At 41.1% G+C, this 57671-nt stretch carries 54 protein-coding genes (1 of these 54 running past the window's edge); 10 read left to right on the top strand and 44 right to left on the bottom strand.

What is annotated here, in order from left to right; genetic code table 11:
- Nucleotides 1-83 precede the first annotated feature (83 nt).
- From IGI77_RS08425 to IGI77_RS08410, 4 genes are all read right to left on the bottom strand, one after another.
- Nucleotides 84-788: a flavodoxin gene (locus tag IGI77_RS08425; RefSeq protein ID WP_438769853.1), complete on the bottom strand. Its 705-nt coding sequence runs from the start codon at nucleotides 786-788 to the stop codon at nucleotides 84-86.
- 304 nt (nucleotides 789-1092) lie between these two features.
- Nucleotides 1093-3336 (bottom strand): beta-glucosidase BglX, encoded by a 2244-nt coding sequence (bglX, locus tag IGI77_RS08420; protein WP_268892138.1) that lies wholly within the window; start codon nucleotides 3334-3336, stop codon nucleotides 1093-1095.
- The gene (locus tag IGI77_RS08415) at nucleotides 3329-4795 is read right to left on the bottom strand and encodes a glycoside hydrolase family 43 protein (RefSeq protein ID WP_270276277.1); all 1467 of its coding nucleotides are present in this window, start codon (nucleotides 4793-4795) and stop codon (nucleotides 3329-3331) included. Before IGI77_RS08415 ends, bglX begins: the two co-directional genes overlap by 8 nt.
- A 73-nt stretch (nucleotides 4796-4868) precedes the next feature.
- Nucleotides 4869-6146: a PTS sugar transporter subunit IIC gene (locus tag IGI77_RS08410; RefSeq protein WP_438769852.1), complete on the bottom strand. Its 1278-nt coding sequence runs from the start codon at nucleotides 6144-6146 to the stop codon at nucleotides 4869-4871.
- Nucleotides 6147-6322: 176 nt separating this feature from the next.
- Between IGI77_RS08410 and IGI77_RS08405 the strand changes: the two genes are divergently transcribed.
- Nucleotides 6323-7312: an AraC family transcriptional regulator gene (locus tag IGI77_RS08405; RefSeq protein WP_438769851.1), complete on the top strand. Its 990-nt coding sequence runs from the start codon at nucleotides 6323-6325 to the stop codon at nucleotides 7310-7312.
- 142 nt (nucleotides 7313-7454) lie between these two features.
- Nucleotides 7455-7763, top strand: a complete 309-nt coding sequence (locus IGI77_RS08400) for a hypothetical protein (RefSeq protein WP_438769850.1) — start codon at nucleotides 7455-7457, stop codon at nucleotides 7761-7763.
- Here the strand turns inward: IGI77_RS08400 and IGI77_RS08395 are convergent.
- From IGI77_RS08395 to IGI77_RS08375, 5 genes are all read right to left on the bottom strand, one after another.
- A complete protein-coding gene (locus tag IGI77_RS08395) occupies nucleotides 7760-7921 on the bottom strand; it encodes a Rid family hydrolase (RefSeq protein WP_367652787.1) in 162 nt (53 codons plus the stop codon). The two genes, IGI77_RS08400 and IGI77_RS08395, sit on opposite strands and share 4 nt — an antisense overlap.
- Nucleotides 7922-8001: 80 nt before the next feature.
- Nucleotides 8002-9390 (bottom strand): tryptophanase, encoded by a 1389-nt coding sequence (locus tag IGI77_RS08390; RefSeq protein ID WP_034868562.1) that lies wholly within the window; start codon nucleotides 9388-9390, stop codon nucleotides 8002-8004.
- Between the two features lie 83 nt (nucleotides 9391-9473).
- Nucleotides 9474-9968, bottom strand: a complete 495-nt coding sequence (locus IGI77_RS08385; RefSeq protein WP_005231345.1) for a nucleoside recognition domain-containing protein — start codon at nucleotides 9966-9968, stop codon at nucleotides 9474-9476.
- Nucleotides 9965-10606 carry a nucleoside recognition domain-containing protein gene (locus IGI77_RS08380; protein ID WP_010748307.1) on the bottom strand — a complete coding sequence of 214 codons (642 nt, stop codon included), beginning with the start codon at nucleotides 10604-10606 and terminating at the stop codon, nucleotides 9965-9967. The genes IGI77_RS08385 and IGI77_RS08380 overlap by 4 nt, the downstream gene beginning before the upstream one ends.
- An 18-nt stretch (nucleotides 10607-10624) precedes the next feature.
- Entirely contained in the window at nucleotides 10625-11809 is a 1185-nt protein-coding gene (locus IGI77_RS08375) for a M20 family metallopeptidase (protein WP_438769849.1), read from the bottom strand.
- A 148-nt stretch (nucleotides 11810-11957) separates the two neighbouring features.
- Between IGI77_RS08375 and IGI77_RS08370 the strand changes: the two genes are divergently transcribed.
- Together IGI77_RS08370 and IGI77_RS08365 are read left to right on the top strand one after the other, a co-directional pair.
- A complete protein-coding gene (locus IGI77_RS08370) occupies nucleotides 11958-12887 on the top strand; it encodes a LysR family transcriptional regulator (RefSeq protein ID WP_438769848.1) in 930 nt (309 codons plus the stop codon).
- A 331-nt stretch (nucleotides 12888-13218) separates the two neighbouring features.
- Nucleotides 13219-13719: a hypothetical protein gene (locus tag IGI77_RS08365; RefSeq protein ID WP_438769847.1), complete on the top strand. Its 501-nt coding sequence runs from the start codon at nucleotides 13219-13221 to the stop codon at nucleotides 13717-13719.
- A 174-nt stretch (nucleotides 13720-13893) separates the two neighbouring features.
- On the opposite strand, the gene IGI77_RS08360 is transcribed toward IGI77_RS08365, so the two are convergent.
- The 7 genes from IGI77_RS08360 to lepA all read right to left on the bottom strand — a co-directional run bounded on the left by IGI77_RS08360 (nucleotide 13894) and on the right by lepA (nucleotide 23270).
- Nucleotides 13894-14583 carry an ABC transporter ATP-binding protein gene (locus IGI77_RS08360; protein ID WP_438769846.1) on the bottom strand — a complete coding sequence of 230 codons (690 nt, stop codon included), beginning with the start codon at nucleotides 14581-14583 and terminating at the stop codon, nucleotides 13894-13896.
- Nucleotides 14577-15776 (bottom strand): Tat pathway signal sequence domain protein, encoded by a 1200-nt coding sequence (locus IGI77_RS08355; protein ID WP_438769845.1) that lies wholly within the window; start codon nucleotides 15774-15776, stop codon nucleotides 14577-14579. The genes IGI77_RS08360 and IGI77_RS08355 overlap by 7 nt, the downstream gene beginning before the upstream one ends.
- The gene (locus IGI77_RS08350) at nucleotides 15773-16876 is read right to left on the bottom strand and encodes a hypothetical protein (RefSeq protein ID WP_438769844.1); all 1104 of its coding nucleotides are present in this window, start codon (nucleotides 16874-16876) and stop codon (nucleotides 15773-15775) included. Before IGI77_RS08350 ends, IGI77_RS08355 begins: the two co-directional genes overlap by 4 nt.
- 374 nt (nucleotides 16877-17250) lie before the next feature.
- The gene (locus tag IGI77_RS08345; protein WP_438769843.1) at nucleotides 17251-19284 is read right to left on the bottom strand and encodes a glycosyl hydrolase 115 family protein; all 2034 of its coding nucleotides are present in this window, start codon (nucleotides 19282-19284) and stop codon (nucleotides 17251-17253) included.
- Nucleotides 19285-19780: 496 nt separating this feature from the next.
- Entirely contained in the window at nucleotides 19781-20032 is a 252-nt protein-coding gene (locus tag IGI77_RS08340; protein WP_015509648.1) for a hypothetical protein, read from the bottom strand.
- 271 nt (nucleotides 20033-20303) lie between these two features.
- Nucleotides 20304-21254 (bottom strand): zinc-binding dehydrogenase, encoded by a 951-nt coding sequence (locus tag IGI77_RS08335; protein ID WP_087627482.1) that lies wholly within the window; start codon nucleotides 21252-21254, stop codon nucleotides 20304-20306.
- A 180-nt stretch (nucleotides 21255-21434) separates the two neighbouring features.
- Complete coding sequence (gene lepA / locus IGI77_RS08330; protein WP_074535928.1) at nucleotides 21435-23270, bottom strand: translation elongation factor 4; 1836 nt, start codon at nucleotides 23268-23270, stop codon at nucleotides 21435-21437.
- Nucleotides 23271-23415: 145 nt separating this feature from the next.
- Here lepA and IGI77_RS08325 point away from each other — a divergent pair, with 145 nt between their 5' ends.
- The 4 genes from IGI77_RS08325 (at nucleotide 23416) to IGI77_RS08310 (ending at nucleotide 26295) form a co-directional block, all read left to right on the top strand.
- Entirely contained in the window at nucleotides 23416-24630 is a 1215-nt protein-coding gene (locus tag IGI77_RS08325) for a GNAT family N-acetyltransferase (RefSeq protein WP_005226022.1), read from the top strand.
- A 51-nt stretch (nucleotides 24631-24681) separates the two neighbouring features.
- Nucleotides 24682-25167, top strand: coding sequence for a nucleoside 2-deoxyribosyltransferase (locus IGI77_RS08320; RefSeq protein ID WP_438769841.1), 486 nt, complete (start codon nucleotides 24682-24684; stop codon nucleotides 25165-25167).
- Nucleotides 25168-25833, top strand: a complete 666-nt coding sequence (locus IGI77_RS08315) for a hypothetical protein (RefSeq protein ID WP_005226020.1) — start codon at nucleotides 25168-25170, stop codon at nucleotides 25831-25833. It abuts the gene before it with no gap.
- A gap of 276 nt (nucleotides 25834-26109) precedes the next feature.
- Nucleotides 26110-26295, top strand: a complete 186-nt coding sequence (locus tag IGI77_RS08310; RefSeq protein ID WP_005226019.1) for a hypothetical protein — start codon at nucleotides 26110-26112, stop codon at nucleotides 26293-26295.
- Nucleotides 26296-26356: 61 nt separating this feature from the next.
- On the opposite strand, the gene lepB is transcribed toward IGI77_RS08310, so the two are convergent.
- The 4 genes from lepB to clpB all read right to left on the bottom strand — a co-directional run bounded on the left by lepB (nucleotide 26357) and on the right by clpB (nucleotide 32355).
- Nucleotides 26357-26926 (bottom strand): signal peptidase I, encoded by a 570-nt coding sequence (lepB, locus tag IGI77_RS08305; RefSeq protein ID WP_005226018.1) that lies wholly within the window; start codon nucleotides 26924-26926, stop codon nucleotides 26357-26359.
- A 166-nt stretch (nucleotides 26927-27092) separates the two neighbouring features.
- Nucleotides 27093-28046 carry an ABC transporter ATP-binding protein gene (locus IGI77_RS08300; protein ID WP_005226017.1) on the bottom strand — a complete coding sequence of 318 codons (954 nt, stop codon included), beginning with the start codon at nucleotides 28044-28046 and terminating at the stop codon, nucleotides 27093-27095.
- Nucleotides 28043-29584 carry an ABC transporter permease/substrate-binding protein gene (locus IGI77_RS08295; protein ID WP_005226016.1) on the bottom strand — a complete coding sequence of 514 codons (1542 nt, stop codon included), beginning with the start codon at nucleotides 29582-29584 and terminating at the stop codon, nucleotides 28043-28045. The genes IGI77_RS08300 and IGI77_RS08295 overlap by 4 nt, the downstream gene beginning before the upstream one ends.
- Nucleotides 29585-29751: 167 nt before the next feature.
- Nucleotides 29752-32355 carry an ATP-dependent chaperone ClpB gene (gene clpB / locus IGI77_RS08290; protein ID WP_438769840.1) on the bottom strand — a complete coding sequence of 868 codons (2604 nt, stop codon included), beginning with the start codon at nucleotides 32353-32355 and terminating at the stop codon, nucleotides 29752-29754.
- A 309-nt stretch (nucleotides 32356-32664) separates the two neighbouring features.
- Between clpB and IGI77_RS08285 the strand changes: the two genes are divergently transcribed.
- Nucleotides 32665-34191, top strand: coding sequence for an ABC-F family ATP-binding cassette domain-containing protein (locus tag IGI77_RS08285; protein WP_010748209.1), 1527 nt, complete (start codon nucleotides 32665-32667; stop codon nucleotides 34189-34191).
- 38 nt (nucleotides 34192-34229) lie between these two features.
- Here IGI77_RS08285 and IGI77_RS08280 read toward each other — a convergent pair whose 3' ends face one another.
- The 12 genes from IGI77_RS08280 to IGI77_RS08225 form a co-directional block, all read right to left on the bottom strand.
- Complete coding sequence (locus tag IGI77_RS08280; RefSeq protein WP_074535939.1) at nucleotides 34230-35261, bottom strand: lysylphosphatidylglycerol synthase transmembrane domain-containing protein; 1032 nt, start codon at nucleotides 35259-35261, stop codon at nucleotides 34230-34232.
- A gap of 27 nt (nucleotides 35262-35288) precedes the next feature.
- A complete protein-coding gene (locus IGI77_RS08275; protein ID WP_010748207.1) occupies nucleotides 35289-35561 on the bottom strand; it encodes a DUF1294 domain-containing protein in 273 nt (90 codons plus the stop codon).
- A gap of 33 nt (nucleotides 35562-35594) precedes the next feature.
- Complete coding sequence (locus IGI77_RS08270) at nucleotides 35595-36503, bottom strand: diacylglycerol/lipid kinase family protein (protein ID WP_159160594.1); 909 nt, start codon at nucleotides 36501-36503, stop codon at nucleotides 35595-35597.
- 99 nt (nucleotides 36504-36602) lie between these two features.
- Nucleotides 36603-37835 carry a peptidase T gene (gene pepT / locus IGI77_RS08265; protein WP_438769839.1) on the bottom strand — a complete coding sequence of 411 codons (1233 nt, stop codon included), beginning with the start codon at nucleotides 37833-37835 and terminating at the stop codon, nucleotides 36603-36605.
- A gap of 11 nt (nucleotides 37836-37846) precedes the next feature.
- Nucleotides 37847-38965 carry a Nif3-like dinuclear metal center hexameric protein gene (locus IGI77_RS08260; protein WP_438769838.1) on the bottom strand — a complete coding sequence of 373 codons (1119 nt, stop codon included), beginning with the start codon at nucleotides 38963-38965 and terminating at the stop codon, nucleotides 37847-37849.
- Nucleotides 38962-39657, bottom strand: coding sequence for a tRNA (adenine(22)-N(1))-methyltransferase (locus IGI77_RS08255; protein WP_195960668.1), 696 nt, complete (start codon nucleotides 39655-39657; stop codon nucleotides 38962-38964). The genes IGI77_RS08260 and IGI77_RS08255 overlap by 4 nt, the downstream gene beginning before the upstream one ends.
- A gap of 95 nt (nucleotides 39658-39752) precedes the next feature.
- Nucleotides 39753-40214 carry a hypothetical protein gene (locus tag IGI77_RS08250; RefSeq protein WP_010748202.1) on the bottom strand — a complete coding sequence of 154 codons (462 nt, stop codon included), beginning with the start codon at nucleotides 40212-40214 and terminating at the stop codon, nucleotides 39753-39755.
- A 23-nt stretch (nucleotides 40215-40237) separates the two neighbouring features.
- Nucleotides 40238-41167 (bottom strand): primosomal protein DnaI, encoded by a 930-nt coding sequence (gene dnaI / locus IGI77_RS08245; protein WP_005226006.1) that lies wholly within the window; start codon nucleotides 41165-41167, stop codon nucleotides 40238-40240.
- Nucleotides 41167-42543 carry a replication initiation and membrane attachment family protein gene (locus IGI77_RS08240; RefSeq protein WP_438769837.1) on the bottom strand — a complete coding sequence of 459 codons (1377 nt, stop codon included), beginning with the start codon at nucleotides 42541-42543 and terminating at the stop codon, nucleotides 41167-41169. Before IGI77_RS08240 ends, dnaI begins: the two co-directional genes overlap by 1 nt.
- Before the next feature lie 13 nt (nucleotides 42544-42556).
- Nucleotides 42557-43027, bottom strand: coding sequence for a transcriptional regulator NrdR (nrdR, locus tag IGI77_RS08235; protein ID WP_005226004.1), 471 nt, complete (start codon nucleotides 43025-43027; stop codon nucleotides 42557-42559).
- A gap of 203 nt (nucleotides 43028-43230) precedes the next feature.
- Complete coding sequence (locus tag IGI77_RS08230) at nucleotides 43231-43872, bottom strand: FusB/FusC family EF-G-binding protein (RefSeq protein WP_015509634.1); 642 nt, start codon at nucleotides 43870-43872, stop codon at nucleotides 43231-43233.
- Nucleotides 43873-44119: 247 nt separating this feature from the next.
- Nucleotides 44120-44458 carry a hypothetical protein gene (locus IGI77_RS08225; protein ID WP_016609515.1) on the bottom strand — a complete coding sequence of 113 codons (339 nt, stop codon included), beginning with the start codon at nucleotides 44456-44458 and terminating at the stop codon, nucleotides 44120-44122.
- Between the two features lie 168 nt (nucleotides 44459-44626).
- Between IGI77_RS08225 and IGI77_RS08220 the strand changes: the two genes are divergently transcribed.
- Nucleotides 44627-45406, top strand: coding sequence for an ABC transporter ATP-binding protein (locus IGI77_RS08220; RefSeq protein WP_438769836.1), 780 nt, complete (start codon nucleotides 44627-44629; stop codon nucleotides 45404-45406).
- 174 nt (nucleotides 45407-45580) lie between these two features.
- Here IGI77_RS08220 and coaE read toward each other — a convergent pair whose 3' ends face one another.
- The 12 genes from coaE to IGI77_RS08160 form a co-directional block, all read right to left on the bottom strand.
- Nucleotides 45581-46174 (bottom strand): dephospho-CoA kinase, encoded by a 594-nt coding sequence (coaE, locus tag IGI77_RS08215; protein ID WP_438769835.1) that lies wholly within the window; start codon nucleotides 46172-46174, stop codon nucleotides 45581-45583.
- A complete protein-coding gene (mutM, locus tag IGI77_RS08210; protein WP_438769834.1) occupies nucleotides 46171-47013 on the bottom strand; it encodes a DNA-formamidopyrimidine glycosylase in 843 nt (280 codons plus the stop codon). Before mutM ends, coaE begins: the two co-directional genes overlap by 4 nt.
- Before the next feature lie 15 nt (nucleotides 47014-47028).
- A complete protein-coding gene (gene polA, locus IGI77_RS08205; protein ID WP_195960661.1) occupies nucleotides 47029-49674 on the bottom strand; it encodes a DNA polymerase I in 2646 nt (881 codons plus the stop codon).
- Between the two features lie 125 nt (nucleotides 49675-49799).
- On the bottom strand, nucleotides 49800-50492 hold the full coding sequence (locus tag IGI77_RS08200) for a Bax inhibitor-1/YccA family protein (RefSeq protein ID WP_074535957.1): 693 nt from the start codon (nucleotides 50490-50492) through the stop codon (nucleotides 49800-49802).
- Nucleotides 50485-50958 carry a MaoC family dehydratase gene (locus tag IGI77_RS08195; RefSeq protein WP_005225996.1) on the bottom strand — a complete coding sequence of 158 codons (474 nt, stop codon included), beginning with the start codon at nucleotides 50956-50958 and terminating at the stop codon, nucleotides 50485-50487. Before IGI77_RS08195 ends, IGI77_RS08200 begins: the two co-directional genes overlap by 8 nt.
- A 141-nt stretch (nucleotides 50959-51099) precedes the next feature.
- Nucleotides 51100-52434, bottom strand: a complete 1335-nt coding sequence (gene murC, locus IGI77_RS08190; protein WP_005225995.1) for a UDP-N-acetylmuramate--L-alanine ligase — start codon at nucleotides 52432-52434, stop codon at nucleotides 51100-51102.
- Between the two features lie 114 nt (nucleotides 52435-52548).
- On the bottom strand, nucleotides 52549-53013 hold the full coding sequence (locus IGI77_RS08185; protein WP_005225994.1) for a SprT family protein: 465 nt from the start codon (nucleotides 53011-53013) through the stop codon (nucleotides 52549-52551).
- Complete coding sequence (locus tag IGI77_RS08180) at nucleotides 53010-55196, bottom strand: Tex family protein (protein WP_016609520.1); 2187 nt, start codon at nucleotides 55194-55196, stop codon at nucleotides 53010-53012. The genes IGI77_RS08185 and IGI77_RS08180 overlap by 4 nt, the downstream gene beginning before the upstream one ends.
- Before the next feature lie 137 nt (nucleotides 55197-55333).
- Nucleotides 55334-56068: a metallophosphoesterase family protein gene (locus tag IGI77_RS08175; RefSeq protein WP_005231330.1), complete on the bottom strand. Its 735-nt coding sequence runs from the start codon at nucleotides 56066-56068 to the stop codon at nucleotides 55334-55336.
- Between the two features lie 165 nt (nucleotides 56069-56233).
- Complete coding sequence (locus IGI77_RS08170) at nucleotides 56234-56605, bottom strand: VOC family protein (RefSeq protein WP_438769833.1); 372 nt, start codon at nucleotides 56603-56605, stop codon at nucleotides 56234-56236.
- 22 nt (nucleotides 56606-56627) lie between these two features.
- Entirely contained in the window at nucleotides 56628-57041 is a 414-nt protein-coding gene (locus IGI77_RS08165; protein WP_005225990.1) for a DUF1149 family protein, read from the bottom strand.
- A gap of 92 nt (nucleotides 57042-57133) precedes the next feature.
- Nucleotides 57134-57671 carry the 3' portion of a SepM family pheromone-processing serine protease gene (locus tag IGI77_RS08160; protein ID WP_005235759.1) on the bottom strand. It continues 515 nt past the right edge of the window, so the window shows 538 of its 1053 coding nt (coding positions 516-1053); its start codon lies off the right edge, out of view; the stop codon is at nucleotides 57134-57136.

Raw genomic sequence — 57671 nt, 5'->3', positions numbered from 1 at the left:
ATAATTATATTATGATTATTTCGATTTGTGGTACATCATGAACATGTAGCCAATTGAGAAACGGCTACTAAACTTGAATTTTACTAATATCCTAGTTCATCGAGCCAATTCAACAGATTCGGTTCAGCGTCTTCAACACTTCCCGCTCTTGCTGCAAAGCCTTCCAGAAAGTCATACGCTGGATACAACGTTTGAAGTTCGTTTTGACTATTGGTCAGTCCACTTCCCCCATGGGTTGCAAAAGGAATGATTTGTTTATCCGTAAGATCATAGGTTTCAAGAAATGTTAAAACGGCTCTTGGGGCACGGTTCCACCAAACGGGAAAGCCGATAAAGAGAACATCCACTTCAGTCATTTCGGCAACGTCAGCCTTCAACGTTGGTCGGGCATCTTCTTCCACCTCTCTAGTCGCAAAAGCTGTATGTTCATCGTAAACGTTAGGGTAACCTACTTCTGTTTGAATCGAGAACAACGCACCGCCGGTCTGTTCAGCAATCATTTCTGCTATCACCTGGACATCTCCTACTAAGGTGTCATCGATTACATTAAAACTACTTCCAGAAACTGCTTCGACTGCTGGTTCATGCTCTAAATTTTCTGGTCTTGTGAAGTAGGCGATCAAAATATCGGCATCCCCATCAATCCCTGTTTCTCTCATTTGTTGCGTAATGGTGTCACTAGTACTTGTTTCTGTTGTACCAATGTCTGGCTCGTCATTCATTGAATCACTGCTGCATCCTGCTAGAAAAAGCATTGTCAGAAAAAGTCCTTTTGTCCATTTGTTCATTGAATTGCTCCTTTCTTTTACCATCAAAAATGGTAGTTCCAGTATAATTCTTGAAGTGGACTTTAAGGCAAGGCAAAAAAAGATTTTTAGGGTTTCCTTTCCCTTTCTCTCACAGAATCAGCACATTATAAGAAGCCTTAAAACATTAAGCGTAGCTTTACGGCTCTCCCCTGTCTTATCTTTCATTTTTCCTCGTGATCTATATTTTTACAAGGTTATACCTAATGAAAACAGTACCTTGTTTGAAATGTTAGAAGTAGTTAAAGGATCAGAAAGCGTTTCGTGTCAGAAAATGACCATATATTTATAGAAGTTCGAAAGTCGCTGCTTCACCTTCTGCAGAATTTTTCCCAATAAACAAAGTAAACAATCCAGGTTCGACGCCAAAAGTCAGATCTTTTTGATAGTAAAAAAGATCTTCTTTAGTTATCGTGAACAAAACGGTTATTTCTTCGTATGGAGACAACGGAATTTTTTTATATTTTTTTAATTCTTTCACTGGCCTAACTACCGATCCAACGTGATCTCTGATATAAAGCTGGACTGTCTCCAATCTTGAGTAAGCAGAATTGTTGCGGATCGTAATTTCAGCTTCCAACGTTTCATTCATGGTTGAATCACTCAATTTTAACGAATGGTATGATGCTTCCCCAAAACTCAACCCATAACCAAATGGAAAGAGCGGCTCGTTTGAGCAATCCAGATACTTCGAAACGAAACGTCCTGTATGTGTCTTGCTGTTCAATGGTCTTCCAGTATTGAAGTGATTGTAGTAAAGTGGCAGCTGCCCTACATCTTCTGGGAAGCTCATACTTAAACGACCAGAAGGATTGACCTTCCCAAAAAGTATGTCAACGATTGCTTGTGCTCCTTCTGTACCGGGAAACCATGCCTGTAATATTGCATCCATTTGTTTTGTTTCTTCTTTTAACACCAGTGGGCGACCACTGAAATTGATCAAGATATTTTTTTTACCAAGAGCGGTCATTTTTTTAATAAAAGCTCTTTGAACAGCTGGTAAATGAAGGTCCGTTCGACTGCCAGCTTCCCCACTTTGCAAACTGTGTTCCCCCATAGCAAAAAGAATAATGTCTGCCTCAGTGCCAGCTTTCAACGCTTCTTTCAGCCAAAGATCTTGCTGTGCAGCTGATGAGGAATTGCCGCTGGCAGTATAGCCAAAGTCTCCAAGTATAGAATCATCTTCTAAAAGCGGACAACCTGGTTCGTAATGAACATATTTTTCCGACACTGTATTTTGGAGCGCCGTTTTTAATGTTGTGACATCCTCTGTTTTTCCGTGTACTGCCCATAAACCAATCATTGCTTGGTTGTCACCATATGGACCAACGAGTAATATTTTCTCTTTTTTTGGAGTAAGAGGAAGTACCTCTTGCTTATTCTGCAATAAAACGATCGCTTCGGAGGCAACTTTTCGTGCAAGTTTCCGGTTCTCTTCGGATAAGAGTATTTGAGCTTCTACTTCTTCTGAACTGCCACGGAAGGGATCTTCAAACAGCCCTAAATCCTTTTTAAGTTTTAAGACATGATACACAGCGTCATCGATCAACCGCTGATCGATCGCACCACTTTCCAGCAGCGGACGAAGCTCTTTCGCATAACATCGGGTTTTCATATCGATGTCATTTGTTGCTTCGATCGCTAATTTGGCCGCTTCTCGATCATCCGCAGCAATCCCATGAGGAATTAATTCTTGAACAGCTGCATAATCCGAAATAACGACTCCATCAAACTGCCATTCTTCTCTTAAAATTTGTTTGATCAAAAATTGATTAGCAGTAGCGGGAATACCATCATACGTGTTAAAAGAAGTCATGACTAGTTTGCATCCAGCCTCGACAGCCGCTTTATAGCCGCTTAAGTAGTCTTGACGCAGTTTGCGTTCGCTCATATCAACTGTATTATAATCTCGTCCCCCTTCTGCTGCACCATAAGCAGCAAAATGTTTAACACAGGCAGCGATTCCGAGCAGTGTTCCCCCTTTTTCTTGCTGAATGCCTTCTACCATTGCTTTCGCAAAATCAGCATTTAGCAGCGGATCCTCTCCTGTCGACTCCAAGCATCGCCCCCATCGAGCATCGCGTACTAAGTCGACCATTGGTGCATATGTTACGTGTGCGCCAGCCGCTCTTGCTTCTTGTGCTGCGGCTTGATAGGCGCTTTGAATCAATGCTGGATTCCAGGTTGCTCCCAATCCCAGAGGGATCGGAAAGACTGTTCGGTATCCATAGATGATATCTGCCATGAACAATAGTGGGATTTTGTGTCGACTTTTTCTTAAGTAGTCTGTTTGAATCTTTCGAGTTACTTGGGCACCTGTGACGTTCAATACCGAACCGACAACATCGATGGTTTGTTGTTCGATGCCAAGTTTTTGCTGAGGACCCAAAGACAAATCGCTTCCGTGAAAGAATTCTCCAGATAACTGCACCAATTGGCCGATTTTTTCGTCTAAGGTCAGTTGGTTGACTAATTGTACCAGTGTTTGATTTTTCATATTATTACTCCTCGCATAGTTTTTTCTATTGATATCTTAGTTCTGGTGTGATGAATCGAGTCTTTCCTGTAGCTGCTTCTGCAAAGACTCCTAACTGGACACCGGTAAATTTTGAGTCAGAACATTCATTTGTAAAATGACGTACAGCGATTTGATCTTTGAACACTACTGTATTCGTTTCATCTAAAATCAGCAGGTGGTAGCTGTTGCTGTCTCCAGACAATTTCAGAGTCAACCGCTCTCTATCTTTTAAATTATTGGATCGATACAGAAGTAAATCAAAGATGTTTTTCCTGCCAAAAAGTTCTGTTTGGTGTTTTGTTTTTCGCAATCCAAATTGGCAAAAATGCAAGTCATCCTTGTAGATTGCTATACCAAAAGTCCCCTCCTGACATTCGTCGACCATCAAAGTGGTTTCAAAGCAGCAGGTAGTATCAGCTTGACATAAGGACAAAAAGGCAATGGGCTCGTCCTTAGAAGTTCCTAAACGAGTCGGTAAGTTATCAATGATCAAATCAGTATCATACGTATAATCAATTGGCAAACGTACACTCTGCAACTTCTTGCAGAGAAAAGGTACTAGTTCATTCCGCTGCTTAACGCTTTTTGAAAAACGATCTGTTTCAACTTCAACCGATGCATTCCCTGTCTGATTGACAACTGGCCAACCATCTATCCACTCTACAGGTAATAAAATCGTTTCACGACCAAGCAGGGTGAAATGACGGTTGGGCCTAGTCGCAAGAGCTGTCAGCCACCAAGAACCTTTTTTGTCTTGAAAGAAATCTGCGTGTCCTACGGCTTGAAGCCTCGATTTGATATCTCTATTAGAGAGGATAGGATTCGTATTAGCTCCTTCATACGGACCATTGATTGATTTGCTTCTTTGAATCGTTACCATATGGCCTTCTCTTGTGCCACCTTCTGCCAATACAAGATAGTACCATTCGTCTTTCTTGAATAGATGCGGTGCTTCTGCGTCGCGTCCACCGCAACCTTGGCTGATTTCTACCGGATCTGTCAGCATTTTCCCGCTGTAAGGATCGATTTCAAATTGTAGAATGCTGTTTTTCCCTTTCATTGATGCAGCAAGTTGGAAGAAAAATCGGCCATCAATAAATGAAAGTGAGGGATCGATCCCAAAAGGACAATCGATCCAGATTGGATCAGACCAACCATGGTCAAGGTTTTTCGTATGGCAGATGAAATTCCCTTGGGTGACATTTGTACATACTAGAAAATATGTTTCCTCAAAGAAGCGGATCGTTGGGGCAAAAAGTCCCATCGAGTTGCTGATTTCTTTCAGATTGATATGATCCGGACAATCAATCGCATACTGCTTAAAATGCCAATTGAGCAGATCCTGGCTTTCAAAAATCGGCAGACAAGGAAAAAATTCAAAACTTGAACAGACTATATAGTAGGATTTCCCATCGAAACAGATACTCGGATCAGGATGAAATCCTTTGATAATCGGATTGGTATACTTCATTGTGCTCCTCTTTTCTCTTTTAGTGCCACATGTAAAAAGAAGAAAGCGACACTAGCCGCTTTCTTCATCGAGTTTACACTTTCTCCTTCAATGCGGCTTGTTCCAATTGATAGGTTTCTTTATCCAGCTTTTTAAACCACGGATACCATAATATCGGTGACAAAATCAGTTGAATGAACAACTGTAGAATGATAATCGATAGTTTCCCTTGAACAGCTGCATGGAACCCAATTGGTAAACCGAAAATGGCAGTAACACCAGTAAAACGAGCGACAAATCCAAAACGTGTTAAAACATAAGCTAAAATTAAAGCAATGCTATTATTGGTAATGAATGGTACCGCTAATTTAAAGTTTAATACCAAAGGCGTACCAAAAATCAATGGTTCAGTGATTCCGAAAAGAGCTGGAACAATTGCGACTTTCCCTGTTTCTCGATACTGCTTGCTTTTCGCTCGCAGCATTAATAATGCTAATCCTAAGCCCATACCGCTCCAAGTTATGATCATAAAGAATGCATAGCCAGTAATGTTTGGCGGTGTTTGGCCTGCCGCAACAGCGTTTAAGTTCTCGACGTCCATTGCCATCCACAGTGCTTGAACGATCGGCATAACGACATTTGTTCCATGAATACCGAAAAACCATAAAACCTGTTGAATCAGTGAGATCAGAATGACTGCACTGATTGATCCTCCGATCCCTTGAAGCGGTTCTTGTATGATACTGTAAACAAACTGATGCATGTTGCCGAAGCTGGTTGCTTCAAAGAGTGAATTTAATACAATGAAGAGTACACTGATAAGAACCGTAGGCAAAATTGATTCAAATACTTTTGTTACCATAGGAGGTACACCTGCTGGCATTTTGATCGTCCAACCTTTGTCTTTCAGCCAAATATATACTCTTCCACTTACCAAACCAACGATTATTGCGGAAAATACTCCTTGTGCACTTAGCCAAGTAGCTGGAATCGCGCTGACTTCGTCCGTCGTTGTACCTAGAGGGGTAATGATAAAGAAACTAAGCAATGCGATAATAGCAGCGGAAATACCATCTTCTGACGGACGTAGATTTTTCACTAAATGATAAGCCATTAATACCACGACATAAACAGCCATCGAGCCAATAGTTATTTGATTTAGTTTGCTAAAAACATTTGCGAAACCAGCTAAAAATGAAAGTGCTGGAAGACTATTAGGTAATACTAGAAGTAAAACAGCGATCGAGCCGATCAAAATAGGACCTAGTGTCCCCATCATCGCACCGGAGATCGATTTTAAATAAGCATTGTTGCCTAATTTGTCAAAAAAAGGACTTAATTTATCGAAATAACCTGTGATTTTTTCTTTCATAATATTTCCTTCCAATCATTTATTGTTGATTTGATAGCGCCTTCAATTTCAACTTGTTTTCAATATAACAAATTATTCTACTGACGCGAATATCAATAAACGCTTTCTTTTTAACAAAAACACAGATTTGACTACTCGATAACGGATTGTTAAAATCGAAAAAAAGGAGTAAAACGATGGACCATTTAGCGCTAGACAACTTGATCCGTGAAGTTTCTTCTCATGAAGAAGCTTACCGTGACGGCAATTTAAAACCCGACTATTCAGATTTTAAAAAAGTAGTTGTCAACGATCAAGAAGTTCTTTGTATGGAACTGACAGATTCACAGATGATTACTAAAGATCAGCCGTTTTTTATAAAACGACATTCTCGTTTTCAGAATTACCCTATTCACTGTCATGATTGGATTGAATTTAACTATATGTATGCTGGAAAATGTCAGCAGATCATTAACAATGAACCACATTTTCTGTATGAAGGGCAAATTTTGCTGATGGATGCAAATACTGTTCACAAGATTGAACCGCTTGGCGAAGATGATATTCTCATTAATTTGATTATTCCCAAGTACTATTTAACTGCAAATTTTTTCAACCGTTTTTCCTCGGACAGCGTTTTGACTTCATTCTTTATTGAAGCCATCACTCATGGAATGAAACATGATCGATTTATTCATTTTGCTTCAGAAACAAGGACACGTCTACAGTTCTTTTTTAAAGAGTTGTTATGCGAATGGTTTGATCGTTCCACAGCATATACCGACATTTGTGAAGGATTGTTAGGTTTGATCATTTCGGATCTTGTGAATATCTATCAAGATTCTTATACGGATCGTTCCGATCAATATCGAAAGAGCCCGATTGTTCCAATTTTGAAATACATCGAGAAAAATTACGCAAATTTGACTTTGACAGAATTATCGGAACAATTCAACCTTAATCCCAATTATCTGTCCAATCTTTTAAAAAAACATACCGGCTATTCTTACAAAAAACTTGTAATCAATCAACGTATCTTGGCAGCAGATCGTTTTTTACTTTCAACCGATATGGATATCGTTGATATTTCGCAGCAAGTCGGCTTTGAGAATATTAATTTCTTTTACCAAAAATTTAAAGAAGTTTACGGTGTCACTCCGGGTATGAGGAGAAAATTACATTTTTAATCAACGCCTAGGATTGACTGAGAAAACTGTCTTCGTTTTGTCCGTTGTTCTTCGATGACTGGCATCGTCCAACTCCGCTTGGTAGTTTTACAAGGAGGTCTGTCTGCTCAACCGGACTAAAATGGAAGATTGGTGATTCGTAATGAGTATAGATCAAATACTTAAGAGTAAGCATTCTTTCTCATCTTCCCTTCTATTTTTAACGTTTGATGGAGGGAATTGCAAACCAGATAAATTCACTAAACAAAAAATCCAGCTGATCGCTGGATTTTTTTGCTTCGAAACTAGGATAAATATTTTACGGGATTTCCCGCTATCACTTCAATTTCAATTAAAGCATTTAGCGGCAGCTCAGCAATTTGAAATGCACTGCGTGCTGGATAGGGTTTTGAAAGATAAGATACCGGATAAAAACAGCATTCACATCACTCTTATGCTTGATGTTCTTTAAAATACAGTGACTTTTAGAATATGACTGAATTGAAGATCAACAGCTGCTAGCATCCGCTGAATATTTGTGAATATGTGCTCTGTCTGGTCAATAATGCCCTTGGTCAGTTCATTATTTTTGGGTTGATTCCGAACTATCCAAAAAGGAAAACAAATCATTCGTTGTGATTCCTTGGGATTATGGGCCGATAGCTTGCGGTGCTTCTTTTGTATGAATAATTTTTTTCATTTCAAGCGCCTCAGCTTAAAGGAGCTAAATGCGCTTGGAAGTGGCGAAGAATTGGTGGTTCCCATGTTATCTTATAACCCTGTTGGATCGTATGTGCTCGTTTTTTCACTGAAATCAACGCATCTGCTATAGTGTCCAGATGAGACTGCGTATAGACTCTTCTTGGAATTGCAAGACGGCTGAATTCAAAGTCGGCTTTTAATTGTTTGTTCGTATCTGGATCGTTGCCTAACATATACGACCCAATGTCGCAGGTACGTATACCTGCTTCTTTATAGAGCTCAATACACAATGTCTGTCCAGGATACTCATAATAAGGAATTTGTGGATACATCTCTGCTGCATCAATGAAAACACCATGTCCGCCAACTGGAGATTGATAGGCAATCCCCGCTTCATCTAGTCGCGAAGCCAAATACTCCATTTGTCCGATCCGATACTTCAAATAATTTTCATCTATTCCTTCATATAAACCTATTGCCATCGCTTCAAGATCACGACCTGCTAATCCACCATAAGTGAAAAATCCTTCATAGCTTATACAGTTTGCTTTCACTTTAAGAACAAGTGGTGATTCTTTCTCTTTGATCCCTAACAAGCCGCCCATATTGACAATGGCATCTTTTTTTGCTGACATTGTAAACATGTCTCCGTATTGAAACATCTCTCGAACGATTTCTTTCACCGCTTTGTCTTGGTATCCTTCTTCATCACGTTTGATGAAGTGCGCATTTTCAGCAAAACGAGCGGCATCAATACAAAGTGGAATCTCATACTTTTTACAAATATCTGACACTTCTTGCAAGTTTTTCATTGAAACAGGTTGTCCTCCTGCCGAGTTATTCGTAATTGTCATTACAACTAATCCGACATTGTCTGATCCTTTTTCGAGAATCGTTTTCTCCAGTTTTTCAACATCCATATTCCCTTTGAACTTCGCTCGAATATGCGGATTCTTAGCTTCTTCAATTACACAGTCAATGGGTCTGGCTCCTGCTAAGATCACGTGAGCTCGTGTCGTGTCAAAAAACATATTGGAAATAGCGAACATTCCTTCTGATAAAAACAATGGAAGCAGCACTTTTTCTGCCGCACGACCTTGGTGTACAGGTTGAATATACCCATAGTCAAAAATGTCCTTTCCAGCTTCGATTAATTTATAGTAGCTGGATGAACCGGCATAGGCCTCGTCTCCTTGCATTACACCTGCCCATTGGGTCTGGCTCATAGCATTTGTACCTGAATCAGTCAAAAGGTCAATGTAACAATCTTCTCCTCGTAGGTGAAACAGATTGTAGTTTGCCTCTTTGATTTTTTTAACCCGTTCGGCACGACTTAACATCTTTAACGGTTCTACTGCTTTGATTCTAAATGGTTCTGCAACATATTTTCTTTCCATCATAAAACCTCCTAGATATGATTTATAAAATACCCCGGTTATCGATCTATGATGAGCGGACAGTATATTATCAAATTAATACATTATTGAATATTCATAAGCGACAAAATAAAACGCATAATCAGTAAAGATAGAAACGCATCAAAAACAGGAATAAACAGCATAAATAAGTGCCATTTTTTATTAGTTCCAGCGACTAACACAATTCTTGCGTAATGACCAATCAAAGTCCCCATCAAGATGCATGCGGGAAATAGCATCGTTGCTTGTCCTACTGTTAATACGCCGGAAGCGTATAAAGTAGCAGCTGTAGCACACCCAGATGCCTTGGCGAAAAAAGCCGAAATTAGAACTGCGACAGCCGCACCTGGCAGACCAAACAAGCCCATAACTGGAGAAAAAATGTTTCCCAAGATATCTAACAGGCCTGTTTCGGTCAAAACATAAATCAATGTATAGCCAAGTATCATTGCGGGAATAATATTTTTTACAGCAACTTGAAATCCCTTGGCACAACCTTTTAAAAAAATATCAACCACTGAAGGTGTCATCCCAATATCATTTTGTTTTCCTGTCATGTCTGATTTCCTCTCTTCTCCATAGAAACTTTACGCTTGTCTTGTTTGTTTATAAGGTATCGAACAAGGTTGGCGCCAACTATTTTACAAATGATTTGAACGAGCAAGATAGGTCCTAATGCGATTGGACTGATCAAAAGTAATGGAGCGCCGCCAGTTATTGTATTGTTGATAGGCGCCGATCCTGCATATTGGTAAGCAACAAATGCGGTTCTTTGCCCATCTGTCATTTCTTTTTTTTCTACTAAATCCCGAGTCATTACTGCAGCTACATCAGAACCTGTAAAACTACTGATAAATGCAACGCCTGCACTTCCTGGAATGCCTAATAAAGGTTTGAGTATTGGACTGAATAGTTTTTGCGAAGCTTCATAAACACCTAAATGCTCGAATACATCAAGTAATCCGCAAAAGAGCATGATTGCCGGCAATAAATTCAAGCCCACTAAGAATCCCTCTCTTGCACCAAAACCGCCAGTTCCCAAAAAGTTTGTATTCGTATCACCGATCAAACCGAATTGCCCGCTGAGATTGGTAAAATCGAAAACTCTCAAGAATGAATCACTTTCTCTAAATGCGCCAGACAGAATAACAACTAACAAAATCAGTGACAACCAACTTTTGATCTTCGTTTTCATTCGGACCTCTCCCATCTCTTATGGATATTGATAGACAGCTGCAGCTGCTAATTTTGTTCTTGAAAATAATGATTCAACCTCGGCATATTCATTCAATGTGTGATTATTCTTCCCTTTACATCCCAATCCGCATAAAGTTGGGACGCCATTAACTACAGCGATCGCTGAATCAGAAATTCCTCCAACAGAAAACGGATGAATCGATCCATATCCTGAATCAAGAGCTGCTTGTTTAAAGTGTTCAAATAATGCCATTACTTCAGGGGTAGTTTCCATACAATCCATGCCCATCTCAAGATTTATTTTTGCTGTTGTTCCATCAATAAAGCTTGTTTTTGCAATTCGGTCTACAGCTGAAACAATCTCATTTTTAATTTTCATGGTTGGAAATCGATAAGCAATACGGATCTCACATTCTTCTGGAATCGTATTTTCACCTATCCCTCCGTTGACCATTCCACAATTCAGCAGTTTTCCTACCGAGATGTCGTTTTCTTTTTCAAGCTCAATAATTTTATACGCTGCTTCCAAGATGGCACTTCTTCCTTTTTCGGGCTCAATGCCGGAATGGGCAGCTATACCTTTGATTTTTAAGGATAAGATCCCTCCGCCTTTTCGTCCAACAACTATACCATCATCTTGGTAACCTGTTTCGAAGTTCAATGCAGCGGCAGCCCCTCTTATTTCAGAAGCCAGCACTTCGGCTGCTGTGGAGTCCTTGTGCATCGTTTCTTCATCACCCGCAAGGACTAACTTTATCGGGTAACGTGTGTAGCCGATTTCTTTTAATGCTTTGATCGTATAAAGAGCGATAACCAGTCCGCCTTTCATATCGAGAACACCGGGACCATGTGCAAAGCCATTATCATCGATAGAAAATGGAAACTTTTTTATTACTCCTGGTTGAAAAACGGTATCCGTGTGCCCAAGAAAGATGATTGGTTTTTCCTTGTTGGTATTTTTCCAAAAGGCTGTGAACACATCTCCCGCGTTAGGCATTGAGAGGACCTTTGTTTCTAATCCAATATCTTCCAGCTCTGACTTAATTACGCTGATTACTTTTGCCACTCCTTCTTTTTGCTTTGGCCCACTTTCAATGTTGACCAGTTCCTCCCATAACTCAATCATCTCGGTTCTTTTACTCTCCACATAGGTGTCGATTTGCTTCATAATCATTTTATTTTTTGTTTGCAGCTTGTCCATATTGTTGCCTCCTTAGGTTGAAATAGGAACACATCTGAGAACGTTCTCGTTATCTTAACTTAATAGTATCAGAATTTTCTTGCAATTCGCATAATCAATTTGTTATAGTCTGGGTATAACTATTCGTTATACCAAAGAGGAGGAAACCATGCAGTTTCAGCAATTAATTTATTTCAATGAAATAGTTAAAGCAAAAAGCATGAATCGAGCAGCGAATAATCTATATTTATCACAGCCGAGTTTAAGTAAATCGATGCAAATGCTTGAAGAGGAAATCGGTACTAAGTTATTTATTCGTACAAATAAAGGGGTTATACTCACAGAAAATGGCGAAAAGCTCGCTCAATATTCAAAAACGATTTTGGCACAATTAGAGATGATTAAAAAAATTCCGCAAGAAAAATCCCGTAAAGTCTTAAACATTGCTTCTTACCCCTTGATTACAGTCGAAAAAGTTATTGCAGATTTTTATAATGTATATGATTTCCATCCCCTTGTAATCAATTTTGAGCAATGTCGGCTTAATGATGTAATTGAAAAAGTGGAAAAATCGGATGCTGAAATTGGAATCATTATGTACAATGAAGCACAGTCAAGAGAAATAAAAAACATTTTGAGACACAAGCACTTGCTTTATACTGAATGGATGACCGATACTTGGTATGTTAATCTCGGAAAAAAGAATCCGTTATACCATTCCAAAATGATTTCAATGGAAGAGTTAAGAAGCTTCCCTGTCATACGAAAACCAGATGATTACTATTCCAGTTTAAGTTTTTATCTCGAAATTGACGGTATCCGCCTTGCCGAGTTGGATAAAGTAATATATACAAATGACAATTCCAGTATCATTACAATGCTGCAAAAAACAGATGTTTTTCGTTTTGGACCGTCGATCAGCAAAAATGAGTTCAACCAATATGGAATAAAAACGATTCCTATCAAGAATTGCCAGGTATTCATAAGAATCGGTTGGATTAAACGAAAAAAAGAAATTTTAAGTAACGAGTCACAGTCATTCATAGAGTTCTTTAAAAGAGAAATTTGTGAAAAAAACAGTGAAAATTTATTACTTTGATTAGGATAAAAACGCAACCTTTGATACCTTTCTATAATTAACCTTTTTCCCTGTGATATCAAAATCTTGATAATACAGGAATGCCTTAAAATAATGATTTAGAAAAGATAATTAAATTACGGAGAAGAAACTATGAAAATTTCTTTTAAAGAGCTCAATAATCATTTCATACGGGAAACCTGAGGAAGCGAGAATACTGTTTAAGCAACTGAGACATAGTAAAAAAAATCTGAGATTCTTCATTCTATTTACTAGTAATTAGAATGAGATAGATGTATTATTAAGATAAAAGAAATAAGTTGGTATAATTTTACTTAAAAGGAGAAAATACATGAAAAAAATATTTATTGCCTATTTTTTATGTTCAATGTTGGGTCTTGCAGCTTGTAGCACAGGTACCTCGGATAGTGTATCAACCATAGAAAGCACTACTCGCACTTCGCTTACAAGTGAAAGTACTCTTTCCAGTTCCTCTTCTACAAATGAATCAATAGCTGAAACAACAACTGGAACAATTCCCAGCCAATCATCTGTTACACAGAACACACAAATCCAATCATCAGATATTGCGACTGATTCAAATACACAAGCGAATGCTGACGGTACGCTTTCTATGGAAGATCAAGCATTAGAAATGCTGTATGCCGCTAGACCAGAAATGAAAAATGACGATTATACATTCGCATTTTTCGGGATGGTTGGTGCTGATTATCTTTTCCGAGGTACAAGCATTTCGATTCGTAATCAAGGCGGATCGGGGACAATAGGATTTTTCCGAGTAACACCTGAAGGTGCTGTGATCGATACCGACTCATCGGGAAATCCTTACTAAATCATCCGTTCTTAATGATTCAAAGTTACTATTAAAAAGTTTTGCGGATTTCAACATCCCCAGAACCGAATAGTTGGATATGTTTTTCATTTTTCGAAGAACAAAATGAATAAAGAGAGAGCAAAAAAGAGTTGTCTTTTGCTTCTCTCTTTTTAATTGACGGTTGTCCTTTTATTATTGGCCCTTCACATAAATCTCCTGATATTTTTCCATCAATGATTTTTTAGGATCATTGTATTCAAACATAACCCCATCTTTCAGAAATAAGATCTGCTGAGAGATCTCCTCCAAATTATACAAAATATGAGAAGAAACCATGATCGCTTTTCCTTCTGCAGCCAGCTGCTGCAAAATAGTCGAAACCAATAAAACATTGGTAGGATCCAGTCCGTTCATCACTTCGTCCATGAACATATATGACGTATCCCCGATTACTTGCATCGCAAAACAGAGCCGCTGACGCATGCCTAATGAATAGGTCGCTACGCGGTTTTTTGCATAATCTTCCATTTGTAGCAGAGCAACGATGGTTTCAACCTTCTTTGATGACTTCCAAATACTTTTGTATAGCTCAAGATGTTCAATACCGGTAAATTCCTCGAACAATTCACTTTGATCTGGTAATAGAGATACATTTTCTAATAAGCGACTTTTTTTCTTTAGCGAAGTGAAATCTTCGCCATTTAACGTTATCTCGCCAGAAAAGCGCGGTACTTGCCCCAGTATGGCTTTCATCATTGTGGTCTTGCCAGTACCATTTGGCGCTACTAAACCAATAATCGCCTTTTCTGGCAATTCAAAGGAAATATTTTTTAGGATCTGCTTATCTCCAAAATTGACGGATAAATTCTGAATCCTCAACATTTTTTTCGTCTCCCTTCAATCAGATAGGTAAGCAGAAGCAAACCCGTTAAACGAACGATCCAGGCTAATAAGACCCTGACTCCGAAATCAAAACGCATCCGAGGATCATAATAATCAAACCAGCTTCTCCCCAATACGACCTTCCCAATACTAACAAAAGAAGTGGGGAAAAAATGCCAGCTATTGTATGCTCCGCCACCTCGAACCAGATAAAAATTACTGGAAACAAGCAGCAGCAATGAAAACATCGCACTAATTATCTGGGAAGAAAACCACTTATTTAGTAAAAACGCAAATAGAAAACCAAGAATCAGGAACAACACATAGAGAGCAAGGCAACGAAGCAACACGCTTCCCAACGTCGATAAACCAAAATTCACTTCGATACCACTTGTCCAATAAACCGCCACTGGATAATCTAAGCGCCCAACTTCATGGGTAAAGCTATAGAGAAAAACGCAAGCCATGACTGGTAAAAGCAAGCTGAGCCCATACGCTAACCCAGCTGCAGCTTTGGCTAAAAATCTGCGGGACTTGCGCAATGGAAATGTCGCAAGCAGTGTCTCATGTTTTTGGTCCCGTGTAAAACTATCACTAATTCCTAAAATGAAAAAGAAAAGCAAAGCCATTGGCAAGATCGTTTCACTGCTTCTGAGCAAGGCCTGCAAAGCCGTTTTTTCCTCCAAGGCTTGTGCTGTCACCTCCCCCTCATAGAGGGCAAATTCCTGATATTTCAAGATATTTTTTTGATAATCGTAATGTCCATCGATTTTTGCATTCGGATTATTGTTTAAATAATAAGGAATGTCGTAACGTAGAACCCCAATATCGTTTGCGAATAGCTGCTCGTCAGAAAATCGATACCATTCACTCGTGGCTTCAGCGTATTGCCGCCAATCATGATTATCGATCGCTGCTAATCGCATTTGATCCCATTTGTTCCAAATCGGAAATACACTCAGCGCATAATGAACATAAAAGTGAGTGTTTTCATCCACAGTAGTATTTTCTAGAAATGTCTGTCTTTCCGCAACTCTAGTACTGATAACAGGTCGATTGATTTTATCGATCGGCTCGAAGTTGGAGGCGACCTGCAACGTATAGTAGACACCTAAGAAGAAAAGCAGGAAAAAAGAGACATACGTTCTTTTTTGGCGAAACTGTCGCTTTAATTCGAATATCCAGATAGTCATTTCCTTAATCCCCCTTTCAATCGTTGTGTGGTCAACCAAAAAAGAGCGACCGTATAGATGAGCAAGAGGATCAGAGCGAAATAGAAAGAATAGAATGACCAATCACTGGCAAAAGCATAGTCTCCTTGAAGCAGCTGGAAGACATTCAGAAATTGAAACGGTGTAAGCAGCCAGATCCGACTAGGAACAATCAGCGGTAATGCCCCAAGTAAACTAGCAAGTAAGCAGGATTGTAAGACGTCTTTCGTTACAGTAAAAATGAACGAGGTCAAACAAATGGCAAATCCGGTGATGACAATCGTCATCAGAAAATACAAGAGCAAAAAGAGAAGAAATTCTACTGCTCGAATTTCCCGTAACCAATAGGCAAAAGGATATGAAAAATCAACATGATCAAAAAAGAAAGAACAAAAAACAGCACTGATCAAAAGCAAGCTGGTCCCTATGGTGCTAATTACCAGTCGAATGATGATAGGAATAAAAATTCGGTCTCGTTTTCTAAAAGGTAAGCTGTTGGAAAACTGCGGTCGTTTCACTTCTGAAAGAAAAAGATCTGCTGACCAGAAAACAGTCAAATAAAAAAGTAGTGCGCCATAGAGTAAAAAGACGGTTTTCCAGTAGTCACTAAATCCTTGCTGATTCCAATGAAATTCTTTGCTTTTGGCAAGTACTTGTGTGAACTCACTTGTTTCTTGAACCACTTTTGCCTGTTTTGGAAACAGGGATTGGTCACTTTCAGCGGCATATTGCTCATAGAACGTTTCCATTTTTTCACCATAATCTATACTGGCAGACAGATACCGTTGGCGATTTTCTAACATAGCAGATTGTGTCATGGTTGCTAAAGCGTTGGATTGATCGATAAGACTAAGGTAACGCTCATCGGTATTCTCGACATCGGTCAAATCAATTTTTTGATAACTTTGCAAGGCGATATCGATAGATGATAGTCGTGCCTGAGCAATAGCTGCGACTGTTTCTGTCACATTTTTTTGAATGAAAACAAAAAATAGCGGCAATAACAGCAAGAATACTACTATAAAGCGATGCTTTAGGCTGTTTGTTTCTAATTTTAGGTAAAAGAGTAAGGTGTTTTTCAAAAGACGCTCCTCAATAAATCATTTTTAGAAAGTTCATCATTACATAAAAGCCCATAAAACATTCATTTTGCAAGATATATTTTCGTTTTTATGATTATATATAAATAAACATTAACTTTTTTTGCTATTGTAGTCAATCGATTTTCTACACAAAAACTTCCTAACTCTGTAGGCTAGGAAGTTGTCGTAAAACCGTTTATAAATATATGACTTGAAATTTTTCTCAAAAAGATGCTTAAGAACAATTATTTTATGAAATTGGAAAGTTCGCTAAATCCGGGCCAAAATTGCATGGCTATATATCCATAGATAATGACTAAAATTATTAATAAAAAATGCAAGGATGTCTACTCGCGTCTTTAAAAGTACTTATTTCAATACATTAAGGCTACTCTGATTTTTCTTGCTAACTTTTCATCCGTCAACGCTTTTTTAGTATTTGAAAGCAACATAACTCTTGATTCAGTGGGATCCATAATATATTTTCTCTCCCACTGATCTTGATCTGGACCATCGCCAATGATGCGAATGTAAGACAACAGACTTTTGATCATCTCTTTTGTCAATGTTAGGTTGGTATAGCCGTCGTTTTCATAAAAATCATACCATGTATCACTTGGATTTTCCTTCAGTATTTGAATTAGTTGATGGATTTCTTCTAACGCATCGAAAACTTTTACAAATACAAAGACCATTTCTTCCCGATCAATCATCTGATAAGCGTCTAACAAATGGAGCAGTGCTTTTAATGTTTTGCATTGAACGGCTACTGAGAGGTAAATATCATTAAAAAAGCGAGCATTTTGTGCATGTTTATCCTGAAGGGATAATGTAATCTGCTGGCATCTCAGCAATAGATTCTCCCAGGCTGCTATCTTTTCTCCTACCATAGAGAAAATTTCTGTGACTTGCTCCTTGATTTTCCGATCACCCGTCAACCATTCTATCCTCGGAATTTTTGTTTCTTGCTTGAGCCAGGATTGAATAATTTTTCGAATCAAATAACAGGCAAACTCGTCCCCAGCGGTTTGATCTTCATGTGTTCCATAGCGAATAATCGCTTCAAAGTAAGCTTCATAGACAGCTTGGATCTCTTCTTGCTGATTTTGATAATATTGTGTTACATGCTCTGAAATTATCTTTTGATTGGTTCGTAACTGATAATCTGCTCGCCAGAAATTCGCTATTTCTTGTAAGAACAAAATATGCGGTTTTATGTTGCCTGTATTGACTAAGACAAACTTATCCATCTTGACTTCTCTAACCGCCATTAACTCTCTAGAAACAAATTCTGGGCTATTAGGCAAGATCGTCAAGAAATTAGATGCTTGTAAATCATGAAAGGCAACGTGATAATAGATTCCTCTTGATTGATTTGGTTTTGATGTGTTTGTTAACACTTCATCTCGTGGATCGTGATTTTCTTGTCTACGAGAAACCATTTTGCCATAACCATTATCCGCCCAAATCTCAATCACATCATCTGGAAGCTCAAGTAAGCCAAGATTAAATAATTCCGTCATCTCCCCATAAATGTTCATTGAACATATTGCATGAGGATTGACTTCTTTAACCATATGATATTGCAGATGGACGATTTCGTTGATCACTGCTGCTTTTTCCGCTGCTGACCACTGTCGATCAAGATCTTCTGCCCAAAAAGGACAATCCCCTTGTCCACGAAAACCGAGTGTGTAAATAACCTTGGTACCCTTTTGCTCGTGTAAGGCTTTTTTCCATAATTCCTGAAACAACGCAAAATGTTCCTCGTATGAAGCCTTCAAACCAGGATACATTCTAGCAAACATCTCAGCGCCTAGTGGCTCGGCATGATGATGTGTATAGATCAACCCCATCGCTTGCGCACTTTCTCGATGTCTATGACTGTTCTTATCTGTTCCAGGGATGATGACATTTCCGCCTAAACGTAACAATGTTTCATAAACACGTTCCCATACATATTCATTTGAACCATTATCTTCCCATTGATCCAGCAGCAACTCATCATTGACGAACCAGCCCCGATAGTCCGTTGCAAAATCAGGCAATGTTAAGTCAAAATCTGTCCATTCAATAAATGGCTTTTTTATTGGGGGAATCTCCATGAAATACCAAAAGGGTTGAACACCTAAAATTTTATGAGAGATTTCAAGAACCCCATACATTAATCCTAACGGTGTTTCAGCACACACTTTTACTTTATCTGGCGATACGAAAAGTATATGAAAAGCATCCGTTTCATTTTTTTCATCAAGTAAAACCAATTCAATTTTATTTGCCTTCCTCGTGTCTGTCACAACGGTTAAAATGTCACGTTGCAAGATCTCGCAAGCATGTCCAATCACTTCATTTTCCAGCTGTTTTGACGTGACAGAAGTATTTTTCGAAATGAAAAATATTGTTTCCATGTAATCACCCGTTTCATCTATATAGTTTATTATTTTATCTTCAGTAAAGAACTTTCTACTATGTTGTAATAGACGATCGAATTGCTTATCAGCCATAAACCTCTCGTCACTATTTTCTGCAAAGATGTTTTTCAGATGGTCTAAACGTTTTGTTAACTGTTTACTATGATACCGCTCATAAATTTAGAATAAGCGAAAAGCTTGTCTAAAAAAATAGAGAAAGTCGATGAAAAAAACGAAAAAACAGACTTTTTTTGTTTTTGGATTTTCCCCGTCCCCCTTTAACTAATGTTTTATCTTGTCATTGTAGAACATGATCTTTCATGCCTATTCACCTTGGCGTGGTTAATCATATGTACAGCAAATAAGCCCACACTCATAAGAGCATGGGCTTATTGAGATCATTGTCAATTCTAAATCTTCAATTGAAATCTGGCTTTTATCAGTTCAGATTTCAATTGCTGAATAATGGTGACAATTACTTATTTCTCTTCAATTACATATACTTCTCAACTTCATCAATTTCTTTTTGTAGTGCTTTTTCATCGTACTTTTCATACTTACCGGCTTCGTGTGCGATCTTTTTGATTTCATGAATCGCTTTTTTCTCAACGATCCATTTCTTCATACTATGTTTTTTTGCATCTGCATCTAGTGTGTCTAATTCAGCTAAATTTTCATCTAACTTATCAAGAACCTCTGCAATCTTTACCAATGCTTTTGCTTCCTTTTCTTCATAGTTTGTCATAGATATCACTCCTTAAGTATTTGATATATTTATCTTACTGCTGTAATTAAATATTTTCAAATTAAATGTACTGTGTATCACAAAGTTTTATCTTATTCTCACTGAATAGATAAAAGCTATAATTTTTTTGCAATATTCTATTCATTTTACATTTATTTTTATCCTTAAAGATGTATCATAAGAGAACTATCGATTATATAAAAAATGCCTTAGTGAAACATCAAACATTCGGTGTATCGTTTGCAATAAAAACATCTAGTTTTTTACCTTCTTATGGTTGCAGCAGAATTTTACCGATACTTTTTCCAGATTCTAAATAATCATGGGCAGCTTTTCCGTCAGCTAATGAAAAAATGGTTGGTTGACTGATTTTCATTTGATCCTTGCTAAAGTAGTCAAACAATCGAGAGCTTCTTCTCTCCCGCTCTTGAAAACTTGTCAAGTAATCCCAGAGATCTCCTGTCAAAATACTTTTTGATTTAGATAGCAAGGGAATAAAGTCGATCGCTGGCGGATTTCCGCCGGCCATGCCAAAAAAGACAACCTTCCCTCTATTTTTGAGCAAGTCGACACTTTCGGCTAATGTATGCCCAATGCCATCATAAACGGTATCAAAGAAAGAAGTGTAGGTATCTTGCCATTCTGTATTTCTTAAAAAAACTTGTTTTGCGCCTTGGTCTAAAGCCAGTTGCCGCTTTTCTTCCGTAGAAGTGACGCCATACACTTCTAGACCATCTGCGGTTAATAATTGCGATAAAATTTGTCCGACGCCACCACTTATCCCATGGACGAAGACCTTACTATGATTCACATTATTGCCAAGATCATGAGCTAAAAAATCAGCTGTCAACCCTTGCAGACCAATACTGGCTGCTAATTTAGGTGGTATACCTGATGGGATACGGATGGCATTTTCCTCAGGAACAGCCACCAATTCTGCATTAGCAAAAGGAACATCCACAAAAAGAATCGTTTCCCCTAGCTGAAACTTGGAGACAGATGTTCCTTTTTGAATAATCCTCCCTACCCCTTCATAGCCATTAATAAGAGGCTCTCGGGATTCAATATGATAGGTGCCCTTTCTCCGATAAATATCAGCATAATTCAACCCAATATACACCATTTCTACCAATAGCTCATTTTCATGAATGATGGGATCCGGCAAATCCCCATATGTTAAAACAGTTGAATCACCGAATTCATTAAAATACAACGCCTTCATGCGCAAATCATCTCCGATCTTCAATCTATCAAAAGCCACGCATCAATCGATTGAAACTATCTACTAAACAACCGACGAATGTCCCTTCGGTCATTTTATATTTTTCCTTTTATTAAAAAAAGCACCTTCTCTCGAAGGTACTTTCATTTTATTCCTCTTACTGACATCCGTCAAAACAGATTATTTCTTCGGTTCGTCCTCATCCATCTTCAGAACTGCCATGAAGGCTTCTTGCGGTACTTCGACGGAGCCGATTTGTTTCATCCGCTTCTTCCCTTCTTTTTGTTTCTCTAGGAGTTTGCGTTTTCGAGAAACGTCACCGCCGTAACATTTCGCCAATACGTTTTTACGCAAGGCTTTGATGTCGGAACGCGCAACGATTTTTTGTCCGATGGCTGCTTGGATCGGTACTTCAAATTGTTGTCGTGGGATCAGTTTTTTCAGTTTTTCAACGATGGCTTTACCGCGTTCATAAGCAAAGTCACGGTGAACGATAAAGCTTAACGCATCAACTTTTTCAGTATTCAGCAAGATGTCCATCTTCACTAGCTTGCTAGTTCGGTAACCAGACATTTCGTAATCGAGTGATGCGTACCCTTTGGTGCTGGATTTCAATTTATCAAAGAAATCAAAGACGATTTCTGATAGTGGGATCTCATAAACGACGTTTACACGATAATCATCCAAGTAATCCATCGTGACAAAGTCTCCCCGTTTGCGCTGGGACAATTCCATTACAGCACCGACGTAATCATTAGGCACCATGATTTGTGCTTTGACGTAAGGCTCTTGCACGTTGTCGATCGTGACTGGTTCAGGAAATTCTGCTGGGTTATCAACGACGACCATTGAGCCATCTGTCTTGTTGACATGATAGATTACGGATGGTGCAGTCGTAATCAACTCAAGGTTAAATTCACGTTCTAGCCGTTCTTGCACGACATCCATGTGTAATAGGCCTAAGAAGCCGCAACGGAACCCAAATCCTAATGCTTGAGAGGTTTCTGGTTCAAATTGCAATGCTGCATCATTCAATTGTAATTTTTCCAATGCTTCTCGAAGGTCGTTGTAGCGTGAAGTATCGATTGGGTACAATCCGCAATAAACCATCGGATTCATTTGACGATAACCAGCTAAGGCTTCTTCTGCTGGATTGTTGGCTAATGTCACCGTATCCCCGACTTGGGTATCTTTAACGGTCTTGATGGCAGCAGTGATATACCCAACATCGCCCACCATCAACGCATCTCGTTGAATGGCTTTTGGTGAAAAGACACCAACTTCCGTAACATCAAAGGTCTTGCCATTGCTCATCATTTTGATTTTATCTCCAGGTTTGACCATCCCGTCCATGATGCGGACGTTTAAGACCACCCCACGATAGGAATCGTACACGGAGTCAAAGATCAACGCTTTTAGCGGTGCTTCAATATCACCTGCGGGAGCTGGGACATACTCAACGATTTGTTCCAAAATGTCTTCGATCCCAATACCTGCTTTGGCACTTGCTAAAACTGCTTCACTGGCATCGATACCGATCACATCTTCGATCTCTGTTCGTACTCGCTCAGGATCGGCAGCTGGCAAGTCTATTTTATTAATGACTGGTAGGATCTCTAAATCATTGTCTAACGCCAAGTAGACGTTTGCCAATGTCTGTGCTTCGATCCCTTGAGCTGCATCAACGACGAGCACGGCGCCTTCACAAGCAGCCAAACTGCGGGAAACTTCATAGGTGAAATCGACGTGCCCTGGGGTGTCGATCAAATGGAAGATGTAGGTTTCGCCGTCTTTGGCGGTATAGTTAAGTTCCACGGCATTTAATTTGATTGTGATTCCTCGTTCACGTTCAAGATCCATGGAGTCTAATAGTTGGTTTTGCATTTCCCGTGACGTCACCGTATGGGTTTGTTCCAAAATACGGTCCGCCAATGTTGATTTCCCATGGTCGATATGGGCGATAATGGAGAAATTACGAATCTTCTCCTGTCGTTTTTTCATTTCTTCTATGTTCATGGATACGTTCCTCATTTCTTTTAGTCAGCTTTTCTATTATACCAACGAAACGCCAATAGATAAAGTATTTTTCTTAACCGTTATTTAGACATATTCATTCAGGTTTTGCTATACTAGAGCTAGCAAATAAATTGGAGTTGAAAGAATGGACAATAATTTTCATCAAAATCTACATATTCGAGCGGTGGAAGAAAAAGACGTTGATCAGTTCAACGAACTGTTAAGCTATGTTTTTCAGATCACTGAATCGGATATTGAAGAAAGCGGCTATGAGAGCAAACGGGAAATGATCAAATCTAAGCGCCCGATCTTAGAGCTTTCCAAGGTCTTTGGCTGGTTCAATGAAGACAAGTTGATCTCGCAAATCGCCGTTTATCCTTGTGAAGTCAATATACACGGCAAATTGATCAAAATGGGCGGAGTGACCGGTGTTGGGACCTACCCAGAATATGCCGGACATGGCCTGATGAAAGACTTGATCAAGCTTGCCTTAGAAACGATGCGGGAAGATCAGCAATGGATCTCCTACCTTTATCCATACAATGTGCCCTACTATCGTCGCAAAGGCTGGGAGATCATGTCCGACAAGCTGACCTTCAAAATTCGTGATACCCAGCTTCCGAAAACCAAAGAAGTCCCTGGGATCGTAGAGCGCAAAGAAGTGGATGACCCTGATGTCTTTACTGTCTACAACCAATTCTCCCGCGACAATCATGGTGCCTTGCAGCGGACCTCTTTTCACTGGGAAGAGTATTGGCGCTATGAAAATGAAGAAGAGCGCACCGCGGCTGTTTATTACAATGCCAGTGGTCATCCGACTGGTGTACTTTTTTATTGGGTAGCCGAAGAAGTCTTCCATGTAAAGGAAATGTTCTACTTGAATCAAGAAGCCCGCAATGGTCTTTGGAATTTTATCTCTGCCCATTTCTCAATGGTTTATTGGGTCAAAGGAGACATATATTCAAATGAACCCCTGTCCTTCTACTTGGACGATAGCCAAATCAAAGAAACCATCGAGCCTTATTACATGGCGCGGATCGTCGATGTTGAACAGTTTTTGAAAAACTTCCCATTTGAAGCCTTCCAAACACCCTTTCACTTTGTTGTTTCCGACCCAGTTGCCGATTGGAACAACGGGATCTTCGGTGTCCAATACAATCACGGGGAGATCGTGGTTTCAAGAGAAGCCATCGGAAAAGCGGTCCAGCTGGATATTCAGACATTGTCTTGTCTGTTGATGAATTACCGCCGCCCAGCTTACTTAGAGCGTGTGGAACGGCTAAATACCGATTCAGAAACACTGGCATTACTGGAATCGATCATCCCTGATATGGAAGCCTATTTCAGCGATTATTTCTAAACAACGAATCAACAAAATGTACAACTATGAATGATTAAGGAGTGTTTTTGAATGAAACTATATTTTGCTGCTCCCCTGTTTGCTGCTAGTGACCTGCGCTACAACGCCGAACTTGTTGCGTCGATTCGTCAGCAGTATCCGCAGCTGGAGATTTATTTACCTCAAGAAAATGCCGCGATCAATGATAAATCCGCCTATGCGGATAGCAAAATGATCGCTTTGGCAGATACCGAAAAAGTGCTGGAAAGTGATTTGATGATCGCATTGCTGGATGGTTTGACCATCGATGCTGGGGTTGCCTCTGAGATCGGTGTCGCTTATGCTAAAGGCATTCCTGTTTTAGGGCTTTATACGGATAGTCGCCAACAAGGTGCCGACAATCAGCAAAAGCTGGCAGCATTACAAACCGTTGCGGAAAATCAGTTCCACTATGTCAATCTTTATACGGTGGGTTTGATCAAGCTAAACGGGGAAATTTACTCCTCTGAAGCAGCCCTTTTAGCTAGCTTAGCCGACTATCTTTCGGAGGACAACTAAATGGGGCAAAATTATCAGCGACTGCAAAAGGTATTCACTATTTTTGGTATTCTCGTGTTTTGTTTTTCTTTGTGGGAATTTTTCCGTGGGGTCTATCCGCAAACACAAGGATTGATTTTCCTCGCCCAAGCCTTGCTTGGGATTTTATTGATCTTCGTCCCAGAAATGAGTAAAAAGTTCTTGAAAATCCAGCTACCAAACGCCACCGTCTACTTTTATTGGTTTTTCTTGCTGATCTCTGTATTTATGGGGACGATCTTACATTTGATCGAAACCATTGCTTTCTGGGATAAAATTCTGCATGCGGTAAGTCCAATGGTCTTGACGGCTGTCGGCTATGGATTGATCTGTCTGCTACTAAAAGAAGTCAAAGTTTCAAACGTCTCTCCCTGGTTATTCTTACTGATGGGCTTTGCTTTTGCTGGCTTGTGTGGTATCTTCTGGGAGTTTTGGGAGTTTATCTGCGATTCTGTTGGTGGAATGAACCTCCAACGTTATGCAACCTTAGATGGTACTCCGTTTATCGGTCGTGAAGCATTGATGGATACGATGGGTGATTTACTGACCAACACGATTGGTGCTGCCTTAATGGGCGTGATCGCGTATGTGCAAGGTCGAGGCAAACCTGATTACTTTGAAAGTTATCGGATTAAAAAATTATCATAAACGACCTTTAAAAGCTTGTTGAAACCAGCGTTTTTCAACAAGCTTTTTTCTTTTGTTCTTTTATTCATAAAGAAAAATTTATAAAAATACTTTAATAACACATCTTATTTTTATAGATTCGCTGTCTACCAAGGTTTGACCTTTCTTACACTTCCCTATAAAACGATTACAACCACAAAAAAATTCCCTCGTTTAATCATTTTTATTTCCCCAAAAAACCATGGTCTGTTATAATTACATTATTCATTTGACGTTGCGTCAGTAAAGGAGAGGCTTATGGTTCTAACAGTGTTTTTTATTTTATGCTGCTTGATTTTTTCATCGATCACCTATGCGTTCTCTAAAGATGCTCGAAAATTTGTCCAACCTTTATCAATCAAAATTATTTTTATTGCATCAGCTATTATTGCGGTTTGGACAATGTTCTTTTCAATGGTTGCATTTGTCGCTTGGGTCATCTAAAAAACATTCTTGTCAGTTGCGATCGTTTTCGCTGCACTGGCAAGAATGTTTTTTCTTTTGATTAAAATAGTTTGATTTGATTCAATGGCCAAAAGCGCAGCAGCACTTTCCCTTCCATTTGATCTTCCGTTACAACCCCGAAACTGCGACTGTCTCTAGAGATCAAACGATTGTCTCCCATCACAAAATAGCTGCCTTCAGGCACCGTTTCTGAGAAATCTTCCGTAAACTGTTCCGCACCAGCGGCGATTTGCTGAAACATTTCGCGATAAGAATATTCGTCTTGTAATTGATCGTCTGCAAATTTCTCTTTAAACTCATCTAAATAGGGTTCTTCGTATACTTCTCCATTGATCGTTAGGACATCATCTTTCATCTCGATGGTATCACCGGGTAAACCAATCAACCGCTTGACAGCGATTTTACTTGGATCATCTGGTTCAACACATATCACGATGTCTTGTCGGTCATAGGAGGAGATTTTTGATGCAATCAAACGCTGTTTATCTGCCAACGTTGGGTCCATAGAATGGCCACTGACTTGAACTGGGGTCAGGACAAACAGACGGATGAGAACCACGGCGACGATAAAGAAAAGCAGTAACCAATTTTCTTTGAGGATTTTTACCATAGCTGCTCTTTCGCTCCTTTACTGCATCTTTTGTCATCGGCGAAAGCTTGTTCTGCCATTTTGACAAAAGATATCTTCCTCAATCTTACGTGGAATTTTTGCTTTGAGCAAGAGAAATCATCGATTTTAAAAAATTTATGATATTTCTCGTTGCGAAAAGAATCGTTTACGTTCGATCACGACTCAAGAAAGCAAACACATCTTTTCGACGTAGACTCCCTATCAGTTGGTGATTTTCTTCGATCACCAACGTCTCATGACTCGCAAATAAAGTATACAACTCATTTAATGGCGTAGATGCTGCAATTTTCGGGTCAGCTTGATTGATGTCATTGCTGAAAAAGTTCATCCGTATCAAATCTCCTGCTGTGACCAGTTTTGCTTCATCTTCCCCGGTTTCTTCAAAGAAGCTTTTCACAAAAGCGGTTTTTGGTTGTGAAACAATGACTTCTGGTGTATCGCATTGAACGATCTTCCCTTGATTCATCACAGCGATGCGCGTCCCTAATTTTACCGCTTCTTTCATGTTATGCGTGACAAAAATAATCGTTGTCCCAAGCTCTTGGTGCAGATCGAGGACTAGCTCCTGTAAGGAATTACGAGAAATTGGATCAAGGGCACTAAAGGGTTCGTCCATCAGAATGATTTCGGGATTGGCAGCTAATGCGCGCAAGATCCCGATCCGTTGCTGTTCTCCACCAGACAATTCTTTCGGCATTCGATGACGGTACTGCTCTGGGTCAAGTTTGACCTGTGTCAGCAAACGATCCACGGCTTCTGAGCGATCTTTTTTTGACCACCCTAACATCTCTGGGATCACTTCGATATTTTGTTTGACATCCATCGTCGGAAACAGAGCGATTTGTTGGAGAACATACCCCATTTGCCAACGCATCTTTTGAATATTGTATTCTTTGATGCGTTTTTCTTTGAAGTAAATATCACCATCTGTCGGTTCTGACAACGCGTTGATCATCTTCAAAGTCGTCGTTTTCCCACTCCCAGAAGGACCGACCAAAACAAAGATTTCTCCTTTATTGATACTCAGATCTAATTGATCGATCACTAGTTTTTGATCAAACTTTTTACTGACGTTTTTAAATTCAATAATTGGTGTCATTCTTGTCCCTCCTTAATTAATCCTTCATCTATCAGGAAGGTACGTGCAACTTCTGCTGGATTTTTTCCTTCGACATTGACCTGATAATTCATTTCACTCATTTGTTCTTCGGTGATTTTCCCAGCCAACTTTTCCAATGCACGGACGACTTCTGGATGTTCCTCGGCAAAGGCTTCTTTCATCAAAGGCGCTCCTTGATAAGGTGGAAATAGTTCCTGATCGTCTTCTAGAATAACTAAGCCATATTGACGCAATTCACTGTCCGTGGAATAGGCATCCAGTAGATTGATATCACCATTATTGATGGCTTGGTAACGCAATGCTGGTTCCATACTTTGGACACTTGGAAAATCTAGCCCATAAAGTTCTTGGATCCCCGCATATCCGTCCGTCCGATCAATGAATTCGAGAGTGAAGCCAGCTTTGATTTGATTTTCGATTTTCTTCAAATCAGAGATCGTGGTTAGTCCATTTTCCTCAGCAAATTCTTTTTTGACAGCCAACGCATAGGTATTTTGATACGCCATCGGCTGAAGCAAGGTCATCTCAAACTGATCCTTCAATAGATTGACTGCTTCGGTATAGGTTTCGTCGGAGTCAAGGTTTTGACTCGCAAGCTCTTCTGGTACCTCAACTAAGCTCTCCAACACGGTACCAGTAAACTCTGGATATATATCAACTTGACCATTGTCCAATGCGCTGAATAAGAAAGAGGTTTTTCCAAAATTTGGCTCTAGTTCAACTTGGGCATCAGGGTCTTCTTGTTCAATCAATTCTTTGTACATGTTGATCAAGATATCAGGTTCAGACCCTAGTTTCCCTGCGATCGTAATGGTTTTGGGAGCAAAAAATCCGCTTTGTGAGAAGGAAACCCCACCAATCAGCAAGATGATTGCTGCCAACGTGATCAAGGTATAGCGCGGTTTTAAATGTTGCAGGTAACGGATCAGGGTACTGAAAACAATCGCCAACAAGGCAGACCCGATCGCACCAATCAACGTTAACTCAGGCGCATTTCGATCGATCCCTAACAAAATAAAGGAACCTAACCCGCCAGCGCCAATCAAAGCGGCTAAGGTCGCTGTTCCGATGATCAAGACCAGCGCCGTGCGAATCCCAGAAATTATGACAGGCAAAGCAATCGGCAACTCGACTTTGATCAATCGGCGCATCCGAGACATACCAAATGCCGCAGCAGCTTCTTCGATTGATGGATCGATCTCCGAAAGGCCAATATAGGTATTTTGAAAGATCGGCAATAATGCATAAATAACTAATGCGATCAATGCAGGTGGCGTTCCGATCCCCACGAATGGAATCAATAAACCTAACAGTGCCAGTGATGGAATCGTCTGTAACACACTCGTTATTTGTAGGCCGACTTCCGCTGCCCGTTTATGATTAACCAGCCAAATAGCTAAAGGAACAGCAATAACGATCGCCACGAGCAGCGCAATGATCGACAATGACAAATGTTCAAAGACAGCTGTCAGCAATTCCCCTTTTCGCTCATTCAACGTTTCAAAAAAAGTATTCATCTTTTCATTCCTCTCCTACTCCATAAGAACAGTATAATCGAAGTGCGAATTTCCTCCAAACAACAAGCAAGGAGAACTTTTTTGTCATATGTTGAGAGACAAAAAAACGATGGCTGCCAATGAAATGGCAACCATCGTTTTGTATTTATCCATTTGTTCTCTTTTTATTACTCGGTCATTGGCGTATTTTCAAAAACCAGCTGATCGTTCAATAATTCGATCGTGACTTGGGTCTTTGGTAAGACTCTGCCAGCAACGATTTCTTTTGCCAATGGGGTTTCGACTTCTCTTGTGATAAACCGACGGAGAGGTCGCGCACCATACGCTGGCTCATAAGCATTTTCAGCGATCCAGCGTTTGGCCTCTTCAGTGATCGTCAACAGTATATCTTGGACTTCCAGTCGTTGTGAAAGCTGTGCGATGATCTTGTCGACGATGCCTGTCACATCGCTTAGACTAAGCGGTGTGAATAAAATCGTATCGTCGATCCGATTTAAGAATTCTGGTTTGAAATGGCCTCTCAAGAGATTACGGACAGTTTCTGCGACAGTTTCTGGGATCGTCCCTTCTGCAGTCACGCCATCTAGCAAGACTTGAGAGCCGATGTTGCTGGTCATGATCAAGACGGTATTTTTGAAATCAACGACGCGTCCTTTTGAGTCTGTCAAACGGCCATCATCAAGCACTTGCAATAAGATATTGAAGACATCTGGATGGGCTTTTTCGATCTCATCCAATAAGACGATCGTGTATGGATTGCGTCGAACGGCTTCGGTCAATTGTCCGTCTTCTTCAAATCCAACATAGCCTGGAGGGGCACCGACCAAACGAGACACCGAATGTTTTTCCATGTATTCGCTCATATCGATCCGAACCATATGCTCTTCAGAGTCAAAGAGGTTGACCGCTAACGCTTTCGCTAATTCGGTCTTACCGACGCCGGTCGGTCCTAAGAACAAGAAGGAACCTAATGGTCGATTTGGATCTTGCAGACCAGCTCGGGAACGAATGACTGCGTCACTGACGGCATCGACTGCCTCGTCTTGTCCAATCACTCGTTGATGCAAGGTCTCATTTAATTTCAACAGTTTTTCTCGTTCGCCCTCCACTAATTTCGCAACAGGGATTCCTGTCAAGCGGCCCACGACTAAGGCGATCTCATTTTCTGTCACTGACTCTTGAACCATCCGAATGCCTTCGTCTTGGTTTTTTTCTTCCAATTCAGCGAGTTCTTTTTCCAGTTGGGGAATCGTCCCATGACGAAGAACAGCTGCCCGTTCCAAATCATAGTTATTTTCAGCATCTTCCAACTCATGCTTGGCTTTATCGATCTCTGCCCGTTTATTTGAAACTGCATTGACTTCTTCTTTTTCCGTTTCCCACTGCATTTTCATGGTATTGACTTCTTCACGCAATTCCGCCAATTCTTCTTGTAAAATGCCTAAACGTTTTTTCGATGCATCATCAGATTCTTTTTTCAGTGCGGCTTCTTCGATCTCCAATTGCATCAAACGTCGAGTGACCTGATCGAGCTCGGTAGGCATCGAATTCATTTCTACCCGAATCGTGGCACTTGCTTCGTCGATCAAATCGATGGCTTTGTCTGGTAAAAAGCGGTCCGTGATATACCGATCAGATAAGGTTGCAGCAGCAACAAGCGCATTGTCATGGATATTGACGCCATGATGGATCTCGAACCGTTCTTTCAAGCCACGTAAAATCGAAATCGTATCTTGAACGGTTGGTTCCTGTACCAGCACTTTTTGGAAACGACGTTCCAAGGCTTTGTCCTTTTCCATGTATTGACGGTATTCATCAAGGGTGGTTGCGCCAATCGTATGCAATTCTCCCCGTGCCAGCATTGGTTTTAGTAAGTTTCCAGCATCCATGCTGCCTTCCGTCTTACCAGCACCTACAATATTGTGGATCTCATCAATAAAGAGAATGATCCGTCCATCGGCTTTTTTCACTTCTTGTAAGACGGCTTTCAAACGCTCTTCAAATTCACCTCGGAACTTGGCACCTGCGATCAAGGCACCCATATCCAGAGAAAAGATCGTTTTGTCTTTTAGGTTTTCTGGGACGTCTTTTCGCACGATCCGTTGAGCCAATCCTTCAACAATGGCTGTTTTACCAACCCCCGGTTCACCAATCAAAACGGGATTGTTTTTTGTTTTCCGAGAAAGGATGCGAATCACGTCGCGAATTTCTTCGTCTCGTCCAATAATGGGGTCCATTTTTCCGCTGCGGACTTGTTGGACCAAGTCAACGCCGTATTTTTCTAATGCTTTATATTGTTCTTCTTGATTTTGTGAGGTCACACGATCCCCTCCTCTTAATGTTTCGATCGTTTGCTTGATTTCTTTCGCGGTGATTCCTTGTTTCTTTAAATACACCGTCAATGGATGATTTTTCAATTTCATCAACGCATAAAGGACGATTTCTGTGGAAAGATACTCGTCTTGAAATTCATTTTTTAATTGATCTGCCTCAGACAAAAGATGAAACAGATTTTGACTCATGGATTGACCATAACGAACATTTCCTCCTTCAACCGAAGGCAGTTCATCTAGTAGCTGGTCGACTTCCTTTTCAAATGCATCGACATCAAGGCCTGTATCCGTATAAAAATTGCGGCCGAATTGATTGGCTTGCAATAAAATCTTCCATAAATGCGGAATATCGATTTCTTGGTGGTGACGCGTCATGGCAATCTGCTGTGCTTCCGCGATGGCACTCTGTAATGTAGTCGTCATTTTTTCTGGGTTCATACTTTTCCCTCCCAAAATGGTAGTCAGAAAAATTAGTACACTGCAAGCAGCATCCTTTTTTCTACTCTTCTATTATACAATATTGGTCAGTAATGGTCAAAAGATTTCCCTCGAAGATCAAGATTTTTTTCAGTATTCTTTCATGAAAATTGACAGATAGGAAGCCGCAATGGTATGCTAGGTCCTGATTGGTCAGGAACAATCGATTTTCCTGATCCTTTTGATCGCTCTTTGGCGATAGTTATTCAGTAAGATTATCTACTTAGCTGTAACGTCTACTGTTTACAGCTTTTTTATATGGAGGAAACGATGTTAACATTAACGAATATTAGCCAACAATTTGGCGACAAATTGCTTTACGAAGATGTTTCCGTTCAAATCAACCGTGGGGAAAAAGTCGGGTTGATTGGACGGAACGGCGCTGGCAAAAGTACTTTAATCAAAATCATTACAGGAGAAATTCTCCCAGACGATGGCTTTGTTCAATTTCCGAAAAATTTGAAAATGGGCTATTTGGATCAATACGTCAATGTTGATGAAACGCAATCGATCCGTGATTTTTTGCGCTCTGCCTTTGCAGAAGACTTCGAAAAAGAACAACAGATCGCAGATCTTTATACTGCTTATGGCGAAAGTCTTGACGATAAGCTTTTAGAAAAAGCCGGCGAATTGCAAAATCAATTGGATCAAGGAAATTTCTACCAAATGGATACATTGATCGATGATTTAGCAGAAGGATTAGGTATTTCGGTTCTCGGCATGGATACCCCCCTTGCTTCCTTAAGTGGTGGTCAACGCTCAAAATTGATCTTAGCAAAAATGCTGCTAGAAAAACCCGACATGCTGATTTTAGATGAACCGACCAACCACTTAGATGATGAGCATATCAAATGGCTGGTTGAGTTTTTACAGGACTTTACTGGTACCTACTTAGTCGTTTCTCATGATCGTCAATTTTTGAATGAAATCACGACCCATATCATTGATATCGAATTTGGCAAGCTTTCTAAGTATACGGGGAATTTAGACAAAGCATTAAAGCTAAAAACGCTGCAAAATGAAAGTTATATGAAGCAATACGAAGCACAACAAGAGCATATCAAGAAAACCGAAAGCTATATCCGTAAATACAAAGCTGGTTCTCGTTCAACAATGGCAAAGAGTCGTGAAAAACAATTGGCAAAAATAGAACGTTTGACCCCACCCCAAGATGTCCCTAAACCGCATCTAGGATTTGATTTGGCACCGATCGTTACGACCTTGGCATTAGAGACGACCAATCTAGTGATCGGTTATGACCAAAAGCCTTTACTATCGCCAATCAACCTAACGATCCGCTATGGCGAAAAAATTGCGATTCGGGGATTTAATGGGATCGGTAAATCGACGTTGATCAAAACAATACTTGGTGTGATCCCTGCAATTGAAGGAACCGTTTCTTACCCACAGCATACAAAGTTTAATTACTTTTCTCAAGATCTTGACTGGGAGTATCCATTACAGACGCCTCTGCAATACCTCGAGGATCTTTTCCCAAAGGCAACCAACAAAGAATTGCGACGACAACTTTCTCGTGCGGGATTACCTAGCCAGCTTGCTCAAGAGGAATTGAAATTATTAAGTGGTGGCGAGCAGACAAAAGTGAAGTTAGCTGAAATGATGTTGATCAAAAGCAACTTTTTGATTCTTGATGAACCGACCAACCATATCGATCAAGACACGAAAAACAATTTGGAAGAAACCCTGGCAGCTTTTCCCGGAACCGTTCTGATCGTTTCCCATGAAGCTGAATTCTATGAATCCTTTGTTGATCGGATCATTGATTTGAAAGACTAAAAAAAACGCTTATCCTCTACTCGAAGATAAGCGTTTTTTTAACTTTCCACTTTTTCTTTTCTAAGCTCTGTCAGCTCTTGGCTAATGTCTTTGCGCTTTTCTTTCATTACATATGCAAAGCCAATAATGAAGGGCCAAATGAATGTCGCTAAGCGATACAGCAGCATAGAAGATGCTGCATCGACTGTGCCGACTAATGGACCAAAAAGCAGCATATAAATAAATTCAAAGGAACCGATCCCTGCCGGTGTTGGAATCACCCCGGACAAGACGACGGCAAAGCTGATGAAGGATAACGTCAACAAGAAATCGATCTCTGGGTGCTGCACGACAAGAATCACATAAGGGATCACGTACCAAGGCAGCATCTTCAAAAGATTCCAAAGGTAGATGCGTAAGAAAGCGGTCCGGTCGGTAATGATTGCATTGACCGTTTCTCGCAAAGAATAGATCTGGGTGTTGCATTTGTCAACGATCCCTCTTAACGCTGCACTTTTGAATAGCTTATTGCTGACGATCACAAAAAAGACTTGAATGTTGATACTGACAGAAAGTGCCAATAAAGCGGCAATGATCAAAAAGACGAGTACGATCCCCGCCAATATCACCCAAATCATATTCGGCGCATTGTCATAGAATAACGAGAATTGAATGATCAACCCAGCGATCGCATAAGTCAATATGGCAAACTTATACATCACCATGTGTAAGGTGGTGACCCCAACCCCTTGTGACAACTGCAAACCATTTTTACGATAAAAATTCACCTCTGAGATCAAGGTGCCCGCGCCAAACGTCACGATCCGATAAAACCCACTGTAACAGACGGTCAGAAACCCCGCCTTGGTGGTGAACTCCGGTTGAAAAGTCACTGCGATCTCTTTGACTGTTCGTCCTTCAATCACTAGGTACAATGTGCCAAGCCCCATAACCAGTAAGACGACGAGAAAGCTGGTCTCTCTTAGCCCCGCTAAAATTTCCATCATCGAGTTACGGACAAAAAAATACATCACACCCAGAATGCCTACTAGTAAAAGTAAATTAAGGGCGAACTTCACTTTAGTTTTCATATTAACTCCTTGCTTGTTAAACCGAATTTATGCAAAAAAGACCATCAGCAGGATAGCAAAAACGGTGCCGAAAGCAAAAAAGAAATAAAACTTCTTCTTTCTTGTTTTGTGGCGAAACACGCGTTGCGCGATCAAACCGCCTAATCCGCCGCCAATCGCCCCCATAAAAAGGAGATTTGCTTCGGGAACCCGCCAACCTTGTTTTACTGCCTGATATTTATCATAACCCATCAGACAGAAAAGATAAAGATTGACTGCAATTAAATAAAACCACAATGGATTGTAAATCAGTGCATCCATCCATTTCCTCCATATGATTGATCGTAGGGACCATTATTTTGATTCTTGTGCTTCCTCAGGTACCAACATCGTCAACCCGTGCTTGATGACTTTCATCTCGATTGGCAGATCATCCGTTGGATCGCCGTCGGTCCGAGTATGAACCGTTTTTTCTTTCGCTTTGATCGAGACCTTTGCGGCAGTGAAGTATTCAACACTTGGTACTTTGGCAATTCTACCCCGAATGATTCTTGGCAAATACAAAATAAACCGTAAAATGTTCAATTTTGGCAAAAGAATAACATGGAACAAGCCATCGTCAGGTTTTGCTTCTTCATCAAAGTTCTTAAACCCACCTGCTGAATTCGACATAACGATCGTCAGTAATTGACTTTTCCCCTGCCATTTCCGTTCGTCAGCAATGATTTCCAATTTGTATTGTTTCTTTTTGATCAACAGATGAATGAACCGTTTCATAAACGCCAACGGACCGTACTGTTGTTTTTCTTCTTGGGAAGTTGCTGCTGCAGTATCTGCTAAAAGACCAATGGTCATCGTCGAGATCATTACTTGATCATTGACCATCCCATAATCGATCGGACGTTCAACCCCTGTTAAAATATTCTCAAACGCTTCTTCTGGCTTGACTGGAATACCTAACATTCGAGCGAAGTTATTTACCGTTCCTCCAGGAATGATCCCGATCTTCAGCTCATCCAGCTTTTCTTTGAATGTTTGCAGGCCATGATGGATCGTTCCATCTCCGCCGATGATCACAATCGTATCGACTGCGTGTTTTTTGGCAGCCTCTCGAACGTCTTTTGGATCCACGTCTGGATTTGAGGCCTGCAAGAACGCTTGATGCTCATCGCCTTGTTCGTTCACATAGGCTTGGAATTTTTCTGCTGTTTCTTTTGCTTCACTTTTCCCCGCTGTATCGTTGTATAATACGAGAATTTTCATCCTATTCACATCCTAATAAAAGGCCGGGCCTTACGCAAGACCTGCGTGAAGAGTTCCCAGCCCTAAAGTTGTTCTTTTCTTTCAATGAAGAAGCTGCTGCTATGCTTGCGCATTCAGTTCGGCGATTTTCACGATCACATCGGTCGCTTTCATCATTGATTGTAGTGAGACGAACTCATAACGTCCATGCATATTTTCTCCACCAGCAAAGATATTCGGGGTTGGAATCCCTAGATAGGAGATTTTCGAGCCATCCGTACCACCACGGACAGGTTCTGTCATCGGTGTGATTCCAACTGCTTTCATCGCATCTTTCGCTAAATCAATGATTCTCATATCTTTTTCGATGATTTCTTTCATGTTGTAGTATTGATCATATAGATGTACGTGCACTCGTGGTTCATCAAAGCGGGCATTCAAGCTTTCTTGAACCGCTAATAATTGTGCTTTTCTTTCTTCGAAACGACTCCGGTCATGATCTCGAATAATGTATGCCATTTTCGCTTCTTCTACTGAACCACTAAGGCTCATCAAATGGAAGAACCCTTCTGTCCCTTCGGTTTTCTCAGGAACTTCATCAGCAGGTAGCGCATTTTGAAAATCGACTGCTAGTTGCAAGGCGTTGATCATGGTGTCTTTAGCAGTTCCAGGGTGGACATTCTTTCCTTGGATCGTAATTTCAGCTTGCGCCGCATTGAAGGTTTCGTATTGCAATTCTCCTACTGGACCGCCATCCATTGTATAGGCAAAATCAACATTGAAATCTTCCACATCGAATTTATCGGCACCAACACCAATTTCTTCATCAGGTCCAAATGCGACTTTGATTTCCCCATGCTTGATCGTTGGGTTTTTCAGTAAAATTTCCATGGCTGTCATGATTTCTGCAATACCTGACTTATCATCAGAACCTAATAAAGTGGTACCATCAGTAGTGATCAAGGTTTCGCCAGCATAATTTTTTAAATTCGGAAAATCTTTTGTGTTTAATGTGTATTTTCCTTCTTTATCTAATTTAATGGTCGATTCGCCATCGTAATTTTCGATGATCTGCGGATCAACATTTTCTGCATTAAAATCGGCGGTATCCATATGGGCGATAAAACCGATGGAGCGCACGTCATGATCGACGTTACTTGGTAATGTTGCGATCACGAAACCATTTGATTCATTGTAATGAACATCGCTTAACCCTAGTTCTTCAAGTTCTTTTTGCAGTTCTTTAGCAAACGCGACTTGTGTTTGGGTGGAAGGTGTTGTGGTGCTTGTCGCATCTGAGCGAGTTTCTGTTTTGACATATTTTAAAAAGCGAGGCAATAAATTTTCGTACATAAAAGATTCTCCTATCTATAGTCAAATGGATTTGTTGAAGTGGTGGAAGGAACAAAGGTCACAGCCCAGTTCTCTTCTGCTTTCCACTGATTGAATTTCTCAATAAACCGAGGAATACATTCCTTTTCGATGTTGTGCCCTGGATCGATCGCGATCAACCCATTGGCTTGCATGTCATGGGCGAAATGGTAACTGATATCGCCAGTGATGTACACATCCGCTTGATGGCGTAAGGCATCGGAATAAAACGATTGACCACTGCCGCCACAAATGGCGATTCGCTGAATTTTTTCAGGTGCATTAGGAAAACTGACAACCCGTAAAGCAGTCAAACCAAACCGCTCTTTGACACGTACGACAAACTGATCAATGGAAAGAGGCTCAGCGAGGTTGCCAACCCGTCCGATTCCATAGGTCTTCGGCAAATTGTCTAAGGCATACAGATCATAAGCTGGCTCTTCGTAAGGATGAGCAGCGATCATTGCCGAAAGGACCTTTTTCTCGATCGTTTCTGGAAAAATGACTTCGATTTTCGCTTCTTGCACCTGTTCTTCTTTTCCGATCTCACCGATGGCTGGATGCGCCGCTTGCTGTGGTGTAAAGCGACCGGTGCCAATCAATGAATAGCTGGTGTTTTGGTAATTGCCTTGCTGACCAGCACCAGCTTTTCCTAATGCCTTTCGCAATGCTGGTGCCGATTCAACAGGCGTAAATACAGCTAACTTCTTCATTTTTACTTGATGGGTTTGCTTTAAGTACGTATCTGGTTCAACTTCTAGCAGTTCACAAAACCAATCGTTCAACCCGTCTTCAATAATATCCATATTGGTGTGGGCGGCGTAAACGGCGATATCATGCTTGACGAGATCCATCAACATCTTTTGTTGCGGATCATCGGTCAGCAAGCGGTTCAAAGGGCGAAAGATCGGTGGATGTTTCGCGATGATCAAGTCGATCTTTTTCTCGATGGCTTCGGTTACCACTTCTGGACGGACATCAAGGGTCATCATGACTCGCTCGAGGGGTTTGTTTAATGTACCAACATGCAGACCAACAGGATCGCCTTCTTCTGCCAACCATAATGGGCAATATGCTTCAAAGCGTTTGATAAATTCTTGACCAGAAATCATGCCAGTACCTCCTTGATCCATTCGATTTGTTCTTTCAATTCATTCATTTTCTCAGCAGGTGGTTCTTTGGCTTTCTCTAACTCTTTGACCACTCGTTGGCGCTGCTTCAATTCATGCTGCCATTTTTTATAAAAAACTGGATTTTTTTCTTTTAATAAAAAGGGACCAAAAAATAATTGCTGGGGCGTGTACGTCGCTTTTCCAGTTTCCGCAACGATAATTTCGTAATTTTTGTCATTTTCTTCTAACAGCACTTCATGAATGATCGTAAAATTGTGATCAACGAGCCATTCCCGCAAGGTCCTTTCGCCAACATTCGGTTGTAAGACCAAACGTTTGACCCCCGCTAAGCGATTTTTTCTGCTGCCTTCTTCTAAAATAGAGCGAATCAAAGTCCCCCCCATTCCAGCAACAACAACCGTGTCGATCTTATCTGCTGGCTGAATAGCGTCCAATCCGTCTGCTAAGCGCACCACGATCTTCTCTGTTAGCCCGTTTTTACGTACTTGTTTACTGGCAGAATCATAAGGTCCTTGAACGACTTCTCCAGCTACAGCATAAGTGATTTTGTTCTGCAGCATCAATGCCACAGGTAAATAAGCATGGTCGGAGCCGATGTCGGCGATACGTGCTTGGTTGGGAATTTGTTCGCCCACGCAAGCCAAACGATCCGATAATGCATGTTCGTTCATATTGTCACTCCTTCTTTCGTAGTATAACACGCTTTCCATAAATAGAAAAAAATGTGCGTCTTGACTGTGGTGCCATTGCCAAGGCGCACATTGCATTAATCGTTCACTAATTCAACCTTTTGAATCGAGTTACCGGGAATTTGCGGTGGGATCGACATCGTCATGATCGGCACGCCTTGCAGCGACACTTGGACCTTGTCTCCTTCAACTAACTCCTCGATCTCTCCTGAATAGGCCTCGATAGGGACATGGAGAATGACCCCATCATTTTGAAAACTTTGGACGACTTGATCCTCATCTTCAACTGCCGCTACGTCTTTCAAAAATAATTGAAAGGTATCATCTGAACCTGCTCGGGCATCTTCTTGAATAATACCAGTAAAAACCGTCGCTGTTTCGCTCTCTGAAGAACTATTGGCAACGGAACTAGCATTCTCACTTGATTCAGAAGGCGTGTTATCGCCACTTGATGCATTGTTGTTTTCGGGACTGCCACAAGCCGTTAACAGCAGCACTGCTGCTAAGGACAAGCCTAGAATCACTTGTTTTTTCATCATCTTCTTCCTCCAGTAATGGTTTTTTAGGCATCATTTCGTCGATTTTTGCCCGTCATTTGGATCTCTTGTGTCAAGTAACGAATACGTTCCATAATACGTTTGGCTTTCAATGGTTCGGATTCGCCGCGTTGCGTTACTGAAAGATGCTGCTCCAACTCATGCATAGTAAAATTCGAGGTAAAGAACGTCGGGAGTTGCTCTTGCATTCGGTATTGTAGAATCACACCGAAGACTTCATCACGAATCCAACTGCTCATCGCATCCGCACCGATATCGTCCATCATTAAGATTGGGGCTTTTTTCACTGCGTTCAGCTTATCCCCCACCTGATCTTTGCCGATTGCTTGTTTCATCTCTACTGCAAATGTCGGGAAGTGAACCAGTGTCGTCGTGTAGCCTGCCTCCGCTAAATCTCTGGCGATCGCGCCAAGCAGATAGGTTTTTCCGATTCCAAAACTCCCCACAAAGTAAAGTCCTTTATGAAACTCCTGTGGATTGGCTGTCAACTCACTAATAAAATCAACGGCAGCTGCGATGGCCTCCATTCGGCCAGGCGTTTGCTGATAATCTGCAAAACTTGCTTCTTGTATATCTTTAGGCATATCCATCGCTTTGATGCGGCTGCGGATCTCTTCTTGTTTCTGATATGCCAGTAGTTCTTTCGTTGGTACATAGGTGACGTCAATAAAATGAAAATTTAACGCTAAGCGCGGCTCATAGCCCGGTGCGATCATGGATGGATCATTGATGCGGAATTTCCGCTTTTCTTGGACGAACTCATACAGTTTCGCATAGCTTTTTTGAATATCTGCTTCGGTCAATACCTCTTCATTTTCGGCAATAAACGCTTTGACATCAGGATCTTGTAAAACCTCTGCCATCATTGCTGAAAACTGATCACGGTAATTGCGTTTATCCAATAGTTTTCCTAAGTTTTTCCCTACATCTTCCATTACTTGTCACCAGCTTTCTTATGCAAGTAGTTTTGCAGTTTTTTATCTAATTCTGCTTGTCGCTCTGGCGTTAATGCTGTCTCTTCCACTGGTTTTTCAGCCCAAGAAGGCAGCTTTTCTTCGCGAATGATTTTTTTGCCGCTGGTTTGTGGTCGGCTGCGTTTTTCCTTGGCACTTCGAACAAGGCTCCGAACATGTTTGATGGCATCTTCTGCCGTGCCAATTTTTAATTCTGACCACTGGGCGGCGATATTGTTCACATAATTTCCTGACAAAGCGGCATTGTTTTGGACCACCAAGACATAATGAACCAGAACATTGATCACACTATTAGGCAATGGTGACCGTTCGACAAGGCTCTTGATCAGCCATTGTTCTGAATCCGTCATGAAACTGTTTTTCTCCGCTTTGATCGCCTTGAGAAAAGCGATCGGTGCATTGTTCTCACTTTCTTGAATCAATAAGACATCATTTTCTGAAAAACCATTCTGTTTTAAGGTATTGAAGCGGCGCAACTGACTTTCCGCTTGGGGATCTTCTCTTTTTGATGTTTTCGTAAATGTTTGTCGTGATTTCTTCATGATGGCTTGTTCCAGCTTTTTCTGGTCGACCTCGCCTGTTGTCAAAGAAACATTGTCCGCCATCATATCCAACAATTCCAACACATCATAGCCATATAAAGAATGGTATAGAACTAACTTTTGTCGAAAACTTGGTGTGAAATTAGCGGCACGGATATACCGACGCTGCGCTTCATATAAAAGAAAGTCCCAATCCAACTGCTTTTCATCAAGCACCAAGTTCGCATTGGTTTCTTGAAAGGAATCACTGACTGCCTGTAACGTTTCTTCATGTGAAGCAAAACGTGCGGTATTTAACCCATAGGCGGCTGAGAAGGATTGGGTCACTTCCTGATAATCGGTCAAGGAACACTGCTTTGGTTGATACAGCTTGACCAGCTGATCAAATTTACGCTCCCCGACTCTTTCCAACAACAGATAGGCATACAATTCATCTTGAAAAAACGCTGCTGGATGGACCGGTTCTTGCAACCAATACAGATACGAGCTCCCGTTTTGAGCATCTGCTTTCTCATAAGACTTTAGCAAGCCGATGCCCTCTAAGTTTTGCTTGGCTTTTATGAAGCGAGGCATTCCCGCATTCATGGCATTCAAGATATCTAGATGCACGGTCGTCATCGACTCCTCGCCAGAAAAGCTTTGGGCTTGGACATCGCTTGCGAGTGTCAAATACAACGCTAAAGCATCACTTTCAATAATTGGTTGATACAAATAAATGAGGGCGTCTTTCCCTTCCGTTGTAAGTGGACGGCTTTTGAACACTTTGTACGATTGATTCGGTAAACTATTGCCCACTTGTTGTCCCCCTCTATTCTTGTGGTTCTTTCGCTTTTTCGACGATGTCTTGTAGTTCTTTCAAGAAAACTGACATGTCTTTAAACTGGCGATAGACACTGGCAAAACGGATATAAGCGATCTCGTCTAAATCAACTAAATCTTCCATCACATACTCACCAATCTGTGTTGTAGAAATTTCATTTTCACCAAGAGCACGAACACGACTTTCCACATGATCGACGATCGTTTCCATCTGATCCATTGTCACTGGTCGTTTTTCAGCAGAACGAATCAAACCCCTTAGGATTTTTTCGCGATTGAATTCTTCACGGGCACCATTCTTCTTAATCACAAGTAGGGGTGCCTCTTCGATACGTTCAAATGTTGTAAAGCGATAGCCGCAATTTTCGCATTCACGACGGCGGCGAATCACACGTCCATCATCGGCTTGTCGACTATCAACTACCCTAGAATTGTTATGATGACATTTTGGACATTGCATAGTTCCACCTCATTTTCTCTCTTATGCGCTTACGTATTTACGTAAAGTCATCGGTTTCTATGATTAATTATAACATGAAATCCGTTGGTACAATAGCCAAAGTGGTTTATTCTGTTCATTTATTACAAAATTTAAATAATGTTATAACTACTGTTTTTTTGAATTTGAAAAAACGGCAGAAATCTTTCTGCCGTTTCATTTCGTTATTTATCTTTCATTTGCAGCAAAGAAACAAAGTCATGCAAATTTGCTGGCTGTTCCATCTGCTGATTGCACCGTTGGCTATCCCGGCAAATATAGTTCCCCCGTTTGGTATACGTTCCATCGCCATTGCTTTTCGTCAGAGAAAGAAACATCGAGACATTCCCTTCATGCTGACACAAGGGACAGATTCCTTTCTTGACCTCGGTTGAGACATGACCGTGAAGTCCTGTAAACCCTTGTTCAGTGGCAATGATCATAAACTTACTTTGACTACCGATATCATCCCAAGAAAGATAGGTGGTCTCTTTTAAATCAACGGAAGCAAAATCAGGTATTTTCAGTTTTTTTACTTTCCGAAACATTTTTTCAATTTGTTTTGTTGTCGGTACTTGAAAGGGTCGGACGTACTCTTTGAGCTCTGTTAACAGCTCATTGCTGCGACTGATCGTCATCCCTGGTTGAAAGAAAGCAGCTAAAATTTCACGTGGCGCTGTTTCTTCTTCAGGAAAAAATTGTTCTATGGCGTCTTTTGTCATCGTTTCAACCGTTTTGATCGTTCGAGGATCATTGACCGATTGATACGTTCGTACTAATTGGTATACTTGATGTTTAATTGAATGAAATTGGTAAGGTTCGATCATAAAAAAGCCTTCTTTCTAATTTTCCGTTTCCTATTGCGGCTGTTCTACTTTCTTGACAGTCGTACACAATGCATAAATAAGCATTTGATGACCACCTCCCAATTTCTTTGCTGCTTTCCATGCGATCTTAATGGATTATAATGAGAGGTTGAGAAATTGTCAACTGTGCAGGTGGTTGTCTTTCAACCTCTCTTTGGTCTCATTAACAAAAATGCCTCGTCTAGCAGACGAAGGCATCCATGGTCGTTTATAATTTATCTTCAATTCCTGTGTAATGCTTCAGCTGGTCTGCATCCCGTCGATCATTCGAAGAAATTTTATTCGCATCGGGATTTTCAGCTCGCAATAGTTCTTCGCTGCTGACATTTTCAGGGGTGGTTCGATCATTGCGGGCATCACGCTCATCATTTTGATCATCTAGTTCATTGACTCGTTTTTGATCGTGCTCTTTCTTGATTTGACCTTCTTGTGCTTGTTCTTTCCCAGAGTGGGCAAGTTCTTCATTGTTGGTCCACTCACCGATTTTTTCTTTGGCTTTGCCAACGATCACATCTTTTTCATCTTTAAAAGTACCCATAGTTATCATCCCTCCTGTATACTTTCATCATAACAAGCATTCTGATTTCTGACAAAAGATATGAATGCGATACCAAACAATCAGCAAAATGTTTTTCTTTATGCTATAATATGAGCGATTATTTTCTGAATATTCATACAACTGGAGGTGAAGAACCTGTTTAAGGTTCGACAATAGATGACAATCCTCGATTTCCAACAGGTTTCTTTCGTTCGCGACAAGAACTATTTATTAAAAGCGATCAATTGGCAAGTGAAAAAAAATGAGCATTGGGCGATTTTAGGTCTGAATGGTGCTGGCAAAAGTTTATTACTCCAAATGATCACGGGAAGTTTATGGCCTTCTTCTGGTCAACGAACGGTCTTAGGTGAGCGTTACGGAAAAACGTCTGTGCCCGATCTTCAACGGCGCATTGGTTGGGTCAGTTCAGCGCTGCAAAGCAAGTTTTATGGTCGCGATCTTGCCGAAGAGATCGTTCTTTCCGGGCTTTATTCCAGTATTGGTCTTTATGAGTCCTACGAAGAAGAGCAGCTGATCCAAGCAAAAGCGCTTTTGGCTGACTTAGGTTTGTCGCATCTGATCCATCGTTCCTATCACGTCCTTTCTCAAGGGGAAAAACAATTTGTCATGATCGCACGTGCCATGATGGCACAACCAGAGATCCTCATTTTGGACGAACCTTGTACAGGCCTTGATTTATTTGCGCGAGAAGAACTGCTAACCCGTCTGGAGGCTTTTTCACAGCTGCCGAATACGCCGACTCTTCTTTACGTTACCCATCATACGGAAGAGCTACTACCGATTTTCACTCATTTGCTGATGTTAAAAAACGGCAAAGTCCACGCCGCTGGTCAACGAGAGACGATTTTTACTGAGGAGGTTCTCACCTCTTTTTATGATCAGCCGATCGTTCTTCACCCCTTTTCCAGCAATCGTGTGATCGTGACCCCAAAATAAATCAGGGCTGGTACTTTGATATTTAACCATTCATAAACGATCGTCTTACTTTCCAAACCAAACAGTTTCCGACATGTTTCAGCGCCAGTTGTTTTTGGAAATGATAGGGCTAGGTTTGCTATTGAGAGATAAAATAGCAGGTACCCTTTTACTGAAGGGAACCTGCTGTCTTATCTATTTGTTTAAGGATGCTAACCAATCATCGATCTGCTGATTGAGTTGGGCGATCGTTCCTTGATTATCAAAGACAATATCGGCCCGTTGTTTCTTTTTCTCAATGGAAAGCTGACTGTCGATTCGTTGTTGCGCGTCTTGCTCACTCAATTGATTACGTGCCATCAACCGCTCTTTTTGAAGCGCTTCTGGCACATAAACGACTGCAGTTTGATCCATGTATTGGTCGTAGTCGGCTTCATATAACAAAGGAATGTCAACGATCAACAAGGGCACCTGCTGCTTTTTTTCTTCGATCTGAGACAAAATCTCTTGTCGAATAAATGGCGACAGCGTCTGATTCAGCAAGCGACGTTTTTCTGGATCCTTAAATATCAGGGCACCGAGGGTTTGCCGATCCAGGTGCCCGTCATCGGTCAAAATTTGCGGACCAAAGGCTTGCGTCACCGCCTGCAAGCCCTCCGTATTCGGTTCAACGACTTCTCTGGCGATGATATCGGCATCAATAATCGGTAAGCCCAGTGAGCGAAAATGCGCGACTGCGGTACTTTTCCCAGTAGCGATCCCGCCAGTGACCCCTAAGACAAAGCTCATTTGCTGGACCTCACATGCAATTTTTGGCACTGAGGACAAAAGTGCGTCCCCCGTTGGGCAACTTTGGTCTTGATGATTGGTGTCCCGCATCGCCCGCAAGGATTGCCCGTCTGGCCATAGACATTTAATGACATTTGGAATTTTCCTGCTTCGCCCAATGCATTGAGATAGGTCCGAATGGTGGTCCCCCCTGCTTCAACGGCGCGTTCCAAGACATCGATGATCGCTTGATGCAACACGTTGGCTTCTGCTGGGGTGAGCGAATCTGCTGGTTGTTCAGGATGGATCTTCGCTTGCCATAGCGCCTCATCTACATAAATATTGCCCAAACCAGTCACAAGTTTTTGATCTAACAAAAGGGGTTTGATGGCTTTTTTGGACCGCTTCAATCCTTGCTCAAATGCTTCCAATAAAAACAATTCAGGCTTAGGCTCAGGACCTAATTGCATGATGCCTTTATAGGCTGCACTTTGGTCTTTATCCACTAAAGTCATACGACCAAATTTTCTTACATCATGGTAATTTAACTGACTGCCATCCGTAAAATGGAAAATGACATGTGTATGTTTATCGACAATCGGGTCTGACTCAAAATACTCGTACTTGCCTTCCATTCGTAGATGAGAGATCAGATCATAATCTGTCAATTTAAAAATCAAAAATTTTCCACGTCGTTCAAATTTTTCAAACCGTTGCCCTTTCAACAGTGCCGAAAAGATCGGCACTTCAGGACTTTCGATGATTCGCGGCCAAAGGATCTCGACCGATTCGATCGTTTTATTTAAAACAAGTTTTTCAAGTCCTTTGCGGACCGTTTCAACTTCTGGTAATTCAGGCACCTCTGTTCACCTCATTTATTTTGCATCGTACCATGTTTTGCCCCAATTGCTGTCTGTCAGTAAAGGGACATGCAATGCAACGGCTTGCTCCATCACTTCTTTCACTAAAGCGTCAAGACGAGGCAATTCAGATTCAGGTACTTCAAAGACTAGTTCATCGTGTACTTGCAGCAGCATCGTTGCTGCTAATTTTTCTTCTTTCAAACGTTTCGCCAAATCGATCATGGCAATCTTTAAGATATCCGCCGCACTGCCTTGGATCGGTGTATTGATGGCGGTTCTTTCAGCAAAAGTCCGAATATTGAAATTGCGCGAATTGATATCAGGTAGGTAACGACGGCGATGATACAAGGTTTCAACGTACCCTTTGTCCTTCGCCTCACGAACCACATCCTCCATATACGTTTTCACACCAGGATATTTTTCAAAATACGTATCAATATATTGTTGGGCGGCTTTTCTGGTGATTCCTAGATTCTGGGATAAGCCATAATCGGAAATACCATAAACGATACCAAAGTTGACCGCTTTGGCTTGACGACGCATATTTGGTGTCACATCTTCTGCTTTTTCGATACCAAAGACTCGCATCGCTGTGCTTGAGTGGATATCTTGACCTTCGATAAAGGCTTCTTTCAAATGGGTATCATCTGAGATATGTGCCAACACTCGTAATTCGATTTGAGAGTAGTCAGAAGAATAGATCACCCAATCAGCTTCTCGTGGCACAAAGGCTTCACGGATCTTTCGACCTTCTTCTAAACGAATCGGAATGTTTTGCAGGTTCGGATCGACAGAACTTAATCGACCAGTTTGGGTCAAGGTTTGTACATATCGTGTATGGACTTTGCCATCCCCTTGGATCACTTTTAATAAGCCTTCTACATAGGTTGATTGGATCTTAGCGATTTGACGATAAGTCAAAATGTCTTCAACGATCGGTGCTTGCTCTTTTAGTTGTTCTAACACATCGACTGCTGTCGAATAGCCAGTTTTGGTTTTTTTGATGACTGGTAAGCCCATTTTTTCAAATAAGATCACACCCAGTTGTTTCGGTGAGTTTAAATTGAAGGTTTCACCAGCTTCGGCATAGATTTTTTCTTCAATTTCATGCAACCGTTGCGCAAATTCGCCCTTCATCTGATGCAAGCGAGACGCGTCAACTTTGATTCCAGTAATCTCCATATCAGCTAAAATCATTGATAAAGGCAATTCCATTTCTTCAAATAGCGCTGTTTGATTCTTCGTTGCCAATTCTTCCGTAAGCTTTGGTGTTAGGTTCGTAATCGCTGCTACTTTACGGGCTAAATGAGCAAAGAAATCTTCCTCATCCGCTGGCAAACCTTTTTTCGCACCTTTTCCATAAATCGCTTCATCCGATTGGATCGCATCATAGCCATAGTGAGCGGCAACACCTGCGATGTCATTATTCGTATCATTCGTGTCTAAAAGATAAGCTGCCAATAAAACATCAAAAGCGATTCCTTTTGGTGCTGTCGTGTATCGGTTTAATGCCACGTACGTGCGTTTGGCATCATAGACGAATTTTTTACGTTCCTCGTCTTTTAACCAATTGGTAAAGACTGGACTTTCAAACAATTCTTCACGATTGCTGACATAAATTTTTTCTTGATTGCCCCAAGCAACACCGACGATGTCTTCCAAATGATAGTTATCCCCCATCATCTCGACATACAATGCTGTGTCTCCTTGGAACATATCTTCTGTTACTTCTTCAACGACCGAAAATAAAATGTCTTCCATCTCAACTGGTTCGGCTGTAATCTGCAACTTCTCTAAGAAGCTATTAAAGTTCATTTCTTGGTAGAATGGCACCAATTTCTCTAAATCTTTGCCTTCATATTTCAGTTTGTCGACATCGACCTCAATGGGCGCATCCACATCGATGGTTGCTAATTGTTTTGAAAGAAAGGCGATCTCACGGTCATTGATCAGGTTTTCTTTCATCTTGCTTTTTTTCATTTCATCGATGTGTTCATAGATCCCCTCAACGGAGCCATATTCCTTCAATAGCTTGATGGCTGTCTTCTCACCAATTTTGGTGACACCAGGAATATTATCGGAAGCATCGCCGGCTAGTCCTTTCATGTCGATGATTTGTAAGGGCGTTAGGCCGTCATATTTTTCAGCCACATGAGCGGGCGTATAACTTTCAATTTCGCTAACTCCTTTGACCGTAATGTCAACTTTCACGTGCTCCGTTGCCAGCTGGGTCAAATCGCGATCGCCAGATAAAACGACGACATCAAATAGCTCTTTGTCGACTTTATTTGCCAATGTGCCAATGATATCATCGGCTTCGTAATTATCTAATTCGTAATATTGAACACCTAACGCGTTGATCAATTCGCGAATGTAAGGCATTTGTTCTTTAAATTCCCCAGGGGTTTTTGAACGTCCGCCTTTATAGTCTTCATACATCGCTGTCCTGAAGGTGGTTTTTCCAGCATCAAAAGCCACTAAAACATGTGTTGGCTGTTCTTTTGCCATCACATTTTCAAACATAGTATGAAACGCATAGATGGCATTTGTGTGCAGCCCATTGGCATTTTTAAACCGTTCTAATGAATTATGCAACGCAAAAAACGCGCGAAAAGCCACACTATTTCCATCAACGAGTAGTAATTTATTTTTTGGCATTTGATTACTCCTTTTCTCAAAAAGTTCCTCTTTATTCTATCAAAGAACGGGCACAAAAGCGATGAATTGCTTTGTTTTCTCTCTCATTTTATACAAAAAAAAAGGCGAGTTTCCTCGCACTTTTTTTAGTTGTTTTTTCCAAAGATTCGCAATAACGCAAGGAATAAGTTGATAAAGTCCAAATACAGTTGTAATGCCATGAAAACGGCCACTCCTGTATTTGCGCCACCATTCGTTGCGAAGTATACATTGCGGATTTGCTGATTGTCATAAGCGGTGATCCCCATAAAGACAAAGACGGTCACGATCGATAAGAAAAAGTCAACCGGTTGACTGCGTAAAATAAATACATTCAAGAGCGTCGAGATGATGATCCCGATCAACAGACCATAGCCGATACGACCAACCACACTTAGATCACGTTTAGTCATGATCCCAAATGCTGACATGACACCAAAAGTGACAGCTGCTGAAACAAATGCTCCCACGATCGATCCAAAGTCATAGATCATCAGTGTCACAGACAAGGTCAATCCATTCAAGAGCGAATAGACTAAAAAGCCAGCAACGGTCAAGGACGGATTTTTCTGCGCCTTCACCCCTAATACAATAACTAGAATGATCTGTAAGATCCAAAGACCAGTAAATCCTAGCGGAAAGTTGCTGATAAATTGCAGGGTTTGCGCTTGAAAGACTTCCCCAAATATATAGGCTGAGATCGCACTGATCGCAAGCCCAACGCCGAAGAATAAATACACTTTTGAATAAAAGCGATTTAAGCCTTGGGCTTGGACGGTTTCATTATTTAAATTATTCATCTTGTTGTTCCTCCTCATTTTCTGCTACTGCTTTTGGCGGCTGGACCATGACCACAGCATCTAAAATACGATGATCTTCTGTGTTGATCGCTTCAACCGAAATAGTTACCACGTCTTTCATTTTATCCACTTTGATCACTTCGAATTCAAAGGTCAACGTTTCATAATGATATACAGGTTCAATAAAGTTTACCGAAAAATTGACTACATGAGAGCCAGGACCAGGCAAATGTTTCGATACGGCACTGGTGATGATCCCCATCAACATAATGGATGGTACGATGGGACGCTGGTACTCAGTTTTTTGCGTGTAGTCATGTTGTATATACAAAGGATTGGCATCATTAGTCAGCCCTAAATATAACAACAGTTGATTGTCTTCGATCGATTCTGTTAAGGATAACGAATCGCCTTCCTCGATATCTTCAATACTTTTTCCTATTTTTCGCGGTTTCCCTATATTCAAAATTTAATTCCTCCAAAAAGAATAGTTTCGTCTGAGTATATTCTATCAGATGCCTACAAAAGTGCAAGTTCGCGGTGCTGCTTTTGCAAAAACTTCAGATGTAAAAAACTCTTGCAGCAAACACGCCACAAGAGTCTTTGATTACAATACGTTACGAGTTGTATTGCTTAATAGTTTTTCATAGGCTGTCTCAAATTTTTGCACATCGCCTGCTCCCATGAAAATCACGACAGCATTTTGATGATCCAATAGCGGAGATACGTTCTCTTCTTTGATCACAGTTCCGCCTTTTTGAATTTTCTTGCCTAGATCTTCAATTTTAACATCTCCTCGTGATTCACGAGCAGATCCAAAAATGTCACATAGATAGACATGGTCTGCAAGATCCAATGCTTCCGCAAATTCATCCATCAAAGCGATCGTGCGGGTAAAGGTATGTGGCTGGAAGACAGCAATAATTTCTTTCTCTGGATATTTTTGACGAGCGCCATCGATCGTTGCTTTGATTTCTGCAGGATGGTGGGCGTAGTCGTCCACGATCGTCATATCCGCCACGATTTTTTCGCTAAAGCGGCGTTTCACTCCAGGAAATGAAATCATCTCAGCAGCAACTTCTTTCATATCCAATCCTTCTTTGTAAGCCACAGCGATCACACTTAATGCGTTGTTGATGTTGTGCTGACCAAACGCTGGCAAGACAAAATGGCCAATATTTTCACCATGGATAAAGACGTCGAACTCTGAACCTTGGGTGGTGCGTTCAATATTTTTTGCTTGGACATCGTCGTTATCGTTGACGCCGTAATAGTAGATTGGGACATCGGCTTCAAGTTTACGCAAGTATTCATCATCACCAAAAGCAAAGATGCCTTTTTTCACTTGACTTGCCATCGATTGAAAGGCTGAGAAGACATCCTCGATCGAGTGGAAGTAGTCTGGGTGATCAAAATCGATGTTGGTCATGATTGCATAATCCGGTGAATACGCTAAGAAATGACGACGGTATTCACAGGCTTCAAATGAAAAGAATTCCGCATCAGGTTCTCCATGACCAGTCCCATCGCCAATCAAGAAACTTGTTGGACGGATGCCGCTCAAGACATGAGAAAGCAATCCTGTCGTACTGGTTTTCCCGTGAGAACCGGTCACCGCAATACTCGTATAGGGCTGAATGAATTGGCCAATAAAGTCATGATAACGAGTAACTTCTAAACCAAGTTCTTTTGCCCGTACGATTTCTTCGTGGGTGTCAGGGAAAGCATTCCCTTGGATAATGACCATTTCTGGTTGAATGTTTGCTTTATCGAAAGGCAACAATTTGATCGCTGCTTTTTCTAGATCACGTTGAGTGAAGAAATATTCTTCCACATCAGAGCCTTGTACTTGGTAGCCTTTTTCGTGCAGAATCAAAGCCAATGAACTCATACCGGAACCTTTGATTCCAACAAAATGATGTATTTTGTTTTGATTTTCCATTATTATAATCCTCTTTTCTCAAATCCGCGTCGTAAAAAAACGCGTGTATTGACAAATATCAGGTTGTCACACGACCTACATTATCATACAAAATGAAAAAAATAGCAACGAGTTTTATTTTTCGACTTGACTTTTCTCATCATTTCCTATTTCTAGCAAACGTCCACGACATTTTCCACAAACATATTTTTTGATATCCACACGTCGCTGCCGCCGAATCTCGCAGCCGCAATTTTGGCATCGATAGCGATGTTTGGCTGTCCTTTTGGCAGGAGGTGCATAACGCAAGCCTCCCGTTCTTGCCAGCAATGCTTTAAAGGCAGGATCTTGGTGACGGTGACCAAGACCTGCTAAGTGCAAATGATAATGACACAATTCATGCTTGATAATGCCGATAAAAACCTCCATCCCGTGTTCTGTGAGCATGGTTGGATTGAAATCCAAGTGGTGATCACTTAGATGGTAGCGGCCACCGGTTGTTTTTAAGCGAGAATTAAACACCGCTCGATGCGTGAATGGTTTGTTGAAAACAGACAGCGACAGCTCTTCCACCAAATGTTGCAATTCTTGTTGGGTCATTTTGCATTTCCCGGATCGACCATGGTTAAACTGATACGGCCTTTTTTGACATCTACTTGCTCGATCCAAACGGTTACGACATCACCGACGGAAACAACGTCTTTCGGATGCTTTACAAACGAACGGCTCAGCTTCGACAAATGCACCAGTCCATCTTGTTTGACACCGATATCGACGAAAGCACCAAAGTCGATCACATTTCGAACCGTTCCCTTCAGTTCCATTCCCGGTTTTAGGTCCTCCATACTCAGCACATCTTTGCGCAATAATGGCGCTGGCATTTCATCACGCATATCGCGTCCAGGCTGCATTAACGCCTTTAGGATATCCGTGATGGTTTCTTTGCCGACTGACAATTTTGCGGAAAGCTCCGCTGGGCGTAGTTGGGCAAGTTTCGCTTTATTTTCTTCCATTTGCTCTTTCCCTAGCTCCGCTAAAGAAATACCCGCGATCGCCAAAATTTCTTTGGCAGTGTCATAACTTTCTGGATGGATCCCGGTATTGTCCAAAATGACTTTTCCGCCAGGTATCCGCATAAAGCCGATCGCCTGTTCATAAGCTTTTGGTCCTAAGCGAGGGACTTTTTTCAGTTGATTCCGCTGCGTAAATACACCATTTTCTTCTCGATAAGTCACGATATTTTGAGCAGTGGTTTTATTTAAACCAGCTACATGCTGCAAGAGTGCCGCACTTGCGGTATTGACGTCAACGCCAACTTGGTTGACAACAGTCTCAACAACAAAATCCAATTGTTCAGCGAGGCGTTTTTGCGAAACGTCATGCTGGTATTGTCCGACGCCCACGGATTGTGGATCAATTTTGACTAATTCTGCCAAGGGATCTTGCAGACGGCGGCCAATACTGATAGCGCTGCGTTCTTCCACTTGCAGATCAGGGAATTCTTGACGAGCGATCGGACTGGCAGAATAAACAGAAGCGCCTGCCTCATTCACGATCACATAATATACTTCTTGATCGATCAATTTTAATTGTTCAGCGACGAATTGCTCTGATTCCCGACTCGCAGTCCCATTACCGATTGCGACCATCTCGACTTTATAGGTTTGTAATAAGCGACGAAACGCTGGTCCGGCAGCTTCTCGCTTATTCATAGGCGCTGGTTTATGAGGATAGATCACTTCGATCGCTAGTACTTTTCCAGTCTCATCAATGACGGCTAGTTTACAGCCTGTACGATACGCTGGATCAAAACCTAAAACGACTTTGCCCTTCAATGGCGGCTGCAGCAACAGATTGCGAAGATTTTCTCCAAAAATCGCAATTGCCTGTTCGTCAGCTTTTTCTGTCAATTCATTGCGGATCTCTCGTTCGATGGCTGGGGAAATAAACCGTTTCAGCGCATCAGCAGCTGCAGCTTCAACAAAACCGGCTGCGGGTGAATCCCTATTCGTGATCAATTTGCGACGTAGGTAATCCATGATTTTTTCTTCATCTGCCACAAGGGCGACCTTCAAGATGTCTTCTTGTTCCCCACGATTAGTGGCTAAAATTCGGTGGGATACCATCTTATTGATAGGATGCTGGAAATCGTAATACATTTCATAAACGCCTTTTTCATCTTTTTCAGCATTTTTGACCGTGCTTTGATACAATCCTTTGTTTGTGTAATAGCTGCGGATCCAACTACGAAACTCTGCAGTATCACCAACGCCTTCTGCAATGATCTCGTGCGCGCCTGCTAAGGCATCTTCTACAGTAGGAACAGCATCACTGATAAATTCGGCCGCTTTTTCTTGAACGTCACCTGCTTTTGGGAAGCTTAACAGCCACTGAGCAAATGGTTCCAAGCCGTTCTCTTTGGCGATCGTCGCTTTGGTGCGTCGTTTTTGTTTATAAGGACGATACAGGTCTTCGACGGCCTGCATTTTTGTCGCAGCTAAAATCGCCTGTGATAGTTCAGGCGTTAGCTTTTCTTGTTCTTCTATCAAACGCAAAACCTCTTGCTTGCGTTTCTCTAAGTTTTCTAAGTACTGGTATCGCTCTTCAATTTCTCGAATCTGAACTTCGTCAAGTCCATTCGTCATTTCTTTACGGTAGCGGGCAATAAAGGGGACGGTATTTCCTTCTTGCAATAACTGCAACACCGTACTGATTTGTTTTTGGGTAAAAGCGGTTAATTCTTGTTTTACTAAATCAAGTACCTCTTGATTCATTTCTGCCATTTGTTCTCACCTTTCCTTTGTTGCTTTTGCTATTTTAACATAAAAAAGACAGCCATTGAGCGAACAAGATTGCACGAAAACAATGTTGCTTTCGCGACTCTTGTTATGGCTGCTTTTGTCTTTTATCAAAAAGACTTTTAAAAGTCTGGTTGCCAAGGGCCTGCTAAATTTTGGTATTCGATGTCCTGAACGATCCCTTTATCATCAAAAATCACGCCATGCACCGATCCACCAAATACTGCCCCGCCATCGATGCCGATTTTGTCGTCTTGTTGCCATAGATCCGTCGTCTGCATATCTCCATGCAGCATGGGCGTGATGGTATGGCCAAAAACGATCGTTTTTCCTGTACGGTTTTTTCCTTTATGAAACGGCTCGCGAATCCAGATAAAATCATGGTCTGCGGTCTTACGCCAATCTTTTTTACTTAAATCCACGCCCGCATGAACAAAGAGATACTTTCCCCATTCGTAATAAAGCGGTCGCTCCATCAAAAACTCTATTAAGTCTCGATAGCTACTGCGGATCATTAAGGCGATTTCCGTCGGCGAATACTCCTCAGTAGCGCCTGTATGCAAAAGACTTTCAATCGTTTCTTTGCCGCCATTGCGTACGTAAGCGGCAAACCAATCCTCAGGGGCATTTAGAAATTGCAGAAAATACTCCTCGTGATTGCCGCGTAAATAAATCGCTTGGTATTCTTCGACTAACTTTTTTCCCAGAAAAAAACACTCTTTTGACTTCGGCCCCCGATCATTTAAGTCTCCAATCAAAAGCAGCTGATGGAGCTTAGGGTCATAATCGGTAAGAAGTTTTTTAAACAGATCGGCCATTCCATGAATATCACTGATTGCATATAGATAGTTTTGCATAGTCATTTCCTCCTTAAAGGCAATTGATTCTCTTGTTATCAATTTTAGACCTTTGCCTGTAAAATGTCTTGCAATAAAACGAAAAAACCAACCATTTGTCCTGAACAGTACGACAACATAAAGTCGGGTTCAAAAGGACGAATGATTGGTTACGATCGACAAAAGCTATTTTCCTGAAACAGCAAAATAATTGCCATCCGGATCGGCAAAATTGAAAACCAGTTGTTCTTCCATCTGAATCATTTCACCCACTTCTGCTTCCATCTCTAAAAGCTTCTTATAAAGTGTCGTAATATCTTCTGCAAAAAACATGATCGATGGGGAATTCAAAGCGACTTCAGGTGAATGTGTTTCGATAAACTCACGGTCATATAAGACAAAATGTACCTCCGCCTCTTTTGATGGCGCGATTTCAACGACGGATGTTCCATCAACGGTTTGTTGTTCAATGATCACAAACCCTAGTTCTTGCCAAAACTCAACTGCTTTCGTCACATCGTCGACGTATAGCATCACTTGCATTTGATTGGAAAACAATGGGCATCCCTCCTATTTCTCGTTATTCGTCTGCTTCCTTCGCTTCTTGCGCAGCGTTCGAATTGGTATTAAAGTTCAATTGTAAACCTGGTTTGTCGGTCACGATCTCTGTCACTTCATAAGTCAAGCGTTTGACGATATCAAACAAGGGCTCAACCAAGCGATCAGTTTCGGCTTTCGTCAAATCCTCTCCAGAATTGACTTTGCGATTCAAAATATGATTGACTTGTCCGACACGTCCTGACAAAACGTAATCAGGGAACACCAATTGGAATTCTAAGCGGGCACCAATAATACTGTTTTTTTCCATATATTCTTCATCTTTGACTTTTAACGGCGCAAAGCCGACATTCAATTTTGTTTCCATTTCTTTGTCTTTCGGTTTCATATCAAAATGATACGCTTCAACGATCGGTTGTTGTCTTTTTAATTCCACTAGATTCACACTCCTTATCTAAAAGTATAGCATAACCTTTTCTTTGAGCCTACTGTATTCTTTAGACAATAAAAAAAACGGCAAGTGCCGTTTTAATTTGCTTCTTTTAGTGTTGCTAGGTAGTCCAATGCATCTTGGACATTGGCGATGGGAACGATTTTCATGTCTGTGTCTAACTTCTTCGCTGCTGCCACTGCCTCTTCGTAATTCGTTTTAATGGAAGGATCTATTTCACGCTCTTCATCAGTGATTTCATCGTCCGGAGCAAAAAAGATTTCTGCTCCACTTTCGCTGGCACTCGCTACTTTTTTGTCAATCCCACCGATTCGACCAACCGTCCCATCAGCTGAGATCGTTCCGGTTCCAGCAATATTATGGCCTTTACGCAAGTTATCTCCAGTTAGCTGTTCATAGATTTCAAGGGTGAACATCAACCCAGCTGAAGGCCCACCGATATTGCCAGAATCGATCACGATCTCTTCATCAGAAGTGATCTCTGTATGATCGACGAGTGAGATACCGATACCTGCTTTTTGATTGCTTTCCAGTTCAATTAATTTGCCTGTTGCTTCTTTTTCTTCACCATCTTGCAAGTAAGTTACGGTGATCTCATCACCAATGGTTTGACTT

Source organism: Enterococcus sp. DIV0213h, from assembly GCF_051711285.1.
GTDB classification, from domain to species: Bacteria; Bacillota; Bacilli; order Lactobacillales; family Enterococcaceae; genus Enterococcus_D; species Enterococcus_D casseliflavus.
The sequence above is the reverse complement of the archived record's forward strand: the minus strand, read 5'-3'. Positions and strand labels throughout refer to the sequence as shown.

Bases quoted from the DNA above. Each gene is read 5' to 3' on its own strand.
- IGI77_RS08320 (WP_438769841.1), top strand. From the start codon at position 24,682: ATGAAACTATATTTTGCTGCTCCCCTGTTTGCTGCTAGTGACCTGCGC.
- IGI77_RS08270 (WP_159160594.1), bottom strand. From the start codon at position 36,503: ATGAAAATTCTCGTATTATACAACGATACAGCGGGGAAAAGTGAAGCA.
- IGI77_RS08410 (WP_438769852.1), bottom strand. From the start codon at position 6,146: ATGAAAGAAAAAATCACAGGTTATTTCGATAAATTAAGTCCTTTTTTT.
- IGI77_RS08200 (WP_074535957.1), bottom strand. From the start codon at position 50,492: ATGAATAATTTAAATAATGAAACCGTCCAAGCCCAAGGCTTAAATCGC.
- IGI77_RS08255 (WP_195960668.1), bottom strand. From the start codon at position 39,657: ATGAACGAACATGCATTATCGGATCGTTTGGCTTGCGTGGGCGAACAA.
- IGI77_RS08365 (WP_438769847.1), top strand. From the start codon at position 13,219: ATGAAAAAAATATTTATTGCCTATTTTTTATGTTCAATGTTGGGTCTT.
- IGI77_RS08345 (WP_438769843.1), bottom strand. From the start codon at position 19,284: ATGGAAACAATATTTTTCATTTCGAAAAATACTTCTGTCACGTCAAAA.
- IGI77_RS08400 (WP_438769850.1), top strand. From the start codon at position 7,455: ATGAGTATAGATCAAATACTTAAGAGTAAGCATTCTTTCTCATCTTCC.
- IGI77_RS08310 (WP_005226019.1), top strand. From the start codon at position 26,110: ATGGTTCTAACAGTGTTTTTTATTTTATGCTGCTTGATTTTTTCATCG.
- IGI77_RS08360 (WP_438769846.1), bottom strand. From the start codon at position 14,583: ATGTTGAGGATTCAGAATTTATCCGTCAATTTTGGAGATAAGCAGATC.
- IGI77_RS08340 (WP_015509648.1), bottom strand. From the start codon at position 20,032: ATGACAAACTATGAAGAAAAGGAAGCAAAAGCATTGGTAAAGATTGCA.
- IGI77_RS08335 (WP_087627482.1), bottom strand. From the start codon at position 21,254: ATGAAGGCGTTGTATTTTAATGAATTCGGTGATTCAACTGTTTTAACA.
- lepA (WP_074535928.1), bottom strand. From the start codon at position 23,270: ATGAACATAGAAGAAATGAAAAAACGACAGGAGAAGATTCGTAATTTC.
- lepB (WP_005226018.1), bottom strand. From the start codon at position 26,926: ATGGTAAAAATCCTCAAAGAAAATTGGTTACTGCTTTTCTTTATCGTC.
- dnaI (WP_005226006.1), bottom strand. From the start codon at position 41,167: ATGGAAGATGTAGGGAAAAACTTAGGAAAACTATTGGATAAACGCAAT.
- IGI77_RS08370 (WP_438769848.1), top strand. From the start codon at position 11,958: ATGCAGTTTCAGCAATTAATTTATTTCAATGAAATAGTTAAAGCAAAA.
- IGI77_RS08230 (WP_015509634.1), bottom strand. From the start codon at position 43,872: ATGATCGAACCTTACCAATTTCATTCAATTAAACATCAAGTATACCAA.
- IGI77_RS08225 (WP_016609515.1), bottom strand. From the start codon at position 44,458: ATGATAACTATGGGTACTTTTAAAGATGAAAAAGATGTGATCGTTGGC.
- IGI77_RS08220 (WP_438769836.1), top strand. From the start codon at position 44,627: ATGACAATCCTCGATTTCCAACAGGTTTCTTTCGTTCGCGACAAGAAC.
- pepT (WP_438769839.1), bottom strand. From the start codon at position 37,835: ATGTACGAAAATTTATTGCCTCGCTTTTTAAAATATGTCAAAACAGAA.
- murC (WP_005225995.1), bottom strand. From the start codon at position 52,434: ATGGAAAATCAAAACAAAATACATCATTTTGTTGGAATCAAAGGTTCC.
- IGI77_RS08275 (WP_010748207.1), bottom strand. From the start codon at position 35,561: ATGGATGCACTGATTTACAATCCATTGTGGTTTTATTTAATTGCAGTC.
- IGI77_RS08285 (WP_010748209.1), top strand. From the start codon at position 32,665: ATGTTAACATTAACGAATATTAGCCAACAATTTGGCGACAAATTGCTT.
- IGI77_RS08405 (WP_438769851.1), top strand. From the start codon at position 6,323: ATGGACCATTTAGCGCTAGACAACTTGATCCGTGAAGTTTCTTCTCAT.
- coaE (WP_438769835.1), bottom strand. From the start codon at position 46,174: ATGAGCTTTGTCTTAGGGGTCACTGGCGGGATCGCTACTGGGAAAAGT.
- IGI77_RS08295 (WP_005226016.1), bottom strand. From the start codon at position 29,584: ATGAATACTTTTTTTGAAACGTTGAATGAGCGAAAAGGGGAATTGCTG.
- IGI77_RS08355 (WP_438769845.1), bottom strand. From the start codon at position 15,776: ATGACTATCTGGATATTCGAATTAAAGCGACAGTTTCGCCAAAAAAGA.
- IGI77_RS08385 (WP_005231345.1), bottom strand. From the start codon at position 9,968: ATGACAGGAAAACAAAATGATATTGGGATGACACCTTCAGTGGTTGAT.
- polA (WP_195960661.1), bottom strand. From the start codon at position 49,674: ATGCCAAAAAATAAATTACTACTCGTTGATGGAAATAGTGTGGCTTTT.
- IGI77_RS08325 (WP_005226022.1), top strand. From the start codon at position 23,416: ATGGACAATAATTTTCATCAAAATCTACATATTCGAGCGGTGGAAGAA.
- IGI77_RS08395 (WP_367652787.1), bottom strand. From the start codon at position 7,921: ATGATTTGTTTTCCTTTTTGGATAGTTCGGAATCAACCCAAAAATAAT.
- IGI77_RS08300 (WP_005226017.1), bottom strand. From the start codon at position 28,046: ATGACACCAATTATTGAATTTAAAAACGTCAGTAAAAAGTTTGATCAA.
- IGI77_RS08185 (WP_005225994.1), bottom strand. From the start codon at position 53,013: ATGACCCAACAAGAATTGCAACATTTGGTGGAAGAGCTGTCGCTGTCT.
- IGI77_RS08380 (WP_010748307.1), bottom strand. From the start codon at position 10,606: ATGAAAACGAAGATCAAAAGTTGGTTGTCACTGATTTTGTTAGTTGTT.
- IGI77_RS08250 (WP_010748202.1), bottom strand. From the start codon at position 40,214: ATGATGAAAAAACAAGTGATTCTAGGCTTGTCCTTAGCAGCAGTGCTG.
- IGI77_RS08390 (WP_034868562.1), bottom strand. From the start codon at position 9,390: ATGGAAAGAAAATATGTTGCAGAACCATTTAGAATCAAAGCAGTAGAA.
- IGI77_RS08375 (WP_438769849.1), bottom strand. From the start codon at position 11,809: ATGGACAAGCTGCAAACAAAAAATAAAATGATTATGAAGCAAATCGAC.
- IGI77_RS08280 (WP_074535939.1), bottom strand. From the start codon at position 35,261: ATGAAAACTAAAGTGAAGTTCGCCCTTAATTTACTTTTACTAGTAGGC.
- IGI77_RS08175 (WP_005231330.1), bottom strand. From the start codon at position 56,068: ATGCAAAACTATCTATATGCAATCAGTGATATTCATGGAATGGCCGAT.
- IGI77_RS08180 (WP_016609520.1), bottom strand. From the start codon at position 55,196: ATGGCAGAAATGAATCAAGAGGTACTTGATTTAGTAAAACAAGAATTA.
- clpB (WP_438769840.1), bottom strand. From the start codon at position 32,355: ATGAACCCAGAAAAAATGACGACTACATTACAGAGTGCCATCGCGGAA.
- IGI77_RS08315 (WP_005226020.1), top strand. From the start codon at position 25,168: ATGGGGCAAAATTATCAGCGACTGCAAAAGGTATTCACTATTTTTGGT.
- IGI77_RS08260 (WP_438769838.1), bottom strand. From the start codon at position 38,965: ATGATTTCTGGTCAAGAATTTATCAAACGCTTTGAAGCATATTGCCCA.
- IGI77_RS08425 (WP_438769853.1), bottom strand. From the start codon at position 788: ATGAACAAATGGACAAAAGGACTTTTTCTGACAATGCTTTTTCTAGCA.
- nrdR (WP_005226004.1), bottom strand. From the start codon at position 43,027: ATGCAATGTCCAAAATGTCATCATAACAATTCTAGGGTAGTTGATAGT.
- IGI77_RS08415 (WP_270276277.1), bottom strand. From the start codon at position 4,795: ATGAAGTATACCAATCCGATTATCAAAGGATTTCATCCTGATCCGAGT.